The sequence below is a fragment of the Vibrio sp. Vb2880 genome (assembly GCF_033337975.1).
GTDB lineage: Bacteria > Pseudomonadota > Gammaproteobacteria > Enterobacterales > Vibrionaceae > Vibrio > Vibrio alginolyticus.
On sequence record NZ_JAWORT010000007.1, the window covers coordinates 57,672 to 115,342 of the forward strand.

A 57,671-nucleotide genomic window follows, 5' to 3' on the forward strand; every position below is an offset into this window, starting at 1 on the left:
CTAAAATCCGGACCAACTGCACTGTCTTGCTGCTGTCCAATCACAACTATATTTTCATCTTCCTGAGCCAAGACATTTGGCGTTGATAAAGCTAATACAACCGCCATCGACGTTGGTGTCAGCATAAACTGCCGAGTCATATTCTTCTCCTTTTTGTCGGCAGCCAAACCAACCCTTCATGACTTCAGCGACCGCTGAAAGAAAAGCGAGTTACGGCATCGCCAGTTGTTTCCGTAAAAGACAAACCAGAGGTTTTGCATAAAGCACTCGCATAGGTTACGAATGCCACTACGAGTGCTTATTTGTATAAGTACTTTCTTGGTTGAGGCTTAGCTCATCTCTATAAGCGGCGTAAACCCCACATTAAATACAAACCGCCAATGAGAGACGCCATAAGCCCTGTTGGTATTTCTTGCGGGTAAAGGACCTGTCGCCCCAACCAATCAGCCAACAACATCACCCCTGCCCCCAGTATCGCGGCGCATAACATGTGTTGTGACGCTTTGTTAAAACCAAATAAGCGAGCTAAATGCGGAGCCAACAACCCAACAAAGCTAATCGGACCAACAACCAATGTCGCACTGACCGTGAGACAAGCAACTAAAAGAAGCAGTGTTGCGCGTGAACGATCAACTCGAATTCCAAGCGCTTTAGAGGAAGCGGCACCGACAGGAAGAATATCTAGCCATCTTACGCAGAGAAAACTCAACCCTATAAAGACAAGCGCAGATAAAGACAACGGGAGTAACGTTTCAACCGAGACATAGTAGGTAGACCCTGACAACCAAGCCAATGCTTGATAACTTCTTGGGTCACCAGTGGCTAGAATAAAGCTCTGTATTGCATTCATCAGTGCGGTTATCGCAATACCAGTCAACAAAATACGCTCCGGCTGAAAGCCTGACTTACGGTTTAGCAGCACAATGACTAATACCGTCGCTAATGCACCTACGAGCCCGCCTAGAGAAAGAGTGAAAATTGACGAACCAAACCCAGTAAACATCGCGATGATCAATCCCATCGCTGTCCCTGAACTGATACCGATCACTTCAGGACTTGCCATTGGGTTTCCACTTAGGCGTTGAATCATGGTTCCAGCAATCGCTAACATTGCCCCCGCAATTGCTGCTGCAAATAATCTAGGTGCGCGCCACTCCAAAAAAATCCAATTTTGGCTAGAAAATAAGTTTGCCCACCCTTCATTTTGCACAGCAACCGTGGCAAAAAGAACAACAGAAATTAACGTGCCGATCAACGCCAATGAGATCGCTTTAGGGTTTAGCTTGTAAACATGTTCACGATGTCGAGTTAACACTGTTTGAGTATGGCCCTGCGTCTTTTGTGATAAACGAGGTAACAGCCATAACAGTAACGGAGCGCCCAATGCAGCCGTTGCTGCTCCCGTTGGTATAAAACTCGCCATTAGCCCTGGCAGTTGCTGAATAACCAAATCGGTTAAAGTCAATAACATGGCACCAATCAGCATTGATACCCAAAGCTTATGCTGGATTTTATTGATACCTATCAATCGAGTAATCGCTGGCGCCGCTAACCCGATGAAACCGATGATTCCTACGGCAGAAACCACCCAAGAAGTGATTAACACCGCAAGCCCAAGACAGACAAAACGCAACTTAGCTAACGAGACACCTAAACTCTTGGCACCTTGCTCGGAGAGTTCCAACAGACTTAACGGCTTTGCAATCACAAATGCAACGACCGTAGCAAGTGCGATTCGAGGGGCAAGATACGAGAAATCTCCCCATCCACTCTGAACAAGCGAACCGGCTCCCCATATCATTAACCCATTCAGCTTTTCGGTATTCATCATCAGAATAACCGTACTTAATGATGCAAAGTACAGGTTTATCACTAACCCAGAAACGACGACAACCGTTGGAGATAACGCTCGTCGCCATGACAACAGCATCACCAACCCCATCGATATCACACCGCCGATGAGAGCAACCAAATTAGGCGCGATATCCAACATCCAAGGTGCGAATAGCGTAGCTAACATCAAAGCAAAACTTGAACCGCTCGCCACACCAAGTGTCGTGGGTGAAGCGAGAGGGTTACGCAGCACTTGCTGCATCAATACCCCAGCAACCGCTAATCCAGCACCAGATATAATCGTGGTGAAGACTCGAGGCCACCAGCTAAAGTGAAGTAAAACAGAATCGATAGATTGAAAGTTAGGCTCCCATAAACTGCTTAGAGCCAACGAAAATGAGCTTACTTGGTACAATTGGAAAGCACCAATAGAAAAGGTAAATGCCGAAAGTAACACCACAAAGCTTAAAGGCATCGTTTTCATTGTGTTAACTCCTCGACCTTACTCGCCGTAACTAACTCTGCGAAACGGAGAGCTGAAGGCATAGAACCAAAACTCCAAACGGGTGCGACTTGCATGACCTTTTCACCAGATTGTTGAACAACATATTGCCAAAATGGGTCTTGAGAGAGCTGCTCCGCTCCACCGTAAGGTAATGGCTCTACGATAACAATTTGAGCTTTTATGCCAGCTAACTTGTCGATGCCAACTAGGCTAAAGCCCCAGCTATTCGTCTTTTCATTCCATGCATTACTCAGCCCAATCTTTTCGATAGCCTGAGAGTAAAGACTATTTTGACCAAAAACACGAACGTGCTTTGTATCCATAAACTGAATCATTAGAAGTGGCGGCTGGCCTTTATTTATACGCTGTTTTAATAAAGACAAACGTTTTTCATATTGTTGGATAAGCGCCTCTGCTTCCGCCTCTCTTCCCAGCTCTTCACCAAACCTCCGAGTGAAACTGGTAAGTACCGACCAATCCGTAATCCCGCTTTCATATAAGTCAATGGTGGTAACCGGGGCGATATCAACTAAGCGATGCTTCATTGAGGAGAAGTACGGGGCAATAAAAATACGATCAGGTCTGAGCTCGTAAATGCGCTCTATATTGGGTTGAGTTCTTAACCCTACATCCTTCGTTTGAGGTGGTAACGGTGGCGATTTTACCCAAGCATCGTAATCTTGCCCTTGAGCAACGCCTACAGGTACGACCCCTAACGCCAACATCGTTTCAGTTTGTGTCCAATCAACCGACATCACCCGAGGTGATGCGTCAGCTAGTGCTTGAAAAGAACTGACCAAAAGCGCACTAAGTGAGAGAGCGAAAGAGAAGTGTTTAAGTCGAGTGTTTGTACTGCTCATTATTCCAACCTTTAGCTTGGCATCGCCACCGGATAACCCGCAGGGTGGTCAGAGATCATCATCTCTATCCCATATATGTCCCTCAACTTAGGTTCAGTAAACACCTGTTCAACATTGCCTTGTGCAATCAAATCACCTTGATGTAATGCAACGATGTAGTCGCAAAATCGTGCAGCCAAGTTGATATCGTGTAATACGATAATAACGCCCAAACCCAGTTCTTGACTGAGTTTAGAGATAAGCTTCAACATATCTACTTGATGGCTGATATCTAGCGCAGACAAAGGCTCATCAAGAAGCAAATACTCGGTTTTTTGGGCTAACAGCATAGCTAGCCACACACGTTGACGCTCTCCTCCAGATAACGTGTCCACTAAGCGATCTGCGTATTTTAGTGTGCCTGTCATCGCCATTGCTTCTTCAACAATGTCGTGATCTTTCTTACTCAAACGTCCAAGTAAACCATGCCATGGATAACGACCAAAACCGACTAAATCTCGACCTAAAATACTGTCGGTCACCGGAAGATGCTGAGGCAAGTAGGCAATATGTTGGGCGAATTTTTTCGCTGAGAGATCGTTAATGCTCGTTCCATGCAGAACCACGTCACCAGCTGTGTATTGCTGTTGCTGTGCCAGCAACTTTAACAATGTGGATTTTCCTGAACCATTGTGTCCAACAAGGGCGTATGTTTTTCCGGGTTCAAATGTCACATCAAACGCTTTTAGCAATGACTTGCCTTCAATCTCAAACTGGAGTGCTTTAGCTTCCAACATCCCTACTTCACCTAATAGCCATTTACGAATAACAGTTATTCAAAGCTCTCATTCGTTGATCACGTTTGCCGTTCTTATTCAACAGAACGATTAATAAGGGAGGTTTTATATAACAACAAAGATACAAATGCAAACCGTTGTCATTATCATTACATAAACAAGATCATTGAGAGAATTGCTAAGTGTTAGTGATAATTTGCTCTGCTGAACTTCATTAGTAAATTATAGGCAGGTCAACGAGAGCAGCGGTCTCACACTGCTCTCGAATAAATTTGAACGAATACTGCAGCGTATGAAGAAATGAAAAATGCCGCAGTGAATACATTAATGACGAGCGTCAGCGCCAAACTCTACTTCTTTATAGATATCGGCCAGCGACTTTTTACCTTGTTTGTCTTTGGCTGAACGCTTTTTCTTAGTTTGATAATGGTATTCTTGCTCCTGAAGTGCTTGTTCGTGCTCTTTTGCCGACTCAACAAACTCAGGATTTGCAAGTGCTTGTTGGCGTAAGCGGTTTACTCTTTCAAGGGTTTCCCACAACATACTTCACCTCCAAACTTATTACTGTATATAAAAACAGTATTGTTTAAATATTCCTCCTCGTCAATATTTCAACTTTGTTACTGCTCTTCACATTAACCCCAAGCCTGTATAGTGCTCGGGATATTTGTGGATGATTTGCTTTATATAACCTTGATGCTCTCGCAGAGCATCAACACATTCTCGAGATAACCATCCCTGATATACCCATTTTTCAAGTTCTAACAATGCGTATGGGATGGACCACGCTTGTCTGTACGGATGGTGCGTTGTCATAAAATCAAAGGCATTCGCGACAGCCGTAATTTGCGCGGCGATTGGTATATCATCATTGGTTAAACCATAAGGATAACCAGTGCCATTTAAGTTTTCGTACTGATAAGTAACCATCTGCAAAAACAAAGTCACACTCGGGTGAACCGGATTTCCGATACGGGCAACTATGTCATCCGCTGAATCGATACAACGCTCAATATGTTGAATCAATATCGCCTCTTGTTCTTGAGAGTAATTTGTTCGGCGGCTAGCAATTTCAACTGGCAGCTGACTATCACCGAGCGCATGGAACTGAGCAAAAATACCAATATCTTCGACCATTTCGTCATTCAGGTGATAACGATCCGCTAACTGCGTTGCGATAATTTGACTGTAGTACTTCATGCGTTTGGTATGCGCGTAATACTCAGGTGAATAGCCTGGCATCATACATTGCATTCGGTTCGCTAGCGTTTCTATCGCATTGACTACTTGAGTCTCTGATTCAACCGCAAATTGAATCATTTCGAAATAAGGTTTAAGACTATTCAACGCTTCTAAGCTAAACGCATTGGGCTGAGTGGAATTTAAAAACACAAAACCAGTAAAAGCTTTGTTGTCATAACAAGGAATAGCAGCCGACGACTGATATCCATGTTTGAGTAAAATTTGAACCCGAGGACAGTGATTAATATCATGAAGGTCTTCGACGATACGAGGAACCGCGTTTTTGGAGGCAATATTGAGGTGGTGGAGTTTACGAAATGCTGATTCGTGATGGGCTAAACACCAAGTGTCGAACTCACTTTCTGCAAATGATTTGAGCACATCTTGGTCTGGGTGATATTTTGCAAATGACACCCTATCAATACATGGCAAGTGCGCCTGCATCCTGCCTTTTAGCGTTTGCAGTTGCTCATTAAGCGGTTTTGCAAACGGGTAAAAACTCCGGTGCGCCATACTTCACCTCCACACCCAAGCAGAGAAACAAGAGAAGCTCATTGTGTTGTCAATTCAATGGTATTTTGAGCGGCTTTCTCCACTTAAATTATCGATATACCACAACTTAAGTGTACGAAATAAAAGCACATTTCTACCAATTTTTTCACCGGATATCTTACGGTAATTTGATCCAGATTAAAAAAGCCAACGAGCGAAACTCGTTGGCCTAACAATACAGATTGATTACGATGGATTCAGTAACTAGAGGTTATTCAAAGAACGTTCTAAACAACTAGCCTAGAGCAGGAAGCACACCCAGCGTAATTAACACCTGAGCGAATACGATGCCAGTGCCAGCGATGCCCGTTATCACTAGCGCACCTTGACCACCAGCGACGCGGTACTCCCCAGTAAAATCATCCGATTTACGAACCTTGATCACCATAACCAAAGGCAAAAAGATGGCTAAAATCGCTAAGGCAATCGCTGCATAGCCCAAAGCCATAATAAAGCCTTGAGGATAGAAAAGTGCGAAGCCTAGCGGTGGAGTAAACGTCACTAGTGCCGCAATCAAACGATTAGGCTTATCGTTACTTCCTTTGATGGTATCACCCAAAAATTCGAATAGACCCAAACTCACGCCAAGGAACGATGTCAACAATGCCAAGTCAGCAAACACACCAACAATGCTACCCAAATTTGATTGGTGTACTGTCTGAGATAGTTGACCAATCAGTGCGCTCAACCCTCCGTTCTCAACAAGCGTACTTTGGCTAACCACACCCAACGTCACGATTTGCCAAAAGATATAAATAACGAGTGGAATCGTCGAACCAATAATAACGGCTTTGCGTAAAGAAGAAGTGTCACCGTCTAAGTAATTCACAATTGCAGGTATACTTCCGTGGAAACCAAACGAAGTAAAGATCACCGGAATCGCCGCTACAACAAGGCCTTGTTCGATTGGCATACTTAACAAGTAAGATTCCGTAACGTTTGGAGCAAGAAAAGAAAGCACCGCAACCATCGCAATGAGCTTCATCGCGAACAGTACTCGGTTTACTTTATCGACCGTACCGGTACCCACTGTCACAACTAAAGTCACAATTAAGGTAAAGATTATCGTTGATGTAGGCCCTGAAATATCGAGGTCAAACCATTGTGCAAGGCGGTCTCCGAACTGAGCACCACCGCCAGCGATATACGCTGCACACAACGAGTAGAAAAGGAACAACATCGCAAAACTTGCCACCCACTTGCCTTTTTGACCTAGGATCTGTTTCGCCAAAGTATGAAGTGTAGCACTACTCTCCGCATGTTGATGAAGCTCAAGCATAAGTAAGGCAGTGAAAGCCATCAGAGCCCATAAACCTAGCATGATGATAATTGAAGTTGAAAAACCAATGCCGGCAGAGGCAAGTGGAAGCGCTAGCATACCAGCGCCTATTGTAGTGCCCGCAATAATTAGCGTACTACCGAATACTTTAGAACGACTCATTGTATATTAATCTTTACACTTTATTAGAAATTATCAGTATTAGATCGGGCAACGGCGGACCGAAACCAACACCATATTTGTATTGCCGTCGATATTGTAGGATCTTTAGCAGAAGATCAAGCAAAGTGTAAGGATAAAAAACCACACATGTAAACTATAACTTACACCCTACTGATATTTAACAATAACTGTGTGCATTCTTCCCTGTTCATGAACTTGGGAACAGGGTAATTCCAGTGCGCCTCTTTCAGAATTAAATCAACAAGCGCATCAGCATCTTCACGTTGAATGAGCGCACTGGTTTGCTCAATATCAATAGTTGAAAACAAGGACTCCAGATTCGCCAAAAAATGCTGAGCACTTGCGTTACCTAACTGCCCCTCGGCCGTCAACTCATCGAGCTTTCTTAGTTGAGGCTCAATCTCTGATAATGAAAAGCGCAGCACAGGCAACAAGGCTAATCCGTTTGCCATACCATGAGGTATTCCATATCTCGCACCGAATGTGTGAGCAAAGGCATGAACATAACCCAAACTCGCTTTGGTAAATGCTAAACCCGCGTAATAGGATGCCATAGCCATTTTATGACGAGCTTCGACATCATCCCCTTGCATCACAGCCCTAGGAAGATATTTAAAAATGAGTTTAATAGCGGCAACCGAATAAGCCATCGTTTCTTGAGTAGCGTTTTTCGATACATAGGCCTCAATAGCGTGGGTTAATGCATCAACGCCAGTATCAGCCGTGATCTTAGGAGGTAAACCAATCATTAAATTCGCATCTAAAGCTGCCATTAGTGGCACCAACTTTGGATCCATTAAAGGGGTTTTAATGTGTGAGGAGGGATCTGACACGACCGCAGCGATAGTAACTTCACTTCCGGTTCCAGCCGTTGTTGGAATAGCAAAAAGCGGCGCTGGCATTCGCCATACCTTCAATAGTCCAGCTAATTTTTTTATTGGCCGTTTATTGGTAACTTTCGCAGCGATGACTTTTGCACAATCCATTGCAGAGCCGCCACCCAAAGCTAATATGCCCTCACAATGAAAACGATGATAAGCCTCTAGACCGCTCTCAACCTGATCATAGGTAGGATCGGGCTTAACTTGCGAGAAAACATCTAACTGTAAATCGAGTTGTGCTGCTGCCTCAAGCACCTTATCTACAATACCGACTTGGACTAACCCTTCGTCGGTAACTAACAAAACGCGTTTAAATCCCAGCTCGGTCATCGATTCTAATAGCTCATTCATCGAACCAGGGCCGGAAAACAAGGTTGGTCTCGGCATAGGAAGGATATGGGCTGCAATTTTTAACCCAGCGGTGTAACTCCGGTATAAACGATGCTTCAACATACGAAATCCTTTTCATTTAGAGCTATCATTCTAGCTACTTTTACTACCTATGCTTACTTTGCAATCACACATTTTCAATAAACTTATCTCACTAAAAGGGCTAGCATCACTGGGAAACCGTACCATTTTATTATCTTTCCTCAACGACATGAGCTACAGAGAAAATGTTTTCAACGACGCTCTATTGTCATGTAGTTAACAAGCTGCTTTACCTATTACTCTGTTAGTTACAGAGCGAGCCTCGAAGAAGTCTTCTTATTTTTTGCCTTCAAAAGCAACAATATAAATTCTGTTAATCACACATCAATACCGTGTGTCTCTGGTTGAGCCCGAACACGATTTACAAAAATAAAAATAAGAATGCGTTACATCATGATTTATTGTCGTTTTCAAATAAGTCAACAAGAGCAACAATAATCTTTCAAAACTTATACTTAGTTCAAATATCTGACTCTTAACCATGAGCTTCAGGTGATATTATTATGCAACTAGGATTATTATCCCGCCCATAATCAAAACTATGTCTAAACGCCCACCTTTTTGGGGTCTATTCGCTGTCGTACCCAATTTTTCCTATCACCTTCTGATTTGGGTTTAGCGTGGGCTAATTAGCAATGTCGGTATAAACCATGAATCATTCTTGCCATTCCCATACGGACATGGGCTTTGAAGTCGATCTGAAACAAGCACTTATCTGGGTTGCTCGAGCACTCGACTATGTCGGTGTTGATGATACGCACCATAGCCATCGTGTCGCTTACATCGCTTACCAATGTGCTCGGGTCATGAACTGGGAACCAGAAAAAGCGGAGTTTTGCTACTTCGCAGGGATGATCCACGATTGTGGGGTCTCCGAAACACAAGAACATAAAATGTTACTTGAGGAGTTGGTGCCACAAGATGTAAAAACACATTGCTTAAGAGGATACCGAAGCCTCAAGCAGTGTCGTTTGTTGCGTCAGTTTGCGACACCTGTTCTTTACCACCATACACATTGGAGTGAACTAAAATATCTTGATTTACCGCCTTTTGAAAAAGAGGTCGCTGCCCTACTCTATTTAGCCGATCGTCTCGATTTTATGCGTTCCAAATACGTCATGAACTGCCACTGTGACATTGTCACACTTCATGAAGAACTAATTGCAGAATGCATCATGGCAAACGCTGGAACTTTGTTTAATCCAGACATGGCTAAGGCAATGGTTAAGCTCGTTATGACCGACGCATTTTGGTTCGCGATGGAGTCTGAAAATATAGAAACCATCGGATTAAACTTTAAAAGCATTGATTGGCTTCAAAAACAGCTCACCATCCAAGATATGAATAGTTTGGGCATGTTTATCGCTCGAATTGTTGACGCAAAAAGCCCATTTACTTATCAACATTCGCAAAAAGTGGCGGAGTTATCTCGGTATCTAGCCATCAAGCTTGGGTTCTGTGAGCACGACCAAGAGATGTTATTTATTGCTGGGTTGGTGCATGATATCGGAAAGTTAAAAACACCAGATGAGATTCTTCATAAAGAAGGCTCTCTTAATAAACAAGAGTATACGCGTATTAAACGCCATACAATTGATACTCAGCTCGCATTACACAAAGTGTTTCCCAACGCTAAAATAGCGGAGTGGGCCTCTAATCATCACGAGCGTTTGGACGGTTCTGGCTATCCTTATCATAAAACAGGAGACGAACTCGATGTACCATCACGTATTGTCGCGGTTGCCGATGTTTTTCAAGCTCTGTCTCAGGACCGTCCCTACCGAGGACGAATGGCTCAAGCACAAATCGCCGCGATTATGGGCGAGCAAGTCGCTAAACAAGAACTTTGTTCTGACGTCTATGCAGTGCTAGAGCGAAACATGACCGAGTGTTACGAGCTATCAACTAATGTTTAATCGATAAAGGGCGTATCTACGCCCTATGCTGATTTTGTGCAGGTTGCAAACCAATCATTTTGCAATATCAAGTACATTGTCTCGCACACCATTGATTCTGAACCAACCTGCAATGCTGAACCGCTCAGCATTGGTCGGTAAAACCTCATGCGGGAATTGCTCAGATAAGAATAAAAGTAAGCGTCCCGATTGAGGAGGGATGGTTGCTATCTTATTATCATTTAGATCGTAAACCACCAATTCACCTGCATCCTTTTCCGTCCAAGATTCGTTCATGTAAAAAACGGTTGTCAATCGACGGTTTTCATTGCCCTTAAAACAATCTAGATGCTTTTGGTAGAAATCCCCTTCCTCGTACTTGGCAAAGTGAGCTTCATACTCAAAAAGTCCTAGAAACAAGTGACGGTTCACTTCTTGGCGTATTTCTTCCATCTTATCTAAGTAAGAAGTAACCGCGTGCCCCATATTGGGCGATAACCATTGAATTTTGTCACTTCGAATTGACTCAATACGAGTCACATCGTCATTACGACCAATACGCGCTTTTTTCCAGTTACTTGGAATGCAGTCTCGTAATTGAGCCACTTCTTGTTCAGAAAGAAAATCATCCCAGATGTAGTAGCCATGGGTTGCTAACGCATCGATCATTTTATCCATTATTGTCGTTCACTCATATTAGTTGGGCGGTCTATATAAAAAATCTTCAACCCCACAACAAATGCGATTTTTTGTCGAAACGACAACAAAATAAAAAGAGAGTAAAAATAGGTGATGACGAATATAAAAATGCCGCTCATATGAGCGGCAATATCTTTTATTATTGACGAGCTTCTAATCTGGTTGGATGAACTCGCAACGGACTAAGACGTTTAATAGTCGGGCGTTGTTTGTTTTTTAACTGGATATGACAAAGTTCCAGAATTAAGCCGAATGCCATCGCAAAATACACATAACCTTTGTTGATATGAATTTCGAAGCCTTCTGCCATCAATAAACCACCTAACAAAACGAGGAATAACAAAGCAAGTGTCTTAAAACCAGGGTAACACGACACCAGGTTATTGATTTTTTCTGCTGTCATGACCATCACGATAGCAGAAGAAACAATCGCTGCGACCATAAGTGGGACATCACTTGTCAAACCAACGGCGGTTATCACCGAGTCCATCGAGAATACAGCATCCACGGCAACAATCTGCAACAGAACTACCGCTAAACCAGTACGGGCGTGAGTTGAGTGAGCAGACTCGTTGTGATTTAACCAACTCCACAACTCTTTCAGGCTTTTAGCCAAGAGGAATGCACCACCCGCAATCATGATGACGTCTCTTCCGGTAAACGCATGGTTCGCCAAAGAAAATAGCGGTTGAGTCAGTTGCATGATCCAAGAGATTGAAAACACTAAACCAATACGAGCAATAACAGCAAGACCAATACCAAGGCTTCTTGCCAGCTTACGTTGGTGCAGCGGCAGTCTTTCACATAAGACAGAGATAAAAACGACGTTATCAACGCCTAAGACAACTTCAAGCGCAAACAAAGTGGCGAAAATAGCCCAAGCTTCTGGTTGCATAAAAAGTTCTAGCATGAGCATGTCTCCAATAATAAGAAGACATATGGTGAAGGGTTTTGTCGACTAAAGGGGTCGTCCATTAATTATTTATACCTTTGTTACTGAGGGATCATGAGTAAATCACCAAACAATCAACAAAACAATATCTATTTTAATTAACAAGGAACAAGTTTAATTCGTTTACAAATCAATCAACTCCTCCAAATTGATTAAAATTACATAGAAGCTTTAGAATTGAATAAATGAAAGCATTAAAGTCCAACAAAACTAAGATAAATTTCTAGACTTATAAGCACCATCAATCCTTATGCAACCCATTAAATGCATTGAGCTCAAAGAGAAACAGGCGTGTTTCCGAGATAAACAATAGTAAAAATTTGTTTCATGCTGATATACTGCCAAAAATCATAAGAAACCATGCTATTTATGGACTACATTGCTCTTTCGCGTATAAGCCTTAAACATCTAACTGTTTTACATATGTTGTTAACCACTCACAGCGTCACACTTGCGGCAGAACGCTTGTGTGTAACACCATCGAGCGTCAGTAAAACGCTCGGACAGTTGCGCGAAACGCTAAAGGATGACCTTTTTTACCGTGATGGCACTCGCTTAGTGCCGACAGCATTTGCGCTGCATATAGGCCCATCAATCCATGGCATACTCTCCAGTATGAATGGATTATTACATCAAGGCTCTTTTAATCCGGCTTACTATCAAGGTAGTTTTTCATTAGCAATGCGTGAAAGTTCATTTGAGCTCTTTGCGCCAGTTCTACAGCACTTGTCCCAACAACTGAGCAACCACGCGCACTTGAATGTCCATGCGAAAGAGGAAATGAGCTTCGATGCATTAGCAAGAGGTCAAGTGGATTTTTTGTTGCTTCCTCACGATCTCAGCCAACCACCCACACAAAATAAAGACTTGGTCTGGAAAACCATTTTGAAAGACGAAATGGTTTGCTTAATGAGAGCATCGAACCCACTCGCTGAGCAACCCTTATCTGTTGAAAGTTACCTTTGTGCAAGACACATCGGTATTCATGATAAAGATCTGTCACAACCTTATTTTGAGCAAAATCTCACCCAAAGGCATTCAAAGCGAAACTTGGCCATGCGTGTAGCCGACTTTGGTTCAGCTGCGGTGATGTGTCAGCACTCGGATTACTTGTTCACATGCTCCAAGCTTTGGGCAAGAGCGGCAATGCAAGCAAAAGGTTTGGTTGAACAAGCTCTTCCATTCGATTACGGACAGGTAGCCTACAGCCTCGTTTGGAACAAAGCGAGCTTAAACGATCCCGCTTTAAAATGGTTGCAGCAACAATTACTCGACGCCTGCGCCATGTTAGATGCCTGTGATGCGTAAGCATAGATAAACAACGGTACTACGTGAGTACTGTCGGCACTGTGACAGGGTTACTCACGTAGCATCGAAGCTCTGATTTTAAGCGTTCGATATCATGATGAGAGCACATATCCCAAGTTAACGCCTCCCCCACTACTCCGTGATGCTGAAAGGCATTTAAACGTATAAGCACCGATTCAGGAAGAGTACTCAAGTAACGTCCAATTGCTACGATTTCTATATCTAAATCACTTTTTTGGGGAATATGCAGTAAGCGGACCTCGTACAATTTTTCGTGTTCAACTAGGTATTGAAGGGTTTTAAATACACGATGATTATCACGCCCAGTTAGCCACTGATGCGTCTCCGTCTGCCACGCTTTCAAATCGATCATTGCGCCATCCAGAAAAGGTAGAATACGCTGCCAACCAGCAACCGCTAAAGAACCGTTACTGTCGATGAAACAAGAGAGGTGCCGTAATTCAGGATCTTGTTTTATCCCTTTAAACAGCTCAATAATGAAAGGAAGTTGTAAGGTAGATTCCCCACCGGATACAGTAACACCACTGATGAAAAAGCGATGTTTGCGTATCAAATCGAGCATTGTTACTACAGAGTAGTCAGTAATTTTTGGATTAGATTGGTTCTGACATATCTCTATACAATGATCGCAGTGGGTGCACTCCTCTTTAAGCCAAACAACGTTGTTGTTTTCGTCGAACTTCAATGCGCCTGCTGAACATTCACTCACACACTCACCACAATGATTACAATGGTTTATCGTGTGAGGATTGTGGCAGTTCAAACACTGATAGTTACAACCCTGTAGAAAGATGACTAGACGATTTCCTGGCCCATCAACACAAGAGAAAGGAAGGATACGAGTGACTTTTGCCAAAAGGCTTCCACTTCGTCTAGACATCTTGTTCTTTCCTAAACCGAACTTATGCCTGCGTGTAAGTCGGTGTTACTTCATGACTCACCACACGTGGCGAGCGTTCTAAAATTTTGGTATTTTTTGCTGCTTCTGCACCTAGAAACGTCGTGTTGGTTCTCGAACCTTCTTTATCATATTTCGCGACATCTGAAAGTTTGGTCATGTAGCCTGTCACGCGAATTAAGTCATTTGAAGTGACATTCGCGGTAAACTCACGATAACCAGCATTTAGTGCCCCTTTACATAAATTGAACATCGCTTCTGGGTTAGATTTCACCGTTTCATCAATCGTCAAAATATCGCTGATACCCGCACGATAATACTGATGATGCTTCGCCGTTGCTTGTACATAAGTGACAGGGTCTGGCTCTGCACCATAAGGCAGACGTACACCTGGCGTAACATCATGATCTAAGCTAATGCCGCCTTGTGCATGTAAGAGCGCTTTGCCATCTAAACCATATTTCACCGGGGTTGAGTCCACCAGTTTAGCCAGTGTTGCTGAAACATCATGAGCAAAAGTATTTGCTCGATCATTTTTTCCGTATCGCCCTATTTGCCCTTCTTTTTCAAATAGAAGGTTTACCGCTTCGGCCATGCCGTAAACGCCATACATTGGCGCGAAATAGGACTCTTTTATCAACCCTTCTTGCGTCAAAAAGCCTTGAAAGAAGTTCGATTTTTCATGCAAGTGCGTGCTTCTTGCGTTTATGAGCTCGACCATTAATCGATGGTAAGAAGGCAACGCACTGTTTAAGAAGTCGTTACAGTCTGATGCTCGTTTTGCAACTTCTTTTAAATTCATTCGCACCAATGTGTTCGAGCCACCTGCTAATGGAAGCGAGTTGTAGCAACTTACAATACCAAAGCGTGAGCCGTTGTAGGCTTTCGCGTGCATTGGGTAATTGGCAATATGCGGTTTACTGCATTCACAAATGTTCTGTGTCGCTTGACGAAGTAAATCATCAGGTGTAACTGTCTCGTCGTACATAAAGGTGAGATTCGGTGCGATCTGCTTGAGCTCCGCATCTACTTTTAAAACAGTGCGACAAATAATGTTGTCTGTCGGTCCGACATTCACATGCATAAACGCATCTGGCAATGTGCGATCCAGCATGACCCAAAAATGTTTTAACTTTTTGTAAATCTGGCTCTCTGTTAGGTCGCCTATGTAAGGCAACAAGACATCATCTAACTGACCTAAGTAAACCGGAATGTTCGTTACCGAAGGAACATGATGGTAAATGATGGTAAGCATGTTAAACGCATCATCGAAATCATCAGCCGGAGACAACTCTAAATAGTCTGAGCCTTGCGATAGAAATTTAGCGTAATCAGGCAACACGTAGCGAGGTTTAAACGGTGCATGACCTTCAAACATATCGCAGATGATGCCTTCATCCATTGCTTGTCTCAGTGATGGAGATACGGTCATGTAAGGAATGCACGCTTCCGCCTCTAAAGCTAAAAAACTCGACTTCTGTTTTGGAGAAAGACAGACGTCGGTCGCGATATCTAGAAAACGTTGTTGTAGTTTAGAAAGGCTTGTCATCTAAGATATTCCTACAAAGTAACCACAAGCCCACAAGACAAAATACGAGCTCTACCCCTAAAGAGTAACGTGATTTTACTCCTGCTTGGCTGTTGCCACTAATGAAAATAAACAAAACGTCTATTTCCATTCTGGAAATAAGACAAAGCTAAATTAGCGCATCCCAACTTACTATATGGGAAAAACCTAGCTGCGTACCGAAGTCTGTCTTATTTATCGGTTTGCCGTCGACAACATCACGCCAGCACCAATAAATACTCCACCAGTCAAACGATTGAACAACTTCGCTCTTCCAGCGACAAACAACCAATCGGAGGCTTTTACTCCTAACAAGGCATAAAATGTTAGCCAGCTCAGCTCAAAAACCACAAATGTAGACGCGAAAATCGCGTATTGAGACAGTAGCGGTGCGGAAGGTTCTATGAATTGAGGAAACAAAGCGGTGAAAAAGACTATCGCTTTGGGATTACTAGCGCCAACAATGAAACCACTAGTGAACGCGCTAAACGCTGTCGCGGAACTTTGAGTCGTAGCCGTTTTATTAAAATCTGTCTGAGATGAGCGCAACGCTTGAATACCTAACCAGATTAAATAAGCGGCGCCACACCATTTGATAATATTAAAAACTAACTCAGATGAAGCAATGACAACTCCCAGCCCGGTAAATGAGAGCGTAAGGATGATCGTAATCGCAGACAAACTGCCAAGCGCAGTCATGAAAGCAATACGAAACCCACTACTCACTCCTTTACTTAAACACAACAGTGAGCTTGGTCCTGGTGAAGCTGTGAGCACGAGAATAGCAAGAGTGTAAAAAATCCATGTATCTATTTGCATTGGCATCCCTTCCAGCAAAATGAGGTTTATAGCCCATTGTGTATAGAACTATTTTATCGCCCGGTTTCTATCCATGAAGCCGAGGTCTTAATAACCATCTTGCATCTAAATAACTTAGAAAAAATTAATAGATAGTTATGCAAATAAAATACGATCTACATGCAAGGATGTAAAGCCTGTTGTATAAGCTTATCTATTTCTCTTAATCATAAAAAGGCTTAGGATCGATCTCTAACGATGAAGGCGCGATCGCTCTTTCAATTTTGTACGCACTCGTTTTTAAATCCACCATCGTGACATCAATGTATCGTTTATACTTGCGGGAGTAGAAACATTTCACTTCTGGCTTTAATGCTTGAGATTCATTTGAAGACCAAACAATACCAACACGCCCATCGTTCAACTCGACAATGGAGCCGACGGGGTACATCCCAATGCAATTAATGAATTTGTAAACTAAGTCGGCGTCTAAATGAAATGGCGTTAGACTCAACAAGATTTTAAACGCTTCCGCAGAACTCATGCCTTTTTTGTAACAGCGATCAGCCGTTAGCGCATCGTAGATATCTACAATACAGCTCATACGGCCGTGAATTGGAATCTCCTCCCCCTTCAAGCCTCTAGGATAACCATTGCCATCTAACTTCTCGTGGTGCATCAAACAAACATCACGGCTTACGTCACTAAGTCCTTTTACGTGAAGGATTATCTCACCTGCGAACACTTGATGTAGCTTCATATGTTCAAATTCTTCAGGCGTTAGCTTCGCTGGCTTGTGCAAGATCTTATCATCGACTTTAATTTTACCTACATCATGAATAATGCCACCTACAGCAAGCTGTTTTAGCGTTGGCTTATCCAAGCCCAAGTACTTACCGAATGACACTAAAAGACAAGCTACATTGACGGAGTGTTCCAATAAGTAAGAGTCTTTTTTTCGGAGCGCAGAGACACACTGCAACGCATCTGAGTCAATCAAAACACTTTCAATGACATCGTCAGCCCAAGCTTCTACTTCATCAACTTCAATGATTTTTCCTTCAAAAGTTTGATTCAATAGTTTCTGCGCCAAATCTTTTGCTTCGGCGATCAGCTTTTTGGCTCGCTTGTGTTGGATGTCTCTCGAACGATAAGCTCGTTGACCCCTCTTAAAATCGGAGTGTTTCTGCTCTCGCGTCTCTTTAGTGGCATCAGTTGATTCATCTACAGGCTTGAAGACACACTGCTGCGAAGATAATGTTTGATCTACCCAAACATACTTTACGCCACTTGTAGCAAGCTTCTTAATGCCTTCAGGGCTAGATATCCGCCCTGCATTGGCTAAATTGACGCGCTTGTTGTGCTCTATCGCGGTAACAAACATACCAACGCCGATATCAGCGAGCGCAATTTTGATTGAATTTTTCGGATCGTACTGCATATAAAGAAGGCTTACTCGATATTAACGTCCGCATTATAAGAGATTTGATTACTTGGCGTGATAATAAATTTGAATTGATTACAATTAATGAGCATCCTATCAATTAATAATCGGTCGCGCTCATTAAGTCCTTTTTGTTATTATGGTTTTATCCAAGATAACATATATACAAATGACGTTAGAAAACAACACATTGATACCGACACAACTGAAAATAACTTTAGGATAATTATTCATAAATATTTATAGATTGCGGACGGCATCAATAACTGTATTTTATAAATGATTTTTACTGTTGACTATTTTTTATAAATGTCGATGATTAGCCGCCTAATCTTAGTATGTTATTAACCTAGTAGCGCATAAAATGATAGCCAAACAATTTGAACTGACACTTTTGTGATTGTAATGTACGCCAGCAGATCAACTCTATGTTATCAACCCCAACACTCATCTCTGATGCTAAAAGGCTCGAGGAGGAAATATCTTGACCACCATATTTGACCAACAAGTCTCAGATAGTGACCGAGAGTTCCTAAAAATCGTCGAAGAACGATTCATTCATATCTTCGATGTATTTAACGAAGGCCTCTTTTACATGGATGAGTTTGGCACCATGGTATTTTATAACAAGGGCTTTTATGAGCAGCTTGGTATCAACGCTGGTCGAATCAGCTTAGAGCAATGGTTAGACCTTGTTCACCCTCTCGATCGAGAAAGACTCTCCACTCGGGTCGATGCTCACATCATTACCAACAACACGAGGGTCACAACGACCTACCGCGTGCGTAAACCCAATGGACAGTACGTCTGGATTGAAGGCGTAGCCATGACCAAAGAAACAGAACATGGTCATTATATGGTTGGTAGCCACCGTGATATTTCTGAACGCAAGCTGATGGAAAGCTACATTCATCAAGTCGCATTTCATGACAATGCGTCAGGTATGGCTAATCGCGCCCATCTCTTGCTGGATATTGAAGATAGTGTGCGAGCCACCGATTCTTGTGCATCTATCTGTTACATTCAGATAGAAGAGATTAAATCTTACTTAAATCAATATGGCAGCGAGTTGGTCGATGGGTTAGTGGAAAAATTGCTACAAACTCTCAGTCACCTACCTTCTCCAAATAGTTCTGTATATCGCGTACATGATGATGACTTTGCGATTTTGATTCACGATGAATGCTCGGTAGAAACGCTGCAAAGTTATGCCGAAAGTTTAAAGGAAACCTACCACGAGGCAGTGATTGAAGAGGGCCAATACTTAGGAAGTAACATTAGTATTGGTTTGTATCCTTGCATAGATCCAAGTCACTCAGCAGAGGAAATATTACGTAAAGCAGCACGAACTTGTCAGTACGCAAGCGAGCAGAATAAAGACCGTGTTGCGGTTTACAGTGAGAAAACTCAGCATGCCGTAGACCGTTATTTCTTTATTGAACAAGGTCTAAAAAGTGCACTAGAAAAACAGACATTAAGCGTTAAGTTTCAGCCAATTATTGACGCCAAAAGCTCAAAAGTGGTGAGCTTCGAATCTCTGGTTCGCTGGCGTAGCAAAGAGTTTGGCGAAATTTACCCAGACGAATTCATCCCCGTCGCAGAGAACAAAGGTTTGATTGTCGAGCTCGGATATCAAGTCTTTGCCAAAGCGTGTGAATTTATCAAAAACTACCGTGAGCGTTACCAAAACCAAGTTCGCGTCAACGTGAATGTTTCTGTACTTCAGTTAATGAACAGTGAATTCCCTGCGCGAATTAAAGCCATGGCGGATGAGGTTGGTGTCGATCCTGAGTCTATTGTGTTGGAACTAACAGAAACGTTTATTTTGGATAATAATCAGACAGCCATTGCCCCTCTGAATACCCTCAGGGAACTAGGATTTGCACTCTCTCTGGATGACTTTGGATCTGGTTACAGTTCATTAAATAGCTTCTTCGACCTCCCGATGACACAAATCAAAATTGATAGGTCGATGGCGTGGAAAACACTAACCAACCGCTCTTCACAAGAATATCTGAAGTTTCTTATCACTATGTGCCAGGAAAATAATATTGAAGTAGTGATTGAGGGAATTGAAGACGCCAAAATGTGTGAATTTTTTACCGAAATGGGCGTCGATTATCTGCAAGGTTATTGGTTCTCTAAGCCACTTTCTGTTGCCAGTGCAAGCCGCTATTCGTTGAGTTAAGCATACTAGAGCAATATTCCGCACGGCCACGTTAAACATGCTGAACTATTCACTATAGATTTCAGACACTAACTGGCCGTGACGAAAACAAGCTTAATGTCCCCCGATTAACGTAGACGTTCAAACACCACACTCTGATCTAAATGTTCGTGATACTGAGTGTAATCTAAGCCCACATCAAAGATATATTGGGTCACCAGGTTTCTAACGCACTCTATTAATTGGCTTGCTTGCCATGGTTTTTCAAAGTAGCGGTCAATGCCTGCGGAGTTGATCGCATTAATCGTATCGGTGTGCGTCGCTTGCCCGGTAAGAAGCACTTTCCTCGTAAAGCCAAAACGACCGTCCTTTGATACATCGGTCAGCAGCTCTACTCCCGTTTTACCTGGCATCACATGATCGGAAATAATCAATGCGATCATCTCGCCTTCTGCATCAAATTCATCCATCAGTTCTAGAGCCTCACCTGCTGATTCGCAGTCTTCGACATTCAACCACTGATTTAACGGCTCTAAATCTTGTAGAACCGCGCTTAGTACCTCTCGTTGGTCATCAACGCAAATTACATTAAGCTTCTCCATGTTCACCCTCTACTGGTAACTTGATTCTAAAAATCGTTTTTTCACTGTCGCTCTTTACTACAATAGAACCGTTATATCCGGCGATAATGCGCTTCACAATCGACAGACCTAACCCTAAACCAAACGACAATCCCCCCTTTTTAGTGGTGAAGTTTGGCCGGAAAATTTTTCTACGTGTCGCTTCATCAATTTCTGGTCCGTTGTTAGCAATCGTGACCAAAATTTTACCCTTACTCTCCCGAGTATGTATTTCGATACCGGGTTTCTCCGTTTCACCAAGTGCATCGCACGCATTCTTTAATATATTTACCCAAACTTGGACGAGTTCGGTTTGAGAACCAATAAAAGCAGGTAAATCCGCAGGGCTAAAACGAACACTCACTCGTCTTAAGTCACTTTGCAATAGAGCCAAGGCGCGATTGATTGAATCATTGATGTTAATCGCTTCATCCAAGTCGATATCCGTGCGCCCCAATTGTTTTACGGATCGTACAATGCCAACGGTATGTTTAGAGGCAATGCGTAAGTCATGGAGATCTCGTCCCATTTGCCAGAAACGTATCGCTTCTTCTGGTCTTTTTAGCCAATGTTCCGAAAGGAAATTATTTGGAACGGCACGTGCAAGATCACGAGCAACCTCCTTGGTTAAACCGTAGTATTTTTCGAAGTGGCGCCCCCGCTTTCTCGCTTCGCTAGAAGAGACTTTCTGCCCTTGCATTAAACCAAAATCAAAAAATTGACTCGCTTCCGGATGAACTTCTTCAAGCAGTTCCATGATAACTGTCTCTAGCCGTTCTGATTTACTGCTTACAACGCCTATCGCATTGTTCAACTCATGAGCAATACCCGCTGCAAGCTGCCCCAACGTTGTCATTTGCTCTGCGGTATGAAGCTTTTGTAGTGCTTTTTCTTTAGCCAATGCCTCTTGCATTGCGCGCCGTTGACGACGAGATAATTCGTTAACCATCACAGGCATAAATTGTGTCGTCAATGGTCCGTATGTCGCCTCTTCCACGGCAGGCGTATCACGCTGTATCCAAGCCAATTCAACATCTGTTTGAGCAATCACTGCCGAAGAGGCAGTCCACGTACCAGAAAAGAAACTATGTACGCCAATAAACGCACCTTGAGACGCAGAAAATACCTGAATCGGTTTCTTGTCATCTTCCGCGTAATAGCCCGCAAGTTCTCCCGACAGCACATAGTACAAGCGATCGTTGTAGCCAGCTTGCTCAATAAGCACCGACCCGGATAGAACCGTTAATCGGCGTTCAAGGTGATTAAAGTAGCGTTGTACTAACGCGTCTAACTTCGTTTCGTACATGGGTTATCCAATATGCCCAACAGTATGTAAAATCCACACCATCACAAAGCTGAGTAATACGCCAATCACGCCTAGCACGGCACCGATACGAGCCATTTGGCCGCTCTCGACATGCCCTGTTGCATGAGCTAACGCGTTTGGTGGCGTACTGATTGGTAACGACATACCGAGTGAAGCGGCAAATGTCACGACCAAGATCAGAGTAACTTCACCGCCGAGAGGCGTTAACGAAGCCATAGAGGTACCTAACGCAGCCATAATCGGCATCAGCAAGTTTGCGGTGGCTGTATGCGACATAAAGTTTGCCATTAACAAGCACAAGAAAGCCGCACCAAACAAGACAACATATGGCGAGAACTGATCAAACGGAATGCTGTGTACCACCAGCTTCGCAAGCCCGGTTTTATCTAGAGCAAGGCCCAGAGCAATACCGCCTGACACCAACCAAAGCACATCCCAAGAGATTTTCTTCAAGTCTTCTTTGTTGATGATGCCCGTCAATGAGAACACTGCGACCGGAATTAATGCTACTGTGTAAGAATTCATTCCATGTGCAGAACCCATCAACCAAAGAATAATCGTGCCGGCAAAGGTGACGTAAACCATTATTGCTTTGGGTGTTTTCAAAAACTTGCTTTTAATGTTCAGATCGATGGTGGTTTGTTCGGCTTTATACAAAAAGCCAATCAGAAACCAGGCTAACGCCATCATCACAATAACGAATGGCACACCAAATACCATCCATTCACCAAACGTAATTAAGTTGTCACCAACCAAATATTTTAGGGCGATGGCATTCGGTGGCGTGCCGATTGGAGTACCAATGCCACCAATGTTGGCTGCAACAGGAATACACAAGGCGAATGCAATTCGACCTGGGTCTTTAGGCCCGAAAACCGCTATCACAGGGGTTAAAATGGACAACATCATCGCTGTTGTTGCGGTGTTTGACATAAACATGGAAAAAACAGCGGTGATCAGCATCAACCCCAGCATAACGAACTTTGGTTTTTGTCCAAATGGTTTGAGTAACACTCGGGCTAAGTTGACATCTAACCTGTACTTTGTCGCCGCCATAGCCAAAAAGAAACCGCCGAGGAAGAGCATGATAATCGGACTAGCGAAGGTCGCCATTATCTCGTTGTATTGTAATAGCTCACCAAAATGTGGCTGCCCTTCTTGCAAACGAAAGAGCACAATACCTTTATTTGATACAAGCAATAGCTCTAGGACAATGATCACAACCGAAGTGGCGTAGATTGGAATTGGCTCGAATACCCAGCAAAGTGCGGCAAGCAAGAAGATTGCAATCACTCTTTGCTGGACGATAGTAATGCCATCAAATGGGAACGCAGAGAGAGGCATTAACCAAACAAGCAATGGTATCAATGTTGGAACAACGTATTTGAGATAAGGGCGCATAGTACTACTTCTCTTCCTGAGATGGTTAGCCAGACACATTTGGCGTTTGGAACGCTATTACCCGCCGTAAAACCAAAACTTTCAGACTGTTTTTAAGCCTTCAGAGACGAAATGCGGTAATGGCGTTCCAGAGAAGATTATGTACACTGTTTTCAAACAAAACGTTGGTGCGAGATCAATGAACTCGTTTTCACATTGGAAAACATTTTATATCTGTGTTCAAGCTCACTATTTAAGTTAAATATACTTTTCCATCATAAAGTTAGTTAAGGTTTCTCCCCTAACCTCAACACGTTGTCGAGACTTAACTGTGAAACCCATTTTCTCGTAAAAAGGTCGGGCGGTAATACTCACTTCAGAATACAGTCGTTTTATCCCCTGTACTTTTGCCTGTGAACAAAGAAAAGACATCAAATCACGACCAACACCTTGTCCTTGGTATTCATGATGGCAAAAGAAATGATCAATCAAACCGTCACCTTGCAAATCACAATAGCCAACGACCTGCCCTTCTATCTCCGCGACGTAGGGTTGAATATCGTCCATTTTGCGTTGCCACACATCGAGGTCAAAATCTGATGGTGCCCAAGCGGAAACTTGTGATTCAGTGTAATCGCGACGATTAATGACTCGCACAGTATGGTAAAAGAGTGCCCACAGTGTTGGGGCATCCTCGGTGCGATAGCAGCGTATTGAGAGCATCAATTTCCTCATTCCTATTCAATAAATACTAAGCATTAACGCAAAGTGATACTAGTGAACTCATCATTTTCAATGCCAATCACTAAAGGCTTCCCAATCTGATCACTGTTCATCAATACGGTAGTATTCAGCTCACGGCTTGATCTGCGTATATTGCTTTTTCTTATGATATGAATATTCACAATATAATCGGAATACTCCTTTGTGATTCCGCCGGAAAATTCTACGTGCTCACTTTCATTGTCTCGGACAACATGAAATTTTCGATTGGCTTGAATATCAGTACTGATGGAGGAGTCGCCATAGCTCAGCACAACGGACGTTGGTTCGCTATCTTGATTGGCAAAACAGCCAAATGCGAACATGCTTAATGCGAGTATACTTTTTGATTTAAACATTAATTATTCTATTTCTAGTTATTTTTCTGCTATTTGCATGACCAAACAGCACTTGTTCTGTGAGCGCCTATTGTGCCATAGCTGAACGCTGACTCTAAACGCGCAAAAAGATGAGCGATGAAAATTCCGCCCAAAACAAGCAAATGTGAGACAATGTGAGGGCCCCAAACTCACTCAACCAGTCAAAATCCACTGTAAACCTCTGTTTTTTAATGCTTTTAATTCATGTGGCCGTGTAAGGAATACATACAACCTCTTACTTTTTCATACGCAACTAGACGAATCGTTCGAGAAATACGGCATCGTCTATGCCACATGTTACAAATCGGCTTACCTTATTATTACGTATGAACTGGAATTATGGCACTAACTTCCCTCTCTCTTTTAATAAGGAGAGGATTTCAACAATCAGACTTGCCACGTTTTTATAGCTAAAATCAATAGAGCGTTACCAGCATCGGTTGGTCTAGGAGCAATAAATGAAAGACCCTCTCAACTTTACTCACCTTGTAAAAATTGGGTTCATGTCAATCGCGGTTATGCTGGGTGGATGCACTCAAGGAGATTGGCGTACCGCAAGCAGAGAACCTGCGGGTATCGCACCCGATCCTTCCAATGTTAAGCATGCTGTGATTGAGTTTTACGCCGCAGACGCGTTTGGTTGGCGAGGCTGGTTTGCTGTTCATACATGGTTTGCAATAAAGCCTGAAAATGCGAACGAATATACAGTGTATGAAGTAGTCGGCTGGAGAGTGAATCGCGGACAACCCGCTCTATATCAGTACCAAACTGGGACGCCAGATCGATATTGGTATGGTGCAAAACCAGAAAAGATCCTCTCCATACAAGGTGAAAAGGCCCGCCAGCTTATCCCTAAAATACAAAGTGTTATTAACCAATACCCTTGGGCTGAAGAATATACGCTGTTTCCAGGGCCAAATAGCAATACATTTCCGGCTTGGGTGGGTAAACAAATTCCAGAGTTAGAGCTAAACTTGCCGTTTCGCGCAATTGGTAGCGGTTACGCCAGCGATTAACAGCAAAGGTTAGTCACTGGCTCGTTTTATGTTCAGCATAAAGCGCAATATCTATTGTGCGTCGTCACCCAACTCCGTTCTATTTCTTCCATTATGTTTCGCTTTATACAGTGCATTATCGGCGTCTTTCATTACCGCTTCAATTGGTGTGTCATTGCCTTTCCAGTGAGAAACGCCCAACGAAACCGTGACCTTACCAACCACCTGAAAGTCATGTTGTTCCACGTTGTGTCTAATACGCTCTGCAACATCCATAGCGTGGTTTACGTCTGTTTTTTCCAAAAACATCATAAACTCTTCACCGCCAGAACGACACAGGTGATCATTAGAGCGAGCTTGGTCTTTCATTAACTGCGCAAACTCTCTAAGTAAGTTGTCACCCACGTCATGGCCATAGTTATCGTTTACGCTCTTAAAGTGGTCAATATCTAGCGCCAAAACAGAGAACGCGGTATTTTCCTGCTTAAACAAACCAAGAACTTTATCTAATCCACGTCGATTCAATAATCCAGTCATCGAATCTGTTAATGTATCCAGTTGCAGCTTATCAATGGTTTTTGACACGATACCAAATGCTTTAAGAAAGCTAAGCTTCAAATGTGAGACCTCAAAATACCAAGACTTAACCAGTTTGAGATCATCGATAGATGATGAATGTTCTTCGACACCTCGCACAGCACCCGCTAACTGCCAAAGTGGTCTAGAAATAAGAAGGGACAAGAACCAAATTAGCAACAAAGTTAATAAACCAATTGGAATCGACTTAAGGAAAACATTCCACATCTGTTCATCTAGCACAGATAACGTCATCGATTTCGGGCGCTGAGCAACAATTCCCCATCCTGATGACTTTACTGGCGCATAACCAGCAAGCATTTCGACGCCGCGAGAGTTAACAATTTCTTTGTTGCCGCTCTGCCCCATCGTCACCGCTTTGATTGCTTCATTATCGTCGATTACTTCACCAACCCTCGATTGATCTGGGTGATAAATCAGAGTGTTACTCTCATCGACAACGTAAAGGAAAGAACCATCTTTGTATGCGTGCTGGCTGAGTAACTCTGCAAGAATATTTTCTTTTTCTAGATAAATAGTGCCGCCGATATAACCTAAATATTCATTAGATTGAGAAAATATAGGGTATGAGATGGTTAACAAGTAATTTCCAGCGGGCGATATAAATGGTTCAGTAACAACTGGTGCTTGAGCGTTTAAAGATTGGCGTTTTCTTTCACCCACTAACCTTACACCTTTCACCTGAAGTGTTTCAGGTGATACGGAAATAATAACCCCTTTTGCATTAACGACAACCACAGAGTTAAATGATTTGGTTTGCGTTCTTAATCTCTCAGCCTCTTTATCAAGAAGCTGAGCGTCATGCATTTTGTCTTTTAGCACGTTCGCACTGTATTTTAGCTGCGACATTGAGCTTTCTATGAAAGAGTCTGTCATTTCAGACATTTTTTGGGCGTAAACACGGTTTGATTCTAACGTGTTATTGATGATGAGATCCCTTTGAACACGATAAATCGAGTAGAATGCGTTGATCAAAGTGACAAGCACACTGAACACACATAGGGTGACAATAAGATTTCTAAGATTGAGTTTTTCTTTTCTTCTAAAAGACATTGCCAATGGCCAACTTTGAAGGCTTTCTATATGAATGAGCGTATAGGTTATATGAAATTGATTTGATTTTCAGGTAGTAAGTTGGGATCAATGTTAATATTTGCTCACATTAAAGAACACTTTATGAGCTAAAAAGAGAATTCAGTAGCACGATAAAGAACCGTGCTACTTTCATATTTGGCGTTTAAGAGGGTTTTGTCTCTGTCATCGTTTTTAATATATCCACAACTAGCTGATGATCATCTAACTGCGGTAAACCCGATACCGTCACAACCCCAACCAAACCAGACCCAGAAAGCCGAATTGGGAACGCGCCACCATGAGCACAGTACTCACGAGCATCGAGATGAGGCTGATTTTCGAAATCACGTTGCTTTTGCTTGTTGTACAGAGAAAGATAGTAAGAGCTGTGGCCATACCTCAATACTGAGTTTCGCTTCCTACGGACCCAATCTAAATGATCAGCACAGGTTCCTGCCATCGCGTATTGAAATAGCGTTTGTCCAAAGCCGTAAACCTCAATAGCAACAGCCGCGCCGCGAGCTTCAGCCTCTTCTTTTAGAGCGAGGCCGATAGACCACGCAATATGGTGATTAAATTCCGCCAACTGAAGTTCATGCTCTTGCAGGGCCACGAGTTCAAGCGTCAAACGCATGGTTTCACCTGAATCGTTTTACCCGTTTTACTGCTTTCCAATGCCATCTCAATCAGAGCGATATTCTGTACTGCTTGAGCGGCAGGGACCGGGTTATCAGTGCCCAAGCGAATGGCGTCTGCCACACCAACAAAGTAAGCTTGGTACGCGCCTCTCTCCGTTTTGATAGTTTGCGCACCGTCTTCGTCGTAACGGACGCCGTATAACGCCTCATCTTCTTCCGACCAAGCATCGTTTTCCGGCAAACGGCCTTCTTTTAAGTAGCCCTCTTGAGGATCTAATCCAAACTTTTCATATTTAGCTTCCGTACCCAATACTTTGTAGCGGAGATTCGGCTCTGGGCTATACAAGTTTGAATGCAAGTGCACAATATGCTCAGGGTAATGAAGTATCAAGTTGTAATAATCAATCGTCGTCGCACCCGGGCGCATCATTCGACATTGTGCGTCTATCGCATCTGGCAAACCAAACAACACCAATGCTTGATCGAGAAGATGAGGAGCAAGGTCGAATAAAATACCACCGCCATCTTGAGCCTGCTCTCGCCAGCGTTGACGAACTTCAGGACGGTAGCGATCAAAGTGCGACTCAAACAGCTTTATATCACCTAACTTACCTTGTTCGATAAGAGATTTAACCGTGAGAAAGTCTCCGTCCCAACGTCTATTGTGAAAAACGCTCAGCACCAGACCTTTCTCTTCGGCTAATGCGATAAGTTCATTACCGTCTTCTATCCGAGTAACAAACGGTTTCTCGACGATGACGTGTTTCCCATTGTTCAACGCACGCTTTGCAAGTTCGTAATGTACGTCATTTGGCGCAGTAATGATTACGAGCTCTGCATCACTATCATCGAGTAAAGTATTCGCATCAGAAAACCACTTAGCATCTGGCCAATCATTTTGAACCGCCTCCTGTTGACGAGAGCTTATCGCGCTCAGCGTTAAATTTGGTAGCGATTTAATGAAGGGTAAATGAAACGTTTTTGCTGAATATCCGTAACCAATCACAGCGGTTTTTACGGGATCGTAAGCCATTGTAAGATTCCTTATTTCGGTGATACAACAATACATTCAATATCATTGTGATCGAGGAGTTGTTGAAAATCTGATTGAGGGGGATGGTCTGTAATAATGATGTCGATCTTTGACAAATCACATACGTGGTGGAAATTGTCGCTACCAATTTTTCGGGATTCACAAACGACGATGACCTGCTGAGCTTGAGCAATCATCGCTTGTTTCATTGTTGCTTCTAACAAACTATTTGTTGTCAGCCCTCGGGATGACAATGCACACACGCCAATGAACGCTTTGTTCACGTGATAATGCTGCATTTGCTGCTCTGCTTGCGCCCCTAAAACTGCTCTGGCATAAGGGTCAAAGTGTCCGCCTAAGAAATGAACGTCCATTGTGTCGTTTGTCTCAGCAGCGGTCAGCACATCAATGCTGTTAGTAACGACGTTGAGCTTGTTTTCTCCATAACGCGCTTTTCCTGCATAGAGTGGGAGCAGAGACAAAATGGTGCTGGTATCAATAACAAGATGGTCGCGCTCATCCAACAACGCTGCGGCAGCTTGAGCTAGTCGATGTTTAACGTCACTCACGGGTCGACTCGCGTATGCCTCGGTATGGGAAGAGATCGGCGCAAGCATGACACCACCTCGTATTCTTTGTAACCCAGGTTGCTGACTCAACTTAACTAAGTCTCGACGAGCTGAATCTCGCGAGATACCAAAGTACTCACAAACTTCAGACAACGTTACTTTATTTTGCTGATCCAGCTTCGCTCTGAGCGCTACGAGTCTTTCTTCTTGTGTCATAACTTAAATTCACTTAAGTAGTTTTAAGTCATGATGCCACATATCAATCAAATAACCAACGTAGGTCAACAAAAATGGTTGGGACAGACACTGAACATAAATTGTTAGAGAAATGGTAAGCGTACTGATGATCATCATCCCCCATCACAAAAATTTCTACGTAGGGTTCATCATGATTAATGAGCTATTGTTTCATGGCTTCTTTAAACACTTGATTCCAATCTTGTTTCATATCGACAAATAGCCAACCTTGCTCTTCACCTACTTTAAACGATTTATCTAACTTACCAACATGAGAATCTTTATCATACGCCCATTCGCGCTTGTCATCCGTGTGATGGATAATCGCAGAAAATCTTGGACCTGAACCTGCTTTCGTCCACTCTAACATCTGTAAATCACCATCAGAATTACCAAACGCCATGACCGGACGTTTGCCAATGAAGTTTTGAATCGTCACAGGCTTTACTGCTTTGTCATTGACGAAGTCTATTTCCGGCATGCGTAGGATGGTAGGTTTTCCATCAACACTTTGATATTCCGCCTTTAACGTCGTCCCCACGATGTTTTGCGTTGGAATGCCGTATACTTCCGGCGCCCAAACGCGCATAAATTCAATACCGCCTCCAGAAACGATGTAGGTCTGATAGTCGTTCGCTCTTAAATAGTCGAGCAGTTCGAGCATAGGTTGATAGACCATTTCAGTGTATGGTCTACCCGTTGTTGGATGGACAGCCGTTTTCAACCATTCCTTAACTTCTTGATGAAACTGTTCAGTAGACATTCCAGAATGGGTTGCCATAACAAGCTTCATTACACCTTCGAGTCCTTGTTTACCAATCCCCTCCATGTCACCTTTTAATGCGGAAGCAAAGGGTTCGGTTGTCTTCCAATCAGGATGCTCAGAGGCCATTTCTTTTACTCTATCGATCGCAAAAAACAATTGTAGATAAACAGGCTTTTCTGCCCAAAGTGTTCCATCATTATCAAACGTCGCGATTCGTTTGCTTTCAGGAACATAGGAATCCGAACCTTGGGTCGTTGTTTTCGTAACAAACGCCATAATAGCTTGCTTAGCGTCAGTGTTGTTCCATGACGGAAGTGGATCTTGCATATCAGCAGCAACAGCGTAACTAGACAGAGCAAAACCTGTTGCTAAGACAATCGTCTTTAACTTTATAGCCATCTTAATTCCTTATATTGAGGTGCTAGGTGCGAATCCAATCAAAAGTATAGTTCAATTGAAACAGGCGCATATTGAACTGACATATCCAACGGCCACCAAAGAGTGACGCCGTCACTAAATTGGTTCACTATTTTATTGAAATAGGAACATGGAATTTACCGATTAGAGTTTAAGTTCATTGGCTTCAACTGATGTAGGGGCACTTTTACGTCCCTTTTTCTGATTGAGCTCTTCAATAACATAGTCGGGAGCGACCTTCGTTAGCTCTGTTAAACAGTCATCCGTTTTAGGGTTGCCGTATCTAACATAGATGTCACACACGGCATACAATTGTTCTGGAGCACCGGATATCAAATACGCTTGCTCAAAAGCGTTGACAGACTTCTTCAAGTCTAACTCTTCTTGCAGAACACCATTTAAATACCAAAAGTAACTGTTCGTCTTTGCCATCGTCGCAGCTTTGTCTATTTCAAACGCCGCTTCTTTCTTTTTGTCTAATCTAACCAAAGCGAGAGATTTAGAATAATGCAGCGAGGCATCTTCTGAATTTAGCTTGATACCCTCGTCAAGCACGTTGATAGCTTTTTGGTCTAGCTGTTGCGCTCGGAAGTTGTCTGCATAGCTTAACCAAACTTGAGGGTTGTTTGGCTCAAGCTTAGTTAACTCTGGGTATATCAGCGCCGCTTTATCCCAATCACGATGCCAACGGTAAACGTCTGCAAGTAATAACTTGGAAACATTATCGTTCTTACTGGACAAGTGTGCTGTCAGCTCTGAAACAGGCCCCTCAAGTGACTGCTGTTGCTCCGAACTCAAATTGGCGTAATCTCGAACGAGGTTAATCGCTGCTGTAATTCGCACCATGGCGGCGTCATCACTCAATAATGGTGAAATCAAACGCCAACGGTGCTCAATCATATATGGCTGTGCTCCCACGATCGCAGCTTCGCGAATACCTGCATCTTCATCCTGCAACCCATGCGCAACTGCAACCAATGCATTTTGGCTTGGATAGTTGGCTAACTCACGTAAAGCATCAATACGTTTTTCTGAAGACAACTTTTTATTTTGCGCATCATAAGACAGCTTTTCGACTCGTTGCGCCGGTGTCATTTGAGCTTCTTGTGGAGTGACAACCGTTGTCGGCGATACCTGGTCTGGGTCTAGCAATGTTGTTTCTTGTGCCACTGCTGTTTGACTCGCAGCAATGCCGATCGAGATCACGAGTAATGATTTAGAGAGCAGCTTAATTTTTTGCATTCAATAACCTATATTCTTTCATTTCCGGGCCTGTAGCAGGCGTAGTGACTATCTTAAAACTTCGTTTCAAACACAGTCTGTGTTTGAGTAGCTTGCTGGTGTAGAATCTGGTCACTGTATTTACCGTGAACCACTGGGTTACCTGTCGCTCGTAAGATGTACGCCATCGACTGATCAACATGGGTAAAAAACTTCTTCCAACCCGCGCAGAGATAATTAAGACCAGGCTCACCTTGTCTAGTACGGATAAAACGGTTTTTGGGACATTCTCCAAAACATGCAAATTGATAATCACATTGAAGGCACTGTTGGGGCAGCGTACGACTTTTAGCAAACCCAAATTTCTGCTGCTCAGAGCTATAAGCGAGCGTATCGAGCTTTTCGTGATGAATGTTTCCAACCTTATATTCTGGGTACACGTAATGATCACACGCAAACACATCACCATTAGGCTCCATTGCTAAGCCCTTCCCGCAGATTTCACCTAACGTACACAGTGGGTTTTTTCTGCCCATCCAGGTTTCGATACTGGCTTCAAAGTACTGCACAAACACGTTGCCGATATCGTGTAAAACCCATTCATTGAAAATCGCGATCAGAAAATTTCCCCATGCTTCATCCGCAACGCAAAAAGGCTCAACAACGGCATCTTTATGACCTGGGATCAACCGTTTATCTCCTTGCTTTAGTTGCTCGTTTGGCTCCCAAGTTTGAGGGGCGGTTGTTCTGAATATTTTCTGCTCAACTATTGGAATAAACTGCATTTGAGGGGAGCGTACTTCATCTCGCAAGAATCGGTACACTTCAAGTGGGTTACGGCCGGTCAAGTTGTTAACACAAGTGAGCGTAGCAAACTTTACTTCGTGCTTATGTAATAATTCAACCGCATTCATAACTTGCCGGAATGTGCCTCTACCAGCTCGGTTTGTTCGGTAAGCGTTGTGCATCATTTCTGGGCCATCAATGCTTAAACCGACGAGAAAGTTGTTCGCCTTTAAAAACTCACACCATTCATCGTTAAGCAGTGTGCCATTAGTCTGGAGATCATTGGAGATCGTAATGCCATCGGGACGGTATTTATTCTGTAGCTCAACAATTGTCTTGAAATAATCCAAACCTAGCATTGTCGGCTCACCACCCTGCCAAGAGAAAATGATTTCAGGTGTATTCTGTCCCGCTATATATTGACGGATATAGGTCTCGAGCGTTTCCTCATCCATGACTGGTGAGCAGCCTGGCTTGTACTCAAGTAAATCTTGTTTGCTTAGGTAGTAACAATAGGTGCAATCGATATTGCACACTGCACCGATAGGTTTCGCCATGACATGTAATCGCTTGGATGCTTTTCCATTGAACTGCGGACCTTGAGTTATGTGCATTCATCACCTTCTTAGTTGCTAGCCTGCGCCCAACGGCGTTAAGACTAATCATTAAGTTAATCGCCTAGTGTGATGATAATGTTCAATTATTCGTGGCGCTTGTTATAGTGTGTATAACTGTTTTTCATAGACTTGCCTGATAAAATTTTTTGATCATAAATGTTGATGGAGCTCCCCTATGAAGCATTCCAAAAGTATTACTCTTTACCTTGGTGCCACTATTTCGATTTCGCTAATTATGACTGGATGTGCAACAACACAACCTAGCCCTCTTGCTCAAAAAATCGATCAAGATATGGTTCTTATTGAAGGTGGACCATTTACGATGGGCTCGGATAATCCATCAGCAAATAAATCCGAGCGCCCGGCTCGCACCGTTCGCGTGGATGATTTCTATTTGGCAAAATTTGAGGTAACCCAAGAGTTATTCGAATCGGTTACAGGCTCTTCTCTGAGTTATTTTAGAAACCCAAATACGCCCGTGAATAACATTAGCTGGCAACAAGCCAATTATTTTATAAAGAAATTGAATGAAAAAACGGGAGAGCACTATCGTTTACCCACCGAAGCAGAATGGGAGTTTGCTGCGAAAGGGGGGAATCTAAGTCAAGGATTCACTTACGCGGGGTCTGATGATATTAACGACGTTGCCTGGTATGCCAGTAACTCAAACAATAAAGCACACAAGGTAGGTCAGAAAAAACCGAATGAGCTTGGCTTATACGATATGACGGGTAATGTTGGTGAGTTTGTTATTGATGCCTTTGATGAAGGCTATTACAAATCGGCACCAAGTGATAATCCGGTAAACGCAAAAGATGAAAAAGAAAGCCTTGCACACAAGTCTGTACGAGGTGGTAGCTTTGCCTATGATGCTGACGAATCCGAAAACTATCGTCGCGATTTTGCTAGCCAGTCAGTCATCATGTCCGACATGGGGCTGAGATTAGCGAAAGACGCTGATTAAACTAAGTAAGAAAAAAAGTGGAGCGATAAAAGCTCCACTTTTGGTAATTAGCTCCTATTGACCCCGACAATAGAGGCTTTAAGCTGATCAATAGCTTGTTTAGGTGCATAGTGACTAAGTTCTTGTATGCACCTATCGAAAGCAAAAGCGACAGCACCTTTTTTATGATTTCTCGCCAGAACCTCGCATTGAGCATACAAGTGCTGTGGATTGCCACCGACTTCAAATGCTGTTTGCAACGCTTTACTGGCTTCTAGAACATCGCTTTTTTCTAGAGCTAGACCGTACACGTACCAATAATGCGCATTAGTTTCACCAATTTCTGCGGCGCGTCTAAGTAGCTTTTTCGCATCATCGGCTTTGCCTTGACGTAACAAAGAAAGACCTGCGCTGTATGGTAATGTGCTGGATTTAGGTTGAGCTTTCATCCCTTGTTGTAGCACCGTGATCGCAGCTTCTTCTTTACCTAGGTGGCGATACAAATCTGCTAGGTTAACGTAGCTATTTTCGAAATAGGGTTCGATGCTGATCGCTTGTTTATACAGCTTGGCCGCTTTGTCGATTTCACCTAAGCTGCGGTACACATTCGCCAAATTGGTTCTTCCGAAACCACGATCGGCATTAAACTCTTGAATTTCCATGTACTCTTCTAAAGGCGATTTAATGATATCTTTTTGTAAAGGGGTCATTTGTTCGTAGTTCGTTACCAGCACCGAGGCAGCTTCCGCTCTCACTGAAAGCACCGGGTCACTAAGCAATGGCTCTAGAATCCGCCACCGATCATGAAATTCATAACCAGACGAGCCTGAAATTGCCCCTAATCGAACCATTTCATTCTCATTCTTAACGGCCCTAGCCAAAGATACTGTTGTATTTTGGTCAGTATTGCCCCCCATTCTCTCCAGGGCTGAAGCACGAATAATGTCTTTTAACGACGAATCCTGAGCAGAGTATGCCAACGCATTTGCTGCTCCTTGATGACCAATTGAATCCGCATAAAATGCGACAGCAAAATGTTGCTGATTACGATACTTCGAATTCGGGTACCATTCTGCTATCTGTTCATCGGCCCATTGATTGCTTTTATCTTCATGGCATGACATGCAAACATTGGGCGTTCCAATATGTTTGCTCAAATCCGGTCGTGGAATATGCCAACTGTGGTCTCTACGAGGATCGACTTGCATGTAAGTCGTTTCTGGCATGTGACAAGTCGTACATTGCGATGCTTCAGATCCAGCCTTATGAAAGGTATGCTTTTCAGGTGTATATTCAGATGCAATATGGCATTGCGAACATACTGCCTCTTCTGGGATCGTTAATTCTGCCGTGTGTGGATCATGGCAATTAGTGCACGTGACCCCCTTCTCCGCCATTTCAGATTGAAGAAACGAACCATAAACATAATCTTCGTCGTAAATCTGTCCATCATGATAGTAGAGTTCAGGTGTTATAAGACTTAAGCGATATTTATCAAAAAAGGAACCTTTAACATGATCACCTGTTTCATTTAACTGGGTTCGGCGACTATGGCATTGAGCGCATGTTTGCACTTGATTGGTTGCTTCAATTGATTTCGGCTGTAACGTACTATGGCCTTCCTCAAACACCCAATCCGACACTGCTTTAGACAAATTTCGATCAAAGCCATAATGGCTGTCATGCTCAAAAGAAGTGCCAGCATTTTTGTATTTCTTGGCCAGTTCTATGTGCTGACTAGCAGGACCATGGCATGCTTCGCATCCCACATTAATCTCTGACCATGAGCTGTTGTAAGTGTTTTTGTCAGCGTCGTAATTCTTCTTTAGGTGCGTTGAATGGCAATCAGCACACATGAAGTTCCAATTTTGCCCGGTATTGGTCCAATAGAATTCATCCGTTGTTGTCGTTTCTGGATAAAGATGAAACCAACGCTGTCCCCCTTCAACTTTAGCTCTTGTGTCCCAAGCAAAAGGAATAAGCTGCACGCGGCCATCTTCAAACTCGACCATGTACTGCTGTAATGGTTCCCAGCCAAATGTATAGCTGATCTTATAGTCATGCCATTGCCCGTCAGAGCCTTGAATGTTGACCCAATATTCGCCGCCTTTTTTAAAAAAACGATTAGGCATTCCTTTGTGTGTTACAACATGGTTATCAAAATTACCACGCACAGAGGTTGTACTTGCATGCTTCATGGCCATATCGTGATGTGACCCTTTCCAGGCCTCCACCTCGTTTTGGTGGCAATCTATACAAGCTTGTGTGCCAGCATATTCTGGATTTAAGCCTAAAGGAATATTTGGTTTCTCTGTTAATAACTCTTGAGAAAAAGCCATAAAACTGACAACAACGTTGACCAGCAATAAAATACGAAACCGGCCTGCCCACTGACTCATAGATATCCTTATATTTATAATGCACAACCTAAATCAATATAGACACTAAATCACTGGTTATACAAATAATTACAAGCAATACATAACGACTTTAGTATTGCTTTAGGACCGTAAAACAAGCGAGCATCCTATTGTTTTTCATTTCCATCCCCTCTTCTACTACGCAATAAAAATAAGGCTCTTCAGTGATCTAAATCTACTTTACGAATCTCTACAAACTAACAGGACAATCCTATTTCTTCTTAATTAACAAATGGTTACTACCTAGCAATAACTTATAGTTATATCGAGTATAAGAGGATTTTTCTATATACATCATTAACTTATGCAGCAACTAAGCATAAGGCTCACTTGTGCTTATCTTTACTCTCAACAATCTGGAGTTTTTATGGCAAATCAATTGAGCAAAATCGCTGTAGGCGCAGGACTGTTAGCGGCGTCTAGTGCTGCTATAGCAGCAGACAAACCGAATATACTGGCAATTTTTGGTGACGATATCGGCTACTGGAATATCAGCGCATACAACCAAGGTATGATGAGTTACAAAACGCCAAACATCGACCGTATCGCGAATGAAGGTGCGTTGTTCACAGATCACTACGGACAACAGTCTTGTACTGCTGGTCGCGCTGCCTTTATTACGGGTGAAGAGCCATTTCGTACGGGTTTGTTAACAATTGGTATGCCAGGCTCTGACCACGGCATACCTGATTGGGCACCAACCATTGCAGATCTGTTAAAAGAACAAGGTTACATGACGGGTCAATTTGGTAAAAACCACTTAGGTGACCAAGATAAGCACTTACCGACAAAACACGGCTTTGACGAATTCTTCGGTAACTTATATCACCTAAACGCAGAAGAAGAACCTGAAACTTATTACTACCCTAAAGACCCAGAGTTTCGTAAAAACTATGGCCCTCGTGGTGTCATTAAGTCTTATGCCGACGGTAAGATTGAAGACACTGGCCCGATGACACGAAAACGTATGGAGCACGCAGATGAAGAGTTCCTAGAGAGCTCTTTGGCATTTATGGAAAAAGCAGTTAAGGCGGATAAACCCTTCTTTATTTGGCATAACGCCACTCGTATGCACGTTTGGACTCGCTTGCAGGAAAAATACCAAGGTAAATCAGGTGTAAGCATTTATGCCGATGGTATGCTGGAACATGATGATCATGTAGGTGTTTTACTCGACAAGCTGGATGAGCTAGGTGTTGCAGACAACACTATCGTTATCTACTCAACGGACAACGGCGCAGAAACCATGACTTGGCCAGATGGTGGCGCAACACCATTCCATGGTGAAAAAGGTACAACTTGGGAAGGCGGTATGCGTGTTCCTCAACTGGTTCGTTGGCCAGGCGTCATTAAGCCAGGAACCAAGATCAATGAAATGATGGCACACCAAGACTGGTTGCCTACATTATTGGCAGCTGCTGGCGTACCTGATGTAAAAGAAAAACTGGCAGAAGGCTACAAAGCAAATGGCAAAGAATGGCGTGTGCATTTAGATGGTTATAACTTCATGCCATACTTTGAAGGTAAGGAAGAAAAAGGCCCTCGTGAGTCGCTGCTTTACTTTACGTCTAATGGTGAATTAAACGCTGTCCGCTGGAATGACTGGAAACTTCACTTTGCAACGCTTGAAGGGAACCTAAGTAACGCAGTTCGTTTTGCTCCGAACTGGCCTAAAATCATCCACCTACGCGCTGACCCATTCGAAAAAGGCCCAAGCGAATCACAAATGTACTTGCGTTGGATGGCTGACAACATGTGGCTATTTGTACCTGTACAAGACGTTGTGGGAGAGTTCTTTAAAACACTTCCAGAATACCCAATGCAGCGTGGCACAGCGATGAACCCTGCTTCACTAAACTACGACTCTCTAAAAATGCAAGAGAAGCTGCAACAACTAGACAAAGTTGAACAAGAAATCAGCAAGTTTAAGTAAACTAAGTTAACGTTAGTTAATCAGTAACATAAGCCAGCAGACCATTCTGCTGGCTTATGTGTATCGCCACATAGGAACTTACTTAAATCGCCTGTTTAGCCTATACAAAGTGGGCATTGTGAGTACAAACTGAAAAACAAAAAAAGGAGAGCTAACCTGCTCTCCTTTGTATTTTAACCGTGGATAAACTAAGCCACATTAACCGATTTAGCTAAACTGCTACTTTGGAAAAACTCATCATGCAATGCGCAAATCGCGTGCTGGTATTCCTTATCACCGACAACAAATTGAACATTTACATTTCTCAATGATGAGTGCAGTGCAACTGGCGTAACGCCATTATTCATCAATGCAAGCACACCTTTCGCCAACGTCTTGTTGGTATCAATTTGAGAACCGATGGCTGAGATAAGCGCGACCATACGACCTTTAATCGAGGCATTCGGATAACGTTTCTCGGCTTTATACAATACTTTGTTTAAGCTATCAGTACTGCCACCTAGATAGTAAGTAATAGAGTTAGCGTTCATCTCTTTACCAACCAAACTTACACGAGCATCGGAGATGATTTCCATCAATTCGTAACTAACGTTATCGGCTTTTCCTACCATTGCTTGGTCAAACAAATGCAGTGCAAATACTTTTTCTTTACCTGCGATGATCTCGACTTTGTCTTCTTCTGGGCGGTAGCTTGAAGAGATCAAAGTACCTTCGTGTTCAGGTTCGAATGTATTTTTAATCTGTAGCTCAATACCACTTTCACGTAAACCCGCAGCGGCATTTGGGTGAATCGCTTCCATGCCAAGGTTAGCAAGTTGGTCTGCTACGTCATAGTTTGTACTACCAATTGGTAATACTTTTTCAGGGCCAACAACGCGTGGGTCTGCTGAGCTCAAGTGGTACTCTTTGTGAATTACTGCTAAATCCGCTTTTGTTATTGCTGCAATTCGGCTAAATGTCATCTCACTATAACCTCGGTCATAAGTGTGCATTAGGCCCTCTTTACAGTAAGCATAACCTGTCACGATTGGCAGTTCTTTTGATACATCGATATCAGCAAACGCGTCACTGATCGACTCATCAAGGCTTCTTGGCGCTTGATTATCCCAACCAGACAGGTCAACGAACTTAGCGTTAATACCCATATTTTTTAGTTTTAGTGCTGTGTTGTAAGCACTATGTGCCTCACCGATAGACGAGAGAAACTCTCGAATTTGAGGCAAGTACTGGCGCAACGAAAATTGACCGTACTGACAGGTTTCTAAAATATTCGCGATACAGTTTTTCGCTTCAGCAATGCGGGAGCGAATGAATTTATCCGCACGGATACGATTCATTGGGTCCGCAAAAATATTTTCATTGGTCAGCAACATACGGCTTTCAACGTACGCTAACGCTTCTTCCCATTTGTCGTCGCGTTTCGCGATAAGCTGATAAACGCCTGGTTTACTGGTTTTTTTACACTCGAGCAGCGCATCGGTCATACCACCGTATGCAGATACGACAAAAATACGATTGTATGGTGTTTTGGGACGAAGAATAATATTGTCGAGAACAGCATCAAATGCTGTCATTGATGTACCGCCGATTTTTTCTACGGTAAATGTCATGATAAGCCTTTTTTGATTGGTAACTTTAAAAAGAAAAAAGAAGAGATAGTAAAGTGTGGGGTGGCAAAGCACCCCACCATCATCTTTTAGTCAACGAGAGGATAAACACCGTTTTCATCGTGCACTTCAGCGCCAGTAATCGGTGGGTTAAACACACACGCCATTACCATTTCTTTATTCTTATAAGCTCTCAAGTAGTGCTCATCGTGTTTATCAAGGATATATAATGTACCTGGTTTGATTGGGTACGTTTCTCCACCTACAACTTCAATCTCACCTTCACCACTCATACAAAACACCGATTCAAGGTGGTTTTGATAGTGAATATGAGTTTCTGTATCTTCATAAATCGTTGTGATGTGGAAAGAGAAACCCATGTTGTCATCTTTCAACAACATGCGGACACTTTCCCAGTTATCTGAAACAACACGTCGTTCGCTGTTGCGGCATTCATCTAGAGTTCTGACGATCATAATTAAAATCCTTATTAAGATGCTTGTTTGAAATGTTTCGCAGCGATAGTCTCTACTGCATTTTCAAAGATGCTTAGTCCTTGATCTAGCTCTGATTCGCTGATGGTTAGTGGACAAAAGAACTTCACAACTTCATCGTCTGGACCCGCTGTCTCTATCACCATTCCATTCTCGAAACAGTTTTTCGCAATTTCAGATGCCATGTCGCCATTGATACATTCAATACCAACCATCATGCCGCGGCCTTTTTTCTGCACAAACATTTGTGGAAAGCGACGAACACAACGGTCAATAACAGCACTTACCTTGTCTGAACACTGCTTGATGTGTGTTTCAAAATCATCGTTTGCCCAGTAAATTTCTAGTGCTTTTGCAGCAGTAATAAAGGCGTGATTATTGCCACGGAACGTACCGTTATGCTCGCCTGGCTTCCACTGGTCAAGCTCAGGCTTAAGTAATACGACAGCCATCGGCAAACCGTAACCACCGATCGACTTCGATAGCGTCACGATATCCGGTTGGATACCAGACGGCTCGAAACTAAAGAAAGTACCGGTACGTCCACAACCTGCTTGAATGTCATCGACAATCACAAGAATGTCATTGGCTTTACAGATTTTGCTCAAACGTTGTAACCACTCGTTTGAAGCAGCATTTAAACCACCTTCACCCTGCACAGTTTCAAGAAGTGCAGCGGCTGGTTTATCCATACCTGCAGAGTTATCATTTAGCATGGTTTCGAACAGCGCAAGACCATCTACGCCAGCGTAACCTTCAAATGGAATACGAGTGACGTTACTTAGACTAGAACCGTTACCTTGTCTGTGATGCTGGTTACCCGTTGCAGCCAGTGCGCCAGCAGTACAACCATGGAAACCGTTAGTAAACGCAACGACGCTGTCGCGGCCTTTTACTTTTTTAGCCAGCTTCAATGCCGCCTCAACAGCGTTAGTACCTGTTGGGCCCGTAAACTGAACCTTGTAATCCAAGTTTCTTGGTTTAAGGATGTAAGTATCCAACGCTTCCAGAAACGATGCTTTCGCTTCTGAGTGCATATCCAAACCGTGAGTAATACCGTCCATTTCAATGTACTCAAGCAACGCTTGTTTTAGTACTGGATTGTTATGGCCGTAATTTAGAGATCCCGCTCCAGCAAGGAAGTCTAAGTATCGTTCACCTTGTTCTGTTTCTAGCCAGCAGCCTTTCGCTTTACGAAAAACGACCGGGAAATTGTTTGAATATGAGCGTACGTTGGATTCCTGCTTTTTGAAAATATCCATGATGAGACCGTTTTTAATTCCTATTGTTTGAGGATTATTTGAGAGGAATGCGATACAAATATTCTGTATCGTGTTTGCCTTTAAAGTGGGCTTCTTCATCCAAAAATGTGCTTACTTGGCCAGAATTGCCGTTCATCGCATCTAACTTTTTGAACAGTGCCCAAGAGGCTTTATTATCTTCCGTGATGGTAGTTTCTACCGATTTAACACCGCCTAATTCCTCTCGGGTGAGAAGTTCTTTCAACATGCGGAATGCTAAACCATGACCTCTAAAGCGAGGTGAGACTGCAACTTGCCAGACAAATAAAACGTCTTGCTCGTCTGGTTTCTGATAACCGGAAATGAAACCTGCGATTTCGCCTTTTTGCTCAACCAAAATACTGGTTTTGCTGAAATGCGTAGACTGTAGGAAATTGCAATAAGATGAGTTCATGTCCAATGGAGGACAGTCTGCAATCAAGCTGTAAATGTCGTCACCATCAGAGATTTTAGGCTCACGAAAAATCCATTTTTTACTTGAGTCTTCTCCAATCTCTGGATAAAGGACCCAAGGTGCTGATGTGATCATGTGAAAATACATATCCTTTGAGGTCTAATTAAATTTCCTTTTTATTATGGGCATCCCTCGCGACTAAAAATCAAATAATCCGCCTTTTTATCGGCATTTTTGTGATTCAAATCACAAAAATAAACCCATTAACCAAAAGTTAAAATAGTTCGAGGTCTAATTTATTAAATAGTCACCTAAATGCGCAGTACAAAAAACAACCAGAATAAGACCGTTTTCCATGCTGTTCATTTCTCAGAGAAAAATAGAAATCCAAAAAAAAGCGGCATGCTTTCGCATACCGCTTTTATCAATAATTTAACTGCTGATACTAGTTATTTTGATTTCTTAGAAACCGCCTTTGGACGAGGTTCATCCATCAAACCTTTTATCAAAGATACCGTTGCAACAAGTAAAACAATAGTAAACGGTAAACCAGTCGTCACCGCCATTGCTTGAGCAGCAGCTAGACCACCACCCAACATCAATGCAATCGCAACCAAACCTTCAAACGTACACCAGAACACGCGTTGTGGCGTTGGTGCATCGACCTTACCGCCCGCAGCAATAGTATCAATAACCAGTGATCCTGAGTCAGAAGAGGTAATGAAGAACACCACGACTAAGATAATGCCGACAAAAGATGTTATCTCAGCCAATGGCATAACATCTAACATGGCAAAAAGTTTTAAAGGTAGTTCTGCGTTAAACACCGCCTCGTAGCCATCATTAACGTATTGGCTAATTGCGTTACCGCCAAAAGCCGTCATCCATAACACACAAACTGAAGATGGGATAAGAATAACGCAAATAATAAACTCACGAACTGAACGACCGCGAGACACACGTGCGATGAACATACCCACAAATGGTGACCAAGAAATCCACCACGCCCAGTAAAACGCCGTCCAGCCTTGAGAGTAATTCACATCCTCTCGTCCAAATGGCATAGATAAGGCAGGGATATTAGCCACATAGGAAACGATGTTCTCGAAGAAACCAGTTAAAATCGCAATCGTCGGGCCAACAACAATAACAAATAGCAATAGCAGCGCTGCAAGACCCATGTTGATTTCAGATAAGATTTTCACGCCCTTATCGAGTCCAGCCACAACAGAGATTAAAGCAAGCGCAGTAATACCAATAATCAATATAACCTGCGTGGTATTGGTCATTGGGACATCAAACAGGAAGTTCAAACCCGTTGCGGCTTGAGACGCACCGTAGCCTAGCGATGTTGCTAAACCAAAAACCGTCGCTACCACTGCAAGAATATCGATAATATGACCAGTCCAACCCCATACACGCTCACCAAACAAAGGGTAAAAAATTGAGCGCATGGTGAGTGGCAAACCTTTGTTAAATGAAAAGATAGCCAGTCCAAGAGCCAAGAGCGCGTATATTGACCACGGATGAAGTGCCCAGTGGTAAATCGTCGCAGCCATCCCTAATGCCGAAGCTGCAGTTGCATCGCCCTCTGCACCACCTAGCGGTGCCCAGTCAGTACGTACACCATTCTCAACGCTCACGCCACCAATCGCAGAACTAAAATGGGACATCGGTTCTGATACACCGAAGAATACGAGACCAATGCCCATACCTGCAGCAAATAGCATTGCCAACCATCCGGCATAGGAGTAATCCGGTGTTGCTTCAGTACCACCGATTCGCACACGGCCCAATGGTGTGAAGATCAATCCGACACAGACAATGACAAAAATATTACCTGAAGCGAGAAAAAACCAGTCTAAATTGTGCAACAAACCCGCTCGTAGGTCTGCAAAAAACGGCTCTACCTGTTCTCGGAATAATAGTGTTATCACAACAAACATGACGATTGCTAAGCCAGAAATTGCAAAAACACGGTTGTGAATATCAAGGCCAAATGGGCCTACCTTTAGCGCAACGTTATCCTGACCAATTTGATAGTCAGTATCTATTGCGTTTACTTTTCCATCGGGGCGTTGAATGCCACCGTTATTATCGGTGCTCACGGATAATCTCCTTAAAAATACGTGACCAAGTTTAAATTACTTTCGTCGGAGTTCGAGTAATGAAACGTCTTCATCACTACCAAGCACATGTTCATAAAACATTGTTCTTATAAGCGGTTACTCAATCCGCCATCATAATCTTAAAGCCCCCTATCTCTCATTGCATTTTATTGTTTTCACCATAAATAACGCCTATTGCCAAACCGAAGATATTGGCATGTTTCGATTAAAGTGATACTGCAGTTGTGCTTGAAACAGCTCCGCAGTTGCTAACGCATCCGTCAGGGCATGGTGAGGTTGATAAGCAGGGAGGCCATATCTTTCACGAGCGTGCCCTAATCGTACAGAACCGGGTTTCTTGCCTTTCAACTTATTGATAAAACCTCTGCATTCACGGCGTTGTATCGCATACTCAATATCTAACGTATCAACAACAGGAAACTGTATCCCCTCTCCGATGCTATTTAGCAAGGCGTTATTAAAGAACTGCCTTTCAATGTTCTTGTAGTGAACAAGTACCACTTTGCCTGACAACGCATCCAATATTTCACCCAAGATCTGAGACAGCTGCGGCGCGTTTTTAACCTCAGAGTCAGTGATACCGTGAATAATGACAGACTCGTGGTTTAACTCTCTGTTTGGGTTAACGACCCAATGAGCAGAACCATTACATTGAACACGATCAATAGTGAACGGTACAAGTCCGATCGTGAGAATGACATCCTCTTCCGAGTTCAATCCTGTTGTCTCAAAGTCTACCGAGACAAATGGCACTTGTTCAATTGGTGTTTCCCCATTAACCATCGGTGTCGAATAGTAGCGTTTGAGCCTCTCGTCTTTCGCTTCTTTAGCTAGTTGTTTGAACAACATTGACCACTCTGGCGTCTGGGATGTATCCAACAACGGCTGTTCTTTTTCTACTTTTTTTGAGAACCACATTATTTGCTACTTCTCTGGTATCGAAACTTAATGAAGTTCTGAGCGTTACTTAGAATTTGAAATGCTGCTTTTAAGTTTCGACGTTCAAATTCAGACATGTTCTCCGGCTCAATATTGTTGTCTGGCTCTTCTCCATTTTCTATATCAAGGGCTTGGTGACGAATTCGAACCATGTAGATTAGCTCCATCGCATCCCTTAAATCCAAACCTCGACCTTTCGGTAAAATGCCAGCATCATTAATGTCATCTAAACGGTCGAAAGAGTTTTGCGATCGCGAACCGATTGCCAGAGAATGCACCCGTATTAAATCGGCCAACGGAGCCGTCCCCCTTCGCTTCAAGTTAATCGAGTTGCGATGACGACCATCTTTCTCCATCACAAAGTCTTTGAAAAAGCCCAGTGGAGGCGTCCTACGTATTGCGTTATACGCCATACAAGCAAGAAAGCGGTTATTTCTTTTCGCTCGTCTCACAATAAAGCTGCTTAATTGCTCCGCCCATTTCACTCGCCCATGCACACCGAGGAGATCAAAAAAGATATTACTATTTAACAATCTCTCAGGGGTTGGATTGTCTATCCAGTTTCCAAAGCATTCTTCCCATTCTGCACGAGTTTTTCGCCATTCTGGGTTGGTAGCCATAATGTCTCCAGTACAATAAGCATAGCCGCATGCCGCTAAACCATCACAAACAAATTTAGCAAACTTTTCAAAGTACTCTCCGTGAATCTCAACGTCATAACTGTTATCGAGAATAAGGGCGTTATCTTGATCCGTTACAATTAGCTGCTCATCCCTCGCCATTGAACCCATTGCGACTAAACAATAAGGAATGGGCGCTGGGCCGAACTCTTGCTCAGCTAATTCAGCGAGGCGTTGTTTGAAACTACTGCCTATAACCGACATGGCTCGACCAATCATGTGCGCGTTGGCATCTTCATTGACCATTCTTACGAAACAGTCTTTTACTTGTTCAGAAACCTGCTTGAGATCCTCGACACTGGTTTGCTGAAAAATAGAGCTCACTAGCAATAGGCTGTTCTGAGATTCGTAACGAACGATGTCCGTCATGCCAATAATTCCTATCGGCTTTTTATCTTTTAAAATTGGTAAATGATGCACGTTGTAACGCAACATGGTTAACATGGCCTCAAACACATAGGCGTTATAATCCAATGAAACCACGTCATAACTCATGACCTCACTCACTGGAATATTGGTATCAATACCTTGAGCTAGTACGCGAATGCAAAGATCGCGATCAGTCAATATTCCAAGCAGCTGTTCATCATCTTCTTCTGTGAGCTCCTCTGTCGGGCGAATAATGAGCAGAGAGGTGACATTTTCCTCTGCCATTAGTATCGCAGCTTCCTGAATTGAAGCCGTTGCCTCCAGAGTTACTGGATCTCTTGCTAAGATTTTACGTGCCTTAGCGGTGGTAAAGTCATTGCTTTCGGAGCGGCTAGATATTGCGCTTCGCAAACGCGCGCTATCTTCCAGTTCCATGTAGTCCGCAAAGTTTTCAAACTCATCACAAAGTTCATTGAAGATGTTTTCCGGAATACAGTAAACGAGAGTGTCTTCTATCGCTTTGGCTGGCATACGTACGCGGTTGTTCATCAACAACCCCATCTGACCAAACAGTCCACCAGCATCAATCCTGTTGTAAAGTTCACCTTTACGTCGATAAATCTCTACCGCCCCACTTCTCACCATATACAAGTCGCGGATCGTATCTCCGAAGTTAAGAATTTTTGTTCCTTGCCGAAAGTATGCAACCTCGGCATTGAGAGCAATTTTTCTAAGCTGCTCTTCAGGTAGGTCATCAAAAGGTGGGTACTGGCTAATGAAATTGAGCACTTCTAACTGTTCGGCTTCCATTTTTTATTCCATACGTTGCCTAAACTACAGCGATAAATATCACCCTGAGTGAAATCAAGCAATAAATAAATCTAAGGATAACAGTACCTAACCGATTTCACAGGACCAAGCCTTAACCAAAAATTAGAGCTCTAACCTTTTTATATGTAGAGTTCTAAGCTATCACAGCTTATATCTATGCAAGCGAGTTGAGTTGAAATGTACAAAAAAATTCAAAATAAATTCAACCCTACGTCAGGGCAACGTTATGGCGGACAAAAATACATCACAAGCAATTGTTTTAAATATAAAAAATAAGAATTGAACATACCTTACTCAACGAATTCTCTATGCACGGCAGAACTAGTTAACCAACCCCCTTTCGTTGAAAGTTGAACTAAAATTAATTAGAGTACAAATCGTTAAACAGTTATAAACACACGAAAAAGGACAGATAACATGGATCCCATACTGGAAGTTAAGGGACTGTATAAAGTGTTTGGAGAAGACCCAGAGAGAGCCTTCTCGCTTATCGACAAAGGCGTCGATAAAGACGGTATTTTTGAACAGACAGGTTTAACAGTCGGCGTAAACGATGTATCTCTCACCATAAATGAAGGGGAAATTTTCGTAATCATGGGCCTTTCTGGCTCCGGGAAATCCACCCTTGTTCGACTTCTTAACCGGCTCATTGAGCCGACTAAAGGCAGTGTTTATCTCAAAGGAAGAGATATCGCCCACATCTCCGAAAATGAACTTCGAGAAGTTCGTCGTAATAATATCTCAATGGTGTTTCAAAGTTTCGCACTCATGCCACACATGACGGTGATTGAAAATGCCGCCTTTGGTTTAGAACTTGCCGGCATCGATGTTAATGAGCGTCAGAAAAGTGCCCTTTCCGCCTTAGAAAGAGTGGGTTTAGACCCTTATGCAGAATCTTTCCCTGACGAATTATCCGGTGGTATGAAACAGCGCGTTGGTTTGGCGAGGGCGTTAGCCTGTGATCCTGACATCCTATTAATGGACGAGGCGTTTTCCGCTTTAGACCCATTGATCCGTTCTGAGATGCAAGATGAGCTTATTCGTCTACAGAACGATGACAAACGCACAATTGTCTTCATTTCTCATGATTTGGATGAAGCAATGCGCATTGGTGACCGTATCGCCATCATGCAAAACGGTGAGGTTGTTCAGGTTGGTACACCTGATGAAATATTACACAGTCCAGCAAATGATTATGTCGAAGCGTTTTTCCGCGGCGTAAACATCGCAAGTGTCTTGACAGCAAAAGATATCGCGCGCAAGAAGCCAGCGGCTGTTTTTAAGAAATCGGAAAATGACGGTCCAGGCTCTGCGATGCAGATTCTGATGGATCACGACCGTGATTACGGCATTGTCGTCGATAAATCTAGCCGATATTCCGGCATCGTATCTCTTGATTCACTACGTTTGGCTCATAAAGAAAACCGTTCGTTAGCCAGTGCTCAATTACCGGATGAAGTTACTCTTCAGCCTGATCAGTCAATTAATGACATTTTGGGTCTGGTTGCTGGTGTTCCTTATGCCGTGCCTGTCGTAGATGAGCAAGGAACTTACTTTGGTGTCGTGACTAAATCACGTCTTCTACAAACACTAGATAAGGATTAACACGATGTCTTCAGAGCAAACTAACAATGATCCCTGGTCAAATACTGCTCCTGCGCAAGATGATCCTTGGTCGCAAGGTACAGAGGCCGCGCCAAGTAATGATTGGCTCAACTCAGAAACTGTAGAGCAAGCGCCATTCGATATTATGAACCCATTCCAAGATGCGGTTTTACCCCTCGATAGCTGGGTAGAGTCCGGTTTGAACTGGCTGGTGGAACATGGTCGACCTGTTTTCCAAGCAATACGAGTTCCAATCGACTTTATTCTAACGTCGTTTGAAACTGCTTTGGTGTCTACACCTGCGCCTATAATGGTACTCATTTTATTTTTGCTAGCGTGGCAGTTTTCCAATGTAAAACTTGGTTTTTCTACTCTTGTATCCCTTGTTTTCATCGGCCTAATTGGTGCGTGGTCACAAGCGATGACAACGCTAGCACTGGTGTTAACCGCCGTTTTCTTCTGTTTGCTTATAGGGCTACCAATGGGGATATGGTTGGCAAGGAGCCAAACCGCTGCCAAATTTGTTAGGCCAATATTAGATGCAATGCAAACGACTCCCGCGTTCGTTTACCTTGTGCCAATTGTTATGTTGTTTGGTATTGGTAACGTTCCTGGCGTAGTAGTAACGATCATTTTCGCCCTGCCTCCCGTTGTGCGCCTGACTATTTTGGGTATTCAGCAAGTACCTGAAGAGCTTATCGAAGCTGGCCACTCTTTCGGGGCAAACAAAAAACAGATGCTTTATCGCATCCAGTTACCGTTGGCGTTACCAACCATCATGGCAGGTGTAAACCAAACCTTAATGCTGTCACTTTCTATGGTAGTGATTGCTTCAATGATTGCTGTTGGCGGCTTAGGCCAAATGGTACTTCGTGGTATTGGCCGACTTGATATGGGTCTTGCTGCCGTTGGTGGCTTAGGCATCGTTATTCTTGCGATTTTGTTAGACCGTATCACCCAGGTGTTAGGGGTTAATGCGGGCAACACTAAACTTCGCTGGTATCACACAGGTCCTGTTTCATACCTATTAAAACTGAAAACAAAGACGAACCAAGACGATCTAAAACTTAGGAGAAACATCAATGAATAATTCATGGAAGAAAGCGCTCTCTGTTGGAGCTCTAAGTACTATCGCATTTTCAACTTATGGTGTGGCAAGTGAACTACCGGGTGAAGGTGTCACTGTTCAGCCTGTTCAATCAACCGTTGCAGAAGAAACATTTCAAACGTTGATCGTAAACCGCGCACTTGAAGAGCTTGGTTACGATGTTAAACCGACCAAAGAAGTGGACTACAACGTAGGCTACACCTCTATTGCTAAAGGTGATGCTACTTTCTTAGCGGTTGGTTGGTTCCCTCTTCACGCCGATAAGTACACGATGTCTGGCGGTGATGATAAGTTCTTCCGTAAAGGCCAATACGTAAGTGGTGCTGCGCAAGGTTATTTGATCGATAAGAAAACCGCGGAAAAATATAACATCACTAACATTGGTCAGTTAAAAGATCCAAAATTGGCGAAGCTATTCGATGCAAACGGCGATGGCAAAGCGGACTTAACTGGTTGTAACCCAGGTTGGGGTTGTGAAATGGTTGTTGAGCATCAGTTGGATGCTTTCAAACTTCGTGACACAGTAACACACAACCAAGGTAACTACGCGGCGATTATCGCTGATACGATCTCACGTTACAAAAAAGGCGATCCGATTCTTTACTACACTTGGACACCGTACTGGGTAAGTGGCGTTTTAGTTCCGGGGAAAGATGTTGTGTGGTTAGAAGTGCCATTCTCTTCACTTCCTGGTGAGCGTAAAGACATTGATACGACACTAGAGAACGGTAAGAACTACGGCTTCGAGATGAACTCTATGCGCATCGTTGCCAATAAAGAGTTTACGGAAAAAAACCCTGCTGCTGCGAAGCTATTTGAAATCATCAAACTAAATATCAATGATGTTAGTGCGCAGAATATGATGATGAGCCAAGGTAAGAACAGCTCAGCGGACATCGAGTCTCATGTAAATGGCTGGATCAAAGCGAACCAGAAAAAGTTCGACGCATGGGTCGAAGAAGCGAAGAAAGCCGCAATGTAATCATGCCTTTATCAACCTCTAGAGCCAGTTGGTGTTATCAACTGGCTCTTTTTTTACACAAACGCCCCTCCCCCTTACATAGACATACCAACACTTACACTACTCGACCATAAACCCACATTATAATTCACGTTTATTTCACGCTTGCTTTGCTAAAAACAACACAACATAACAATTAAACTATTCGAATAAATATGAAAAACTTATCAAAGAGCTCTGTGTGGGGGCCTTTGCAGCCAATTGCTGCCTTTTCTTTGTTTTCGCTTCTATTTCTGTCTATTTCAAGAGTTTTGCTAGCCTTTTGGCAGATTGACCGTATTGACTCTCTAAACGACTTAATTTACATCCTAGGCCAAGGTTTGCGCGTAGATATTGCAACGCTTTGCTGGTTGTTTATTCTTCCAGCACTGTTTTCAACCTTCATGCCATTAACCGGTAAGATGGGAGAGTGTTGGAAGCGAATATTACGCATATGGATGGTTTTAGGGCTTTGGGTGCTTGTATACATGGAGCTAGCAACAGCGCCATTCATTCAGGAATACGACCTACGTCCAAACCGTCTGTTTGTGGAATACTTAATCTACCCAAAAGAAGTCTTGAGTATGCTCTGGACTGGCTACAAATTAGAACTGTTTATTGGTGCGTTAGGTACAGTTTTAACCATCACTTTAGGTTGGAAGTGGAGTAAGAAACTGACCGATAAGGCGCAGCAGGTCAACTGGAAATGGCGACCACTATTGGCACTTTTCGTTGTTCTTTTTGGGGTTGCAGGTGCTCGCTCATCTTTAGGTCACCGCCCGCTAAATCCTGCTATGGTCGCCTTTTCTAACGATCCACTGCTTAACGACTTAGCACTGAACTCATCTTACTCATTGTTGTTTGCGGTTAATAGCATGAAGTCAGAAAAGAGTGCTGAGCAGTTCTACGGAAAAATGGACACTCAAAAGATGTTGGAATTAGTTCGCACTTCATCAACAAAGTCCGACTTCACCCCTTCATTACTCCCAACCATGAACAGTAACCCCGCGACTTACCAGGGTAAACATAAAAACTTAGTGATTTTGCTACAAGAAAGCTTAGGCGCCCAATTTGTCGGTGCTTTGGGCGGTTTGCCTCTAACACCAAACCTTGACGAACTCATGAAGGAAGGTTGGCAGTTCACACAAATGTACGCCACTGGTACTCGTTCTGTTCGTGGAATTGAAGCCGTAACCACGGGCTTTCCTCCATCTCCGTCTCGCGCGGTAGTGAAGCTGAGTAAAAGCCAAACGGGTTTCTTTACCATCGCGGACTTACTGAAAGCTCAAGGCTATCACACGCAATTTATTTACGGCGGTGAAGCCAACTTTGACAACATGAAAACTTTCTTCTTCGGTAACGGTTTTGATCAAATAGTAGAAGAAGACGATTATAACAACCCAAGCTTTGTTGGCTCTTGGGGTGTTAGTGATGAAGATCTATATAACAAAGCAAACGAAGAGTTTGAACGCCTTTCAAAAAGCGACAAACCTTTCTTTAGCTTAGTTTTTACGTCAAGTAATCATAGCCCTTATGAGTATCCGAAAGGCAAAATTGAGCCATACGATTCAGAACATATGACGCGTAACAACGCCGTTAAATATTCCGATTACGCTTTGGGCACTTTCTTTGAAAAGGCGAAAAAGTCATCTTATTGGGATGATACCATTTTCATTGTAATTGCAGATCATGATGCACGTGTTTCTGGCGCTAACCTTGTTCCGGTTAAGCACTTTCACATTCCAGCACTGATCCTTGGTAAAGGCATTCAACCACGTAAAGATGACCGCATAGCAAACAACATAGACATGCCGCCTACACTGTTATCTCTGATTGGGGTAGATGCTAAAACACCGATGATTGGTCGTGATTTAACGAAGCCACTGGCTCGCGAAGATGAACGCGCAATGATGCAATACGACAAAAACTTTGGTTATTTAACGCGCGACAATCTCGTTGTGCTTTCCCCTGGTGAAAAGATATCGACCCTGGCGTACGACTTTAAAGACCAAACCATGAAGCCGCTAGAGGTGGACGAGTCTATTATCGAGCGTGCAAAAGCAAACGCATTATTTGCATCTAAAGCGTATCAAAACAACTGGTATTCTTCCAAACACACTCATTAATACCAATGATTCCGCTGATAAAAAGGAGCTAAACGGCTCCTTTTTCTTATTCTGTCACTCACCTCGGGAATGTTCTACTGACAACTCCTGTCGTTCCTTTACGTTAGATTGCCCCTACTATTTCTAATTGATTAAGGAACAAACCATGCTGACTATCAATTCATTCGTTCTCTACGTTGAGGACATCCACATAAGCCAAGTTTTTTATTCGAAACTGTTCGAACGCAAAGTCACGCAGTTGTCTCCAACCTTCGCCGCTATTCCACTGACCGAAGGCTTAACGTTGACACTCAAGCAAAGAGATAATCTTTCACCCTACAGCGGCATTCGAGGTGGTGGTACCGAGTTGTCTTTATCAGTGCCCAATAGTCATATGTTAGAGCGCATTTACAAACGCTGGAAAGACCTAGGTGTTGAGTTTGTTCAACCACCAGCGACATCAGTGTATGGGTTAAATTTTATGGCTATCGATCCAGATAAGCATCGCATTCGCGTTTTCATAAATGAATAAAAATGCGTTAAAAATGCTTTTTACCCATTCCCAATGTGACTTCAATAAATTAGACTCAAGGAAACATCAAAAGCGGCGTAGTAATAAGAAGGAATGCCCATGAGCTCAAGTATGATCCTTAGCGAATCCCTAATCGAGAGCGGAAGAGATATCCCCCTCAAAGAACTGCTTTATGCAAAGCGCGTGCTGGATAACTACATGGCAGTAGCCAAAGAAAGTAGCCCGCTTGAGCTATTAACTGAGATGAAATCGGCAGCAAAGCAAGTAGAATACTTTACAACGACGAGTAACCCGTGTGAGGCTCGTAATGTCATCAGTCAGATGATTGATAAAATCGACACCGCGGAATCTTTTGCTTCGTTCAAAGCATTAGCAGGTAAGCCATCTCAAGCACTCAATGAACTAATTGAAGATCGAGCTCAGCTGATTAAACACGAACGAGAACTCCTGCTCGCCTCAGGCTATGACGCCTCACGAATCTAATATACGCGATAGGCTAAAAGTCATAGCTAACAACGAAAAAGGAGCTCTTAAAGAGCTCCTTTTGCTTTTCAAAAATCGGATACAAAAGACTTAAAGGCCGATATCTTCCGTTATTGCTTTGATTTGTTTGAGGTCCATTTTATAGACTTCAATCATTTGATCGACCTGACTTAGTCGTGAATTAGCTTCATCATGTTTATCACAAGCGTCCGACTTCACGTCCCAAGATTTGCCTTCTAAAAATACGTCACACTCTTTCTTGAGTTTCTCAATCTTAGGTAATAATTTCGACCGTTCTTTCTCGAGAGACTCTAATTCTTGCGAAATTTTTAGCTCTTTCTGGAATACTTCGCGGGACCGCTCAAACATAGTCGCTTGCATATCCGCTTGACGACTCAACTTCTCATTTTCTGACTTCGTCGTGTTGATCTTATCTGCCTGCTGCTTCAATTGAGACTCTAGTGACAAGTTAACCTTCTCGACCTCAGTCAATTGCTTTTGCAACTTCTTAAGTGCTTTCTGATGAGCTTCATCTTTCGCGGCGAGTAACTCACTAACTTGGTTTTGTATCTCTTGGTCAAGCGCCTCTTCACGCACTTTTACTTGAGATGCCAACTGGGTTTTATCTTGCGTTAGTGCTTGATACTTTTCTTCTAATACGTGGTAAGTCGATTCCCACTTGTTCGCAGTGACAACCGATCCAACAAGGCCACCAAATGCCAAGCCTAACACCGCAGCGATTGCGATATAGATATGCGTACGTTTGTCACGCTCTTCAATGACAACTACGTCGTCTTGCTCTTCCATTTTGTTCTGAGAACTCACCGTATACTACTCCAAGGACTCTTTTACTTTGCTAGCGGATCAATTCCGCAAACATAATTGATGCTGTATAAATCAGAAATGCGCCAATTAATGTTATAACGGTCGCTTTTTGGACTTTTTCATTGGTTCGATAACGAAACAGCACAAATGCTACTGCAATCAACACCGCAATGGCTAATAATCTGGTCATACCGCCTCCTTGTCCACTCATGAAAAACTGCCTAGGTCCGTAGACTGTTTCACAAAGGTTCATTGTAACCCATTTATACGTACCATAAGGTCAACTTAGCGTAGATTTTAAAATAAGTGCTCCGATTTTAATCAATTTTGTGTCCTTAATTGAATAACTTATGTCGTAACAATCGAAACACATTTATCGTTCTGAAGTGTTTTTGGGTTCCATTCCCTAACCCAATAAATTTTATTTATGCCGTGACTCGCACAAAAAGATTGGCAAACATACCTTCATGAAAATTGATGAGGTTATTTCATTAAGAATAAATTGACATAGGGTGTTGAAATGGACCAAAAACATGATAAAGTTCACACGTTAATGATGACCAGCATCATTAACTAACCTTTACTCATTTAATTGAGTAATTGTTCCGATGAAGACTGCAGGAGAGTGGTTATTAATCAAATTTTAACATTTGATTAGCATAACTCGCCGAAGAATTAACTATTTCAGGTGCTACCTAGGTAGCGGGGACTGTAGTTGGAGGAACCTCTGGAGAGAACCGTTAAATCGGTCGCCGAAGGAGCAAGTCTTGCACTCACGCAAGGTGAAACTCTCAGGCAAAAGGACAGAGGAGTGGAAAGTTACAACCTAACTATTTTGCTTGGCCTTCCCGCCTACAACCAATAGCTTAGTTCTTTTAGAGATCGTTGATCTCGTCCTTTCCCTCTTCTCCTTATTAGTTGTTTTATTAAGGGGAAATCATGAACAACCTACAATCTTTACTACAAACCATCGATAATTTTGTCTGGGGTCCACCGCTGCTTATTTTGCTAGTGGGTACAGGTGTTTACTTCACTTTTAGCCTTGGCTTGATCCAGTTTAAACACCTCCCAACAGCGCTAGCGATGGTATTCAGTAAAGATAAGTCATCTAATACTCAAGGTGACGTTTCTAGCTTTGCAGCTCTTTGTACTGCACTCTCAGCAACAATTGGTACTGGTAACATTGTTGGTGTTGCCACAGCAATCAAACTCGGTGGACCAGGCGCTCTATTCTGGATGTGGCTCGCTGCCCTTTTCGGAATGGCGACTAAATACGCCGAATGTTTGTTGGCGGTTAAGTATCGAAGAGTCGATGATAAAGGCCAAATGATTGGTGGCCCAATGTATTACTTGCAATACGGTGTTGGCTCAAAAGCTCTCGCGATCATGTTTGCAGTGTTTGCTTTGGGTGTTGCTTGTTTTGGTATCGGTACGTTTCCACAAGTAAACGCGATTCTGGATGCAAGTGAGATATCTCTTGGTGTTAACCGTGAGCTATCTGCCTTTGTACTAACTCTTTTGGTTGCTTTCGTAACTTTGGGTGGCATCAAATCCATTGCTAACGTTGCAGGAAAAGTGGTTCCTACCATGGCTGTATTTTATGTGTTGGCGTGTTTAAGCGTGATCATCATGAATGCAGACCAATTGTTCAATGCCGTTGAATTAGTGCTGGTTTCAGCCTTTACATCAACAGCAGCGACTGGTGGTTTTCTAGGTGCAAGCATCATGTTGGCAATCCAATCAGGTATCGCTCGCGGTGTGTTCTCAAATGAATCAGGTTTGGGTAGCGCGCCTATGGCAGCAGCAGCAGCGAAGACAGACTCTTGTGTTAAACAAGGCCTAATTTCAATGACGGGTACCTTTTTCGATACCATCATTATTTGTACCATGACAGGCCTTGCTCTAATCCTGACCGGTGCATGGCAAAGTGACCTAGCAGGTGCCGCGATGACGACTCATGCTTTTGCGGTGGGTTTAAATGCAGATACATTTGGCCCTATGCTCGTCTCAATCGGTTTGATGTTCTTCGCTTTTACCACCATTCTTGGTTGGAACTACTACGGTGAGCGTTGCGTTGTGTTCCTGTTCGGAACTAAAGCTGTGCTTCCATACAAACTGATTTTCGTTGGCTTGGTGGCATCTGGTGCATTCCTTCACCTCGATATGATTTGGCTACTGGCTGATATCGTAAACGGTCTGATGGCAATTCCTAACCTGATTGGTTTGATCGCACTGCGTCACGTCGTACTGGCAGAAACCAAA

Annotated in this window: 49 protein-coding genes and 1 riboswitch (2 of these 50 cut by a window edge); of the genes, 13 read left to right on the forward strand and 36 right to left on the reverse strand. The window is 43.1% G+C overall.

Annotated features, from left to right (window positions below; genetic code table 11):
- The 8 genes from R7M92_RS09900 to R7M92_RS09935 all read right to left on the reverse strand — a co-directional run.
- Positions 1-140 carry the 5' portion of a TonB-dependent siderophore receptor gene (locus R7M92_RS09900; RefSeq protein ID WP_318133274.1) on the reverse strand. It extends 2,083 nt beyond the left edge of the window, so only the first 140 of its 2,223 coding nucleotides appear in the window; its start codon is at positions 138-140; the stop codon falls past the left edge of the window.
- A 200-nt stretch (positions 141-340) separates the two neighbouring features.
- Positions 341-2,317: a Fe(3+)-hydroxamate ABC transporter permease FhuB gene (gene fhuB / locus R7M92_RS09905; RefSeq protein ID WP_258481134.1), complete on the reverse strand. Its 1,977-nt coding sequence runs from the start codon at positions 2,315-2,317 to the stop codon at positions 341-343.
- On the reverse strand, positions 2,314-3,198 hold the full coding sequence (locus tag R7M92_RS09910; protein WP_005377718.1) for an iron-siderophore ABC transporter substrate-binding protein: 885 nt from the start codon (positions 3,196-3,198) through the stop codon (positions 2,314-2,316). The genes fhuB and R7M92_RS09910 overlap by 4 nt, the downstream gene beginning before the upstream one ends.
- 11 nt (positions 3,199-3,209) lie before the next feature.
- The gene (locus R7M92_RS09915; RefSeq protein ID WP_005389081.1) at positions 3,210-3,974 is read right to left on the reverse strand and encodes an ABC transporter ATP-binding protein; all 765 of its coding nucleotides are present in this window, start codon (positions 3,972-3,974) and stop codon (positions 3,210-3,212) included.
- Between the two features lie 324 nt (positions 3,975-4,298).
- Entirely contained in the window at positions 4,299-4,517 is a 219-nt protein-coding gene (locus R7M92_RS09920) for a hypothetical protein (RefSeq protein WP_005377723.1), read from the reverse strand.
- 87 nt (positions 4,518-4,604) lie between these two features.
- On the reverse strand, positions 4,605-5,729 hold the full coding sequence (locus R7M92_RS09925) for an HD-GYP domain-containing protein (protein WP_318133277.1): 1,125 nt from the start codon (positions 5,727-5,729) through the stop codon (positions 4,605-4,607).
- Between the two features lie 274 nt (positions 5,730-6,003).
- Positions 6,004-7,209 (reverse strand): aromatic amino acid transport family protein, encoded by a 1,206-nt coding sequence (locus tag R7M92_RS09930; RefSeq protein ID WP_033905238.1) that lies wholly within the window; start codon positions 7,207-7,209, stop codon positions 6,004-6,006.
- Between the two features lie 161 nt (positions 7,210-7,370).
- Positions 7,371-8,564 (reverse strand): iron-containing alcohol dehydrogenase, encoded by a 1,194-nt coding sequence (locus tag R7M92_RS09935; protein ID WP_318133279.1) that lies wholly within the window; start codon positions 8,562-8,564, stop codon positions 7,371-7,373.
- Between the two features lie 629 nt (positions 8,565-9,193).
- Between R7M92_RS09935 and R7M92_RS09940 the strand changes: the two genes are divergently transcribed.
- On the forward strand, positions 9,194-10,459 hold the full coding sequence (locus R7M92_RS09940; RefSeq protein WP_025766702.1) for an HD domain-containing phosphohydrolase: 1,266 nt from the start codon (positions 9,194-9,196) through the stop codon (positions 10,457-10,459).
- Between the two features lie 54 nt (positions 10,460-10,513).
- Here R7M92_RS09940 and R7M92_RS09945 read toward each other — a convergent pair whose 3' ends face one another.
- Positions 10,514-11,116, reverse strand: a complete 603-nt coding sequence (locus R7M92_RS09945; protein ID WP_005377733.1) for a 2OG-Fe(II) oxygenase — start codon at positions 11,114-11,116, stop codon at positions 10,514-10,516.
- 160 nt (positions 11,117-11,276) lie between these two features.
- Positions 11,277-12,047 (reverse strand): TerC family protein, encoded by a 771-nt coding sequence (locus R7M92_RS09950; protein ID WP_053350578.1) that lies wholly within the window; start codon positions 12,045-12,047, stop codon positions 11,277-11,279.
- A 411-nt stretch (positions 12,048-12,458) separates the two neighbouring features.
- Between R7M92_RS09950 and R7M92_RS09955 the strand changes: the two genes are divergently transcribed.
- Positions 12,459-13,397, forward strand: a complete 939-nt coding sequence (locus tag R7M92_RS09955; RefSeq protein WP_005377737.1) for a LysR family transcriptional regulator — start codon at positions 12,459-12,461, stop codon at positions 13,395-13,397.
- Positions 13,398-13,416: 19 nt separating this feature from the next.
- Here R7M92_RS09955 and R7M92_RS09960 read toward each other — a convergent pair whose 3' ends face one another.
- The 4 genes from R7M92_RS09960 to R7M92_RS09975 form a co-directional block, all read right to left on the reverse strand.
- Entirely contained in the window at positions 13,417-14,298 is an 882-nt protein-coding gene (locus tag R7M92_RS09960; protein ID WP_318129962.1) for a YjjW family glycine radical enzyme activase, read from the reverse strand.
- Positions 14,299-14,320: 22 nt separating this feature from the next.
- Complete coding sequence (locus tag R7M92_RS09965; RefSeq protein WP_318133280.1) at positions 14,321-15,865, reverse strand: YjjI family glycine radical enzyme; 1,545 nt, start codon at positions 15,863-15,865, stop codon at positions 14,321-14,323.
- Positions 15,866-16,078: 213 nt separating this feature from the next.
- On the reverse strand, positions 16,079-16,702 hold the full coding sequence (locus R7M92_RS09970; RefSeq protein ID WP_025766704.1) for a LysE family translocator: 624 nt from the start codon (positions 16,700-16,702) through the stop codon (positions 16,079-16,081).
- Between the two features lie 202 nt (positions 16,703-16,904).
- Positions 16,905-18,122, reverse strand: a complete 1,218-nt coding sequence (locus R7M92_RS09975; protein WP_065274495.1) for an HD-GYP domain-containing protein — start codon at positions 18,120-18,122, stop codon at positions 16,905-16,907.
- A gap of 487 nt (positions 18,123-18,609) precedes the next feature.
- Between R7M92_RS09975 and R7M92_RS09980 the strand changes: the two genes are divergently transcribed.
- On the forward strand, positions 18,610-20,313 hold the full coding sequence (locus R7M92_RS09980; protein WP_005377743.1) for a putative bifunctional diguanylate cyclase/phosphodiesterase: 1,704 nt from the start codon (positions 18,610-18,612) through the stop codon (positions 20,311-20,313).
- 107 nt (positions 20,314-20,420) lie between these two features.
- Here R7M92_RS09980 and R7M92_RS09985 read toward each other — a convergent pair whose 3' ends face one another.
- From R7M92_RS09985 to R7M92_RS10005, 5 genes are all read right to left on the reverse strand, one after another.
- Positions 20,421-20,894, reverse strand: a complete 474-nt coding sequence (locus tag R7M92_RS09985) for a response regulator (protein ID WP_005377744.1) — start codon at positions 20,892-20,894, stop codon at positions 20,421-20,423.
- The gene (locus R7M92_RS09990) at positions 20,881-22,218 is read right to left on the reverse strand and encodes an ATP-binding protein (RefSeq protein WP_318133282.1); all 1,338 of its coding nucleotides are present in this window, start codon (positions 22,216-22,218) and stop codon (positions 20,881-20,883) included. The genes R7M92_RS09985 and R7M92_RS09990 overlap by 14 nt, the downstream gene beginning before the upstream one ends.
- Before the next feature lie 3 nt (positions 22,219-22,221).
- Complete coding sequence (locus R7M92_RS09995) at positions 22,222-23,640, reverse strand: SLC13 family permease (RefSeq protein ID WP_017634015.1); 1,419 nt, start codon at positions 23,638-23,640, stop codon at positions 22,222-22,224.
- Positions 23,641-23,877: 237 nt separating this feature from the next.
- Positions 23,878-24,342: a GNAT family N-acetyltransferase gene (locus R7M92_RS10000; protein ID WP_064353881.1), complete on the reverse strand. Its 465-nt coding sequence runs from the start codon at positions 24,340-24,342 to the stop codon at positions 23,878-23,880.
- A 35-nt stretch (positions 24,343-24,377) separates the two neighbouring features.
- Positions 24,378-24,740, reverse strand: a complete 363-nt coding sequence (locus tag R7M92_RS10005; RefSeq protein ID WP_005377748.1) for a hypothetical protein — start codon at positions 24,738-24,740, stop codon at positions 24,378-24,380.
- A 479-nt stretch (positions 24,741-25,219) separates the two neighbouring features.
- Between R7M92_RS10005 and R7M92_RS10010 the strand changes: the two genes are divergently transcribed.
- Positions 25,220-25,777, forward strand: a complete 558-nt coding sequence (locus tag R7M92_RS10010) for a DUF3750 domain-containing protein (RefSeq protein ID WP_042522865.1) — start codon at positions 25,220-25,222, stop codon at positions 25,775-25,777.
- Positions 25,778-25,828: 51 nt separating this feature from the next.
- Here R7M92_RS10010 and R7M92_RS10015 read toward each other — a convergent pair whose 3' ends face one another.
- The 7 genes from R7M92_RS10015 to R7M92_RS10045 all read right to left on the reverse strand — a co-directional run bounded on the left by R7M92_RS10015 (position 25,829) and on the right by R7M92_RS10045 (position 33,708).
- Positions 25,829-27,406, reverse strand: coding sequence for a sensor domain-containing diguanylate cyclase (locus R7M92_RS10015; protein WP_005389121.1), 1,578 nt, complete (start codon positions 27,404-27,406; stop codon positions 25,829-25,831).
- Between the two features lie 184 nt (positions 27,407-27,590).
- On the reverse strand, positions 27,591-28,061 hold the full coding sequence (locus R7M92_RS10020; RefSeq protein WP_318133285.1) for a heme-degrading domain-containing protein: 471 nt from the start codon (positions 28,059-28,061) through the stop codon (positions 27,591-27,593).
- Positions 28,052-29,098, reverse strand: a complete 1,047-nt coding sequence (locus R7M92_RS10025; RefSeq protein WP_318133287.1) for an oxidoreductase — start codon at positions 29,096-29,098, stop codon at positions 28,052-28,054. Before R7M92_RS10025 ends, R7M92_RS10020 begins: the two co-directional genes overlap by 10 nt.
- 11 nt (positions 29,099-29,109) lie before the next feature.
- Complete coding sequence (locus tag R7M92_RS10030; protein WP_136977060.1) at positions 29,110-29,883, reverse strand: DeoR/GlpR family DNA-binding transcription regulator; 774 nt, start codon at positions 29,881-29,883, stop codon at positions 29,110-29,112.
- A gap of 184 nt (positions 29,884-30,067) precedes the next feature.
- Positions 30,068-31,069 (reverse strand): HAD family hydrolase, encoded by a 1,002-nt coding sequence (locus R7M92_RS10035; RefSeq protein ID WP_318133290.1) that lies wholly within the window; start codon positions 31,067-31,069, stop codon positions 30,068-30,070.
- A 162-nt stretch (positions 31,070-31,231) separates the two neighbouring features.
- Entirely contained in the window at positions 31,232-32,329 is a 1,098-nt protein-coding gene (locus tag R7M92_RS10040) for a hypothetical protein (RefSeq protein WP_318133292.1), read from the reverse strand.
- Between the two features lie 53 nt (positions 32,330-32,382).
- On the reverse strand, positions 32,383-33,708 hold the full coding sequence (locus R7M92_RS10045; RefSeq protein WP_132936627.1) for an anaerobic sulfatase maturase: 1,326 nt from the start codon (positions 33,706-33,708) through the stop codon (positions 32,383-32,385).
- A 238-nt stretch (positions 33,709-33,946) separates the two neighbouring features.
- Here R7M92_RS10045 and R7M92_RS10050 point away from each other — a divergent pair, with 238 nt between their 5' ends.
- On the forward strand, positions 33,947-34,675 hold the full coding sequence (locus R7M92_RS10050; RefSeq protein WP_373921196.1) for a formylglycine-generating enzyme family protein: 729 nt from the start codon (positions 33,947-33,949) through the stop codon (positions 34,673-34,675).
- A gap of 47 nt (positions 34,676-34,722) precedes the next feature.
- Here R7M92_RS10050 and R7M92_RS10055 read toward each other — a convergent pair whose 3' ends face one another.
- The gene (locus R7M92_RS10055; RefSeq protein ID WP_318133295.1) at positions 34,723-37,053 is read right to left on the reverse strand and encodes a tetratricopeptide repeat protein; all 2,331 of its coding nucleotides are present in this window, start codon (positions 37,051-37,053) and stop codon (positions 34,723-34,725) included.
- 388 nt (positions 37,054-37,441) lie between these two features.
- On the opposite strand from R7M92_RS10055, the gene R7M92_RS10060 reads away from it, so the two are divergent.
- Positions 37,442-39,007: an arylsulfatase gene (locus R7M92_RS10060; RefSeq protein ID WP_130546076.1), complete on the forward strand. Its 1,566-nt coding sequence runs from the start codon at positions 37,442-37,444 to the stop codon at positions 39,005-39,007.
- 188 nt (positions 39,008-39,195) lie between these two features.
- Here R7M92_RS10060 and R7M92_RS10065 read toward each other — a convergent pair whose 3' ends face one another.
- From R7M92_RS10065 to R7M92_RS10095, 7 genes are all read right to left on the reverse strand, one after another.
- Positions 39,196-40,617, reverse strand: a complete 1,422-nt coding sequence (locus R7M92_RS10065) for an aspartate kinase (protein ID WP_005377768.1) — start codon at positions 40,615-40,617, stop codon at positions 39,196-39,198.
- Between the two features lie 86 nt (positions 40,618-40,703).
- A complete protein-coding gene (locus R7M92_RS10070; protein ID WP_005377769.1) occupies positions 40,704-41,090 on the reverse strand; it encodes an ectoine synthase in 387 nt (128 codons plus the stop codon).
- Positions 41,091-41,104: 14 nt separating this feature from the next.
- Positions 41,105-42,370 (reverse strand): diaminobutyrate--2-oxoglutarate transaminase, encoded by a 1,266-nt coding sequence (ectB, locus tag R7M92_RS10075; RefSeq protein WP_318133297.1) that lies wholly within the window; start codon positions 42,368-42,370, stop codon positions 41,105-41,107.
- Positions 42,371-42,404: 34 nt separating this feature from the next.
- The gene (gene ectA / locus R7M92_RS10080) at positions 42,405-42,938 is read right to left on the reverse strand and encodes a diaminobutyrate acetyltransferase (protein ID WP_005393379.1); all 534 of its coding nucleotides are present in this window, start codon (positions 42,936-42,938) and stop codon (positions 42,405-42,407) included.
- Positions 42,939-43,252: 314 nt separating this feature from the next.
- Positions 43,253-44,911: a BCCT family transporter gene (locus R7M92_RS10085; RefSeq protein ID WP_005377772.1), complete on the reverse strand. Its 1,659-nt coding sequence runs from the start codon at positions 44,909-44,911 to the stop codon at positions 43,253-43,255.
- Positions 44,912-45,103: 192 nt separating this feature from the next.
- On the reverse strand, positions 45,104-45,850 hold the full coding sequence (locus R7M92_RS10090; protein WP_017820938.1) for a 3'-5' exonuclease: 747 nt from the start codon (positions 45,848-45,850) through the stop codon (positions 45,104-45,106).
- Entirely contained in the window at positions 45,850-47,730 is a 1,881-nt protein-coding gene (locus R7M92_RS10095) for a DUF294 nucleotidyltransferase-like domain-containing protein (protein WP_005377775.1), read from the reverse strand. Before R7M92_RS10095 ends, R7M92_RS10090 begins: the two co-directional genes overlap by 1 nt.
- 438 nt (positions 47,731-48,168) lie before the next feature.
- On the opposite strand from R7M92_RS10095, the gene proV reads away from it, so the two are divergent.
- From proV to R7M92_RS10125, 6 genes are all read left to right on the forward strand, one after another.
- A complete protein-coding gene (proV, locus tag R7M92_RS10100) occupies positions 48,169-49,356 on the forward strand; it encodes a glycine betaine/L-proline ABC transporter ATP-binding protein ProV (RefSeq protein WP_017633996.1) in 1,188 nt (395 codons plus the stop codon).
- 4 nt (positions 49,357-49,360) lie between these two features.
- Positions 49,361-50,446, forward strand: coding sequence for a glycine betaine/L-proline ABC transporter permease ProW (gene proW / locus R7M92_RS10105; protein WP_005377778.1), 1,086 nt, complete (start codon positions 49,361-49,363; stop codon positions 50,444-50,446).
- Positions 50,439-51,446: a glycine betaine/L-proline ABC transporter substrate-binding protein ProX gene (proX, locus tag R7M92_RS10110; protein ID WP_054865582.1), complete on the forward strand. Its 1,008-nt coding sequence runs from the start codon at positions 50,439-50,441 to the stop codon at positions 51,444-51,446. Before proW ends, proX begins: the two co-directional genes overlap by 8 nt.
- 194 nt (positions 51,447-51,640) lie before the next feature.
- Positions 51,641-53,590: an LTA synthase family protein gene (locus R7M92_RS10115; protein ID WP_206959193.1), complete on the forward strand. Its 1,950-nt coding sequence runs from the start codon at positions 51,641-51,643 to the stop codon at positions 53,588-53,590.
- A gap of 145 nt (positions 53,591-53,735) precedes the next feature.
- The gene (locus R7M92_RS10120) at positions 53,736-54,101 is read left to right on the forward strand and encodes a VOC family protein (protein WP_005377781.1); all 366 of its coding nucleotides are present in this window, start codon (positions 53,736-53,738) and stop codon (positions 54,099-54,101) included.
- 99 nt (positions 54,102-54,200) lie between these two features.
- A complete protein-coding gene (locus tag R7M92_RS10125; RefSeq protein ID WP_005377782.1) occupies positions 54,201-54,584 on the forward strand; it encodes a hypothetical protein in 384 nt (127 codons plus the stop codon).
- Positions 54,585-54,674: 90 nt separating this feature from the next.
- Here R7M92_RS10125 and R7M92_RS10130 read toward each other — a convergent pair whose 3' ends face one another.
- Both R7M92_RS10130 and R7M92_RS10135 read right to left on the reverse strand, forming a co-directional pair.
- Positions 54,675-55,409 carry a chromosome segregation ATPase gene (locus R7M92_RS10130; RefSeq protein WP_017820934.1) on the reverse strand — a complete coding sequence of 245 codons (735 nt, stop codon included), beginning with the start codon at positions 55,407-55,409 and terminating at the stop codon, positions 54,675-54,677.
- Between the two features lie 31 nt (positions 55,410-55,440).
- Positions 55,441-55,599 carry a hypothetical protein gene (locus tag R7M92_RS10135; RefSeq protein ID WP_005377784.1) on the reverse strand — a complete coding sequence of 53 codons (159 nt, stop codon included), beginning with the start codon at positions 55,597-55,599 and terminating at the stop codon, positions 55,441-55,443.
- A gap of 527 nt (positions 55,600-56,126) precedes the next feature.
- Positions 56,127-56,226, forward strand: a riboswitch (glycine riboswitch).
- Positions 56,227-56,348: 122 nt separating this feature from the next.
- On the opposite strand from R7M92_RS10135, the gene R7M92_RS10140 reads away from it, so the two are divergent.
- Positions 56,349-57,671: the 5' portion of an alanine/glycine:cation symporter family protein gene (locus R7M92_RS10140; RefSeq protein WP_005377785.1), read on the forward strand. It continues 54 nt past the right edge of the window; 1,323 of the gene's 1,377 nt are visible here — the first part of the coding sequence; the start codon lies at positions 56,349-56,351; the stop codon falls past the right edge of the window.

Bases quoted from the DNA above. Each gene is read 5' to 3' on its own strand.
- R7M92_RS10090 (WP_017820938.1), bottom strand. From the start codon at position 45,850: ATGTGGTTCTCAAAAAAAGTAGAAAAAGAACAGCCGTTGTTGGATACA.
- R7M92_RS10135 (WP_005377784.1), bottom strand. From the start codon at position 55,599: ATGACCAGATTATTAGCCATTGCGGTGTTGATTGCAGTAGCATTTGTG.
- R7M92_RS09950 (WP_053350578.1), bottom strand. From the start codon at position 12,047: ATGCTAGAACTTTTTATGCAACCAGAAGCTTGGGCTATTTTCGCCACT.
- R7M92_RS09990 (WP_318133282.1), bottom strand. From the start codon at position 22,218: ATGTACGAAACGAAGTTAGACGCGTTAGTACAACGCTACTTTAATCAC.
- R7M92_RS10005 (WP_005377748.1), bottom strand. From the start codon at position 24,740: ATGTTTAAATCAAAAAGTATACTCGCATTAAGCATGTTCGCATTTGGC.
- R7M92_RS10120 (WP_005377781.1), top strand. From the start codon at position 53,736: ATGCTGACTATCAATTCATTCGTTCTCTACGTTGAGGACATCCACATA.
- R7M92_RS09935 (WP_318133279.1), bottom strand. From the start codon at position 8,564: ATGTTGAAGCATCGTTTATACCGGAGTTACACCGCTGGGTTAAAAATT.
- R7M92_RS09925 (WP_318133277.1), bottom strand. From the start codon at position 5,729: ATGGCGCACCGGAGTTTTTACCCGTTTGCAAAACCGCTTAATGAGCAA.
- ectB (WP_318133297.1), bottom strand. From the start codon at position 42,370: ATGGATATTTTCAAAAAGCAGGAATCCAACGTACGCTCATATTCAAAC.
- R7M92_RS10000 (WP_064353881.1), bottom strand. From the start codon at position 24,342: ATGCTCTCAATACGCTGCTATCGCACCGAGGATGCCCCAACACTGTGG.
- R7M92_RS10025 (WP_318133287.1), bottom strand. From the start codon at position 29,098: ATGGCTTACGATCCCGTAAAAACCGCTGTGATTGGTTACGGATATTCA.
- R7M92_RS10060 (WP_130546076.1), top strand. From the start codon at position 37,442: ATGGCAAATCAATTGAGCAAAATCGCTGTAGGCGCAGGACTGTTAGCG.
- R7M92_RS10055 (WP_318133295.1), bottom strand. From the start codon at position 37,053: ATGAGTCAGTGGGCAGGCCGGTTTCGTATTTTATTGCTGGTCAACGTT.
- R7M92_RS09985 (WP_005377744.1), bottom strand. From the start codon at position 20,894: ATGGAGAAGCTTAATGTAATTTGCGTTGATGACCAACGAGAGGTACTA.
- R7M92_RS09940 (WP_025766702.1), top strand. From the start codon at position 9,194: ATGAATCATTCTTGCCATTCCCATACGGACATGGGCTTTGAAGTCGAT.
- proV (WP_017633996.1), top strand. From the start codon at position 48,169: ATGGATCCCATACTGGAAGTTAAGGGACTGTATAAAGTGTTTGGAGAA.
- R7M92_RS10095 (WP_005377775.1), bottom strand. From the start codon at position 47,730: ATGGAAGCCGAACAGTTAGAAGTGCTCAATTTCATTAGCCAGTACCCA.
- R7M92_RS09975 (WP_065274495.1), bottom strand. From the start codon at position 18,122: ATGCAGTACGATCCGAAAAATTCAATCAAAATTGCGCTCGCTGATATC.
- proW (WP_005377778.1), top strand. From the start codon at position 49,361: ATGTCTTCAGAGCAAACTAACAATGATCCCTGGTCAAATACTGCTCCT.
- R7M92_RS10070 (WP_005377769.1), bottom strand. From the start codon at position 41,090: ATGATCGTCAGAACTCTAGATGAATGCCGCAACAGCGAACGACGTGTT.
- R7M92_RS09920 (WP_005377723.1), bottom strand. From the start codon at position 4,517: ATGTTGTGGGAAACCCTTGAAAGAGTAAACCGCTTACGCCAACAAGCA.
- R7M92_RS10010 (WP_042522865.1), top strand. From the start codon at position 25,220: ATGAAAGACCCTCTCAACTTTACTCACCTTGTAAAAATTGGGTTCATG.
- R7M92_RS10040 (WP_318133292.1), bottom strand. From the start codon at position 32,329: ATGCAAAAAATTAAGCTGCTCTCTAAATCATTACTCGTGATCTCGATC.
- R7M92_RS09970 (WP_025766704.1), bottom strand. From the start codon at position 16,702: ATGCAAATAGATACATGGATTTTTTACACTCTTGCTATTCTCGTGCTC.
- R7M92_RS09955 (WP_005377737.1), top strand. From the start codon at position 12,459: ATGGACTACATTGCTCTTTCGCGTATAAGCCTTAAACATCTAACTGTT.
- R7M92_RS09930 (WP_033905238.1), bottom strand. From the start codon at position 7,209: ATGAGTCGTTCTAAAGTATTCGGTAGTACGCTAATTATTGCGGGCACT.
- R7M92_RS10020 (WP_318133285.1), bottom strand. From the start codon at position 28,061: ATGCGTTTGACGCTTGAACTCGTGGCCCTGCAAGAGCATGAACTTCAG.
- R7M92_RS09960 (WP_318129962.1), bottom strand. From the start codon at position 14,298: ATGTCTAGACGAAGTGGAAGCCTTTTGGCAAAAGTCACTCGTATCCTT.
- R7M92_RS09915 (WP_005389081.1), bottom strand. From the start codon at position 3,974: ATGTTGGAAGCTAAAGCACTCCAGTTTGAGATTGAAGGCAAGTCATTG.
- R7M92_RS10030 (WP_136977060.1), bottom strand. From the start codon at position 29,883: ATGACACAAGAAGAAAGACTCGTAGCGCTCAGAGCGAAGCTGGATCAG.
- proX (WP_054865582.1), top strand. From the start codon at position 50,439: ATGAATAATTCATGGAAGAAAGCGCTCTCTGTTGGAGCTCTAAGTACT.
- R7M92_RS09945 (WP_005377733.1), bottom strand. From the start codon at position 11,116: ATGGATAAAATGATCGATGCGTTAGCAACCCATGGCTACTACATCTGG.
- ectA (WP_005393379.1), bottom strand. From the start codon at position 42,938: ATGATCACATCAGCACCTTGGGTCCTTTATCCAGAGATTGGAGAAGAC.
- R7M92_RS09965 (WP_318133280.1), bottom strand. From the start codon at position 15,865: ATGACAAGCCTTTCTAAACTACAACAACGTTTTCTAGATATCGCGACC.
- R7M92_RS10115 (WP_206959193.1), top strand. From the start codon at position 51,641: ATGAAAAACTTATCAAAGAGCTCTGTGTGGGGGCCTTTGCAGCCAATT.
- R7M92_RS10050 (WP_373921196.1), top strand. From the start codon at position 33,947: ATGACTGGATGTGCAACAACACAACCTAGCCCTCTTGCTCAAAAAATC.
- R7M92_RS09910 (WP_005377718.1), bottom strand. From the start codon at position 3,198: ATGAGCAGTACAAACACTCGACTTAAACACTTCTCTTTCGCTCTCTCA.
- R7M92_RS10065 (WP_005377768.1), bottom strand. From the start codon at position 40,617: ATGACATTTACCGTAGAAAAAATCGGCGGTACATCAATGACAGCATTT.
- R7M92_RS09995 (WP_017634015.1), bottom strand. From the start codon at position 23,640: ATGCGCCCTTATCTCAAATACGTTGTTCCAACATTGATACCATTGCTT.
- fhuB (WP_258481134.1), bottom strand. From the start codon at position 2,317: ATGAAAACGATGCCTTTAAGCTTTGTGGTGTTACTTTCGGCATTTACC.
- R7M92_RS10045 (WP_132936627.1), bottom strand. From the start codon at position 33,708: ATGCACATAACTCAAGGTCCGCAGTTCAATGGAAAAGCATCCAAGCGA.
- R7M92_RS10015 (WP_005389121.1), bottom strand. From the start codon at position 27,406: ATGTCTTTTAGAAGAAAAGAAAAACTCAATCTTAGAAATCTTATTGTC.
- R7M92_RS10125 (WP_005377782.1), top strand. From the start codon at position 54,201: ATGAGCTCAAGTATGATCCTTAGCGAATCCCTAATCGAGAGCGGAAGA.
- R7M92_RS10035 (WP_318133290.1), bottom strand. From the start codon at position 31,069: ATGGCTATAAAGTTAAAGACGATTGTCTTAGCAACAGGTTTTGCTCTG.